Origin of the sequence: Maribacter algicola, from assembly GCF_003933245.1 — a bacterium.
GTDB lineage: Bacteria > Bacteroidota > Bacteroidia > Flavobacteriales > Flavobacteriaceae > Maribacter > Maribacter algicola.
This window is the reverse complement of the sequence record NZ_QUSX01000006.1, coordinates 1-51,857: the sequence shown is the minus strand read 5'-3', so window position 1 is coordinate 51,857 and position 51,857 is coordinate 1. Positions and strand designations below refer to the sequence as shown.

The following is a 51,857-nucleotide window of genomic DNA, read 5'->3' as shown; positions in this document are numbered from 1 at the left end:
TTCCGAACAGGGAAGTTAAGACCGTTTGCGCCGATGGTACTGCTATACCAAGTGGGAGAGTAGGTAGCCGCCTTCCTCGAAAGTCCCTTACAGAAATGTAAGGGACTTTTTTTTGTTAAATATTTTTCTACATTCGCGACGCCTATATTCCTGATTACTATTCGATAACACCAACTGAGAATTCATAAGGTTCATTCCAAAATTCAGGAATATTGTCTACGTTTAAATCAACTTTTGTTTTACCAGATATTTCCAATCTTATATAATAAATACCTATAGGCATGGGATTTGTGGTGTAATGGTATGTGCTACATGGTTGGTTTTGGAGTGGATTTCCTGAAATTGCAGTATAATTTCCTGTAAGTTTTGACCCCAAGTGATTGAAAACTTTGGTATTAATCCATAAATCAGATGGGCAACTCTCTAAGGTAAATTCAATTGACCCATTACTGTTATTGGTTATTTTATACCAATCATAAGAGTTTTCGTCTCCTGATGCAACACCATTTTTGTCTTTGTAGCAAGGAAGCCAAAAGCCTCATGTAAATCCTTTTCGAAAATGGGGTATAATAAATTAAACTTCAGCCAAAGGCTCTTTCTTTACATGAAATTCTAACTACATAAATTTTAAACGAATTCACTGTATTAGGAGTTAATTACATGGACGATCTCTTATTCTTCTCTTTGTATCCTCTAAAGTACTATTAATATCAGCTATAGTTTCTTCAAACTCTTCTTCACTTAGATTTTCATCATTGATTGCTCCTTGCCGAAAAAAATCAGCAGCATCTTCAGCAGCACTAATATCTTCAGCCTTTTGGCTCTGGCATTCTATATCCAGTAGATCCTCTGGTTCACATGATTCACAAGCATCCATTGCCAAAAAAACTAACGAAACTTTTAAAAATAGGTGTATTCTCATAACTCAAATATTTAGGTTTTTAATGATATTCAATATTCCATGAGCCAAGGTATTGTAAGTACTACCTGTTTTCTTTTTTAATTCATAATTCCAAGATTAATTATTCCTTGGCTCTCCAGTTAAAATCTGGCTTTAATCAACAAATGGTTTCGAAATTGGTTTTAGGACTTGTTATTACTCATCTTACTTCCCGAACCATGATTAAATTTAGTTTATAGTGAATTTTTGAATTAATTGTTTTTTGTCCGCCAATGGAACTTCTGATATCAACATATAATTGCCTTTTGTTAGGTTTACCTCAAAATACCCTTTGCCCAAAGTAGGTAAGTTGTTAATGCCTCCCAAGAAAGTAAAACCATTAGGTGAAGGCGTAATGAGCCCATCAGGGTTCATCCAATTCATCCAATGAACCAAGGAATCCAATGAAGCATCATCATTGTATTTGACCAAGTTTACATCGTGCCCCAAAAAATGTTCGTATACGGTTTGGTCTTTAAACAAAACCTCTAATGTTTGTTTGCCGCCCTCAATCGTGTCTTTAACAACAATGCCTTCAGTGCTTGAAATTTCAATTTTAATAGTTGGTTTTGGGGGTTCCATTTTGGTACTTTCCCGTGTAACGATAATTTCTTTGAACATGCCGTGTGAGGTATGCCAAGTGCCATCTGCCATTTTTACATAACATTCCATTATGTACAGACCAGGCTCGAGATAAATGGTACTTGTGGCTATGTGTTTTGGGGAAATTATTCCCGTACCGCCCATATATTTAACTTCTTGAAACCAAGGAGGCAATTTGCCAAAGGCGACTATGGCGTTGTCAATATCACCTTCCATTATAAGTTTCATGCCTTCTTCAAAAGGTGGTAATATGTCTGTTTTGGTATCTGCTGCAGTTTTTCCTTCAGGATATAGATCCATTAAAATAAAATGGACTTCAGACGACTCGTTTTCATAAACAAAGGTGTTCCAACCAGATTTGAGTGTATCTGGTGAGAAGAACTCCATACTCTGTGTTTTGACTTCTACAATACTGGGTTTCGGCGTTTCGGAAGCTTCAGTAACTGCTTCCTTTTTTTCATCGGTTTTACAGGCAGTCAGTAATAGAATTACTACAAAAGGATAAATGGAATTCATATAGGCTCTCAATGTTGGTTATAGGTAGTTTTCTATAAATATTAGTGCCTTTGGTTATTTTAGGTAAACATTGAAAACATATTTTTTTTGTTTATTTGTTTTAAGATGTTTCTTCAGCCAAGAAACGTTAACCTTTTTGCCAAAACCAAACTAATTGAACAAAGAGCAGATACATGCCCTCATTGAGCGTATAAAAAAAGGAGACAAAACGGAACTTGGCAATCTCTATGCCGAGTACAGAAAGCCTTTTTTAAAGTTTGCCTCACGGTTTAACCTTGAAAGAGAAGAACTGTTAGACCTGTATCAGGATAGTATCATTGCTTTGATGGATAACATACATAACGGTAACATCGACACCTTGGGAAGTTCTTTGAAGACCTATCTTTTTTCCATAGGAAAATTCATGGCCTTTAAAAAATTGAAACGCCTTGATAAGCTGAAGGAAACTCCTTTCGATGTTGACCGACTTGACCAATATATGTATGAGATAGAGACCAAAAATGAATTTGATAAAGAAGAAATAGCCCTTTTTAAACACTCGTATAGGAAAATGGGTAAAAAATGCCAAGAAGTTTTAAACCTTTACTACTACAGGGGGTTTTCCATTGAAGAAATACAAGAGACCCTGGGTTATGACAATTATAACGTGGTCAAAAGCCAGAAATCAAGGTGCCTGAAACAATTAAAATTACTGGTAGTCAACGCAAAAAATGAACAATAACGAACTAATTACAAATTATTTTCTAAATAGGCTTTCCCCCGAAGAACAAGATCGGTTTGATTACCTGCTGCAAAACGATGAAGAATTCAGGGAACAAGTGGCATTTGAAACTAAACTTAAGAAAAGCATTTATCAAAGCGAACATGAAAGCCTGAAAGAAGAACTGAAAAAAATTGAGCAAGGCGTTTCCAACAAAACAAACACTACTAAATGGTATTTGGCAGCAGCTTCAGTGGTAGTGTTGATTGCGGTCGGTTTTTTTTGGAACAAGAATGATAATTCTCCCGAAAAACTGTTTGCTGCGTATTACCAAACGGCAAGTAACACTTCTCACCCCATTGTGAGAGACAATGGCACGCAAAACGCAACCACCAAAGCCTTTGTTGCCTATGAAATGGGCCTATATCAAGAAGCGTTGGGTTTGTTGGAAAGCGCCTATGCGTCCTCAAACAATCCTGAATTGCTTTTTTACAAAGCTATTTGCTATTTACAGAACAATGAACCAGCCATGGCCGTTGAAACATTTCAAAAGCATTTGAAATTTGGTGATCGGTTAAAAGAAAAAAGTAAGTGGTATTTGGCACTTGCTTACTTAAAAGTTGGGGATAAGCGGCAGGCCAAAAATGTATTGGACCAAATTGTTATAGAACCCAACAGTTACAATAGCGCCAAGGCCAAGGAACTCTTAGCTAGGCTATGATCTTTTAAAAGACAGAAACGAAATAAGTGGTATTACCAATAATGCCAACCACCAATAATTAAATTCATTTTGAATCAAGGCATCGGTATTGCCCGAAAGTATGAAGCCTGACCAGTAGTACGGATGTTTTAACTCTTGGTCAATATCTGAATTCAAATATGCCTTTTTTGCCAATTTTAGCGCAAGGGATTTTGATTTTCCTTGGTTAAGAAATTTGTAGAAATATCCCATTAAGGTCGATGTGGCCTTGTCGTCTACCTTCCACAGGCTTACTAAGGTACTGGGTACGCCCGCATATGTAAAGGCGTTGGAAACACTTTGAACGCCCTCTCCATTCGTTACTTTTCCGTTCCCTGTATCACAGGCGCTAAGAATCGCTAGGTCTGATGCTATGCTTTCATTGTACAGTTCGCCAATCAACAAATCCTTTCCGTTGAACTGTAGGTTCGAAAATTCAGGATTTTCGTTGTCTATGTTTGAGTGCATAGCTAAATGAAGTACTTTATAGTCAGAGGCTTTTTGAATAAATGTTTCTTTGGTGGCTTGATAAAAAATGGAAGCCTCATTGATACTTGTAATAGTATTTATTTCTTTGTCCACAGAAGGCAGAAAATTAGGGTCAACCGATGTGTCTTTTCCTTGTCCTGTAAAAATGCCTACACTGAATTCTTGTTTCTTGCCAATTGTTTTTTTCTGTTCCTGGTATAGACTCAAAGAGGTACTGTAGTTAAGGTTAATATCGGTGTCAATATAGTTGGGGATTAGCGTTTCATAAGGTAAAAAACCAAGCGTTTCCGTAGGAATTATAGTTACATCCGTTTTGGAATGATGGGTAATCAACTCTGAAATAGAGATCAATTCCTGAGGGATTTTTGGGTTCGAATTGAAGGTGCGTAAATTACTTATGTACTCTAAAAGGGCATGTTTCAATCCTTTTTCATTCCCCAAATTTGTTAGTGAGGATTTTTCTTTGGTGAGCAAAAAAGCATATAAATAATTATTTATGAAGGAGTATTTAAGAATAGCTTGGTCTTCGTTCAAATCTTGTCTAAACTGTGTAGTGTTAAATTCCGCCACACTTCTATTATAGTAATTATTGTAGTTTTCTTCAATGAATTCTTGATTATCCCTTAGCTTTTTCTTTAAATCCAATATCCGTATGGTAAGGGTATCTGCGGTGATTTGATTTTCCCGTTTGTTTTGGTACAGTACGGATTGATAATAGTTTAAAAGTGTTTTGATTTTCAGTTCTTCCTTCAGAATGTTTTCGGGTATTTTCAATTGGTGTTTGTATTTACCGTACATGAATTTTGACCAAGTAAGCTTGGATGCGTTGTTTTCCAAAGCTTGCAGGCAAAGATCAATATTGTTACTTTTTGGTTCAATTTCCAAGCAGGAAACCAAGCCTGATTCCAACGTTTTATAATACTCGTATAGTTTATCATTGTATGTATCGCCAATATAGATGTTGTCAAAGATTTTAGAGGAAAGGAGAAAAATGTTCAAGGCTTCTTCCAATCCCTTTTGAGGCTTGTTTTTTCGAGTAGAAGCCAGGAGAAAATCTCCTAAAAGAAGCATTCCTTCTAAAGTATGGTAATTATAAAACTCCTTGATGTCATCAATATCAAGATTGGCAAAGTTAGCATCTGTACCTTCTTTAAGAATAAACTGAATGGCCCTTTGAAATGCTATTCCAGCCTCGGACATATCGCCATTCGCATGTAATAAGGTTCCTTTTTGACAGTTTAATTGAAAGTTAAGATTATCGTTGATTTCCGGCTCCTTCAAAATGTCATCCAATAAGGCTAGTGCTTGATCTGTGTTTCCTTCTGTCTTGAATAATTGAAACAATTCAGTTTGAAGTGGAACAGGGTTTGTGTAGTGTTGGCTTTTATATTTTTTTGCTAAATCAATTGCTTTGTTGAGCAGCTCCGAAGCGGTTTCATAAGTTTGTCCTGATAATTTGGATTCCAAAACATAAAGGTCTATTTCCCTTTTGACTTCCCAAGTATAAAATCGAGTAGCCCCCTTTACTTGCTGTTTGGCTTTGTCAAGAAACTCTTTTGCCTTTTCCTCATTGTGGGAATTAAGATATAGTTTGGCATAATTGAAATATAGCTGGGACAACTCGCGTTTGTCCAATCGTTGTTTTTCATTTTTTTTATGCGAATTACTAACAGTGTCAAACAATTGTTCTTCTTTTTTAAGGTAATTTTCAGCTAATTCAAAATTTCCATAAAAGTGGTACCACTCAGCTAGTTTTCTGTATGTTTTATACCTGTAAAAAAAGGCATCGGATTTATTATGATCGTCCATCCAATACGCTTCATTTTCAGATAATAGCCTAAATTCTTCATGCCGCAACCCTAGTTTTTTATAGTTCTCGGCCATTCGTTCGGCGTTTACATAGGTTTCGGCCATCTCTTCAGGATGGTATTTTTTATACAGTTTGTACGACCTTTCGTAATAGGTATTGGCCCTTTCCGGGTCATCAGTAACCGTGTGTAAAAAACCCAAATCATCTAAAAGGTAGAGTACTTTAATGTGGTGGTCCGGAAGCGTGTCAAGAAGAATATTAAGCCCTTTTTTCGCTTCACTAAGGGCGTTGTTCCATTGGTCTAACCATCCATTTTGATGGTAAATTCTATTGTTGACCAAATAGCGGAAATAGTAATTTTTGTCGGTGCCAATCCAATCGCAAATTTCTCGAGCTTTCAGAGAATGCTCTAATGCTTTTTTATGGTTTTCCTGACCACCTTCCGTTTCTAAAATACAAGAGGTGGTATAATGCCACCTTGCCAGTAAAAGTTTACTGAAGTCTTCACTATGGCCTTTTTCTTTTAGAGCTAGGTTTCTATATATTAAAGATTCTGAATGTTCCCCGTCCAAATCAAGTGAATCAGCGATTTGGGTATTAGAAAGCCTGGACTTGGTCTGGGAAAAAGCGAACCAAGTGAAGATCAAAAAATAAAATAAATACCTATTGTTCATTAAAAAAAACTCAGATTGCTTTAAATTTAAAAAAACTCAAAGCAATCTGAGTATTAAAAAGGTGCTGTTTCAATATAACCTTGACGAATCTATACCCTCGGTAAATCTCCATCACCTTTTAATGGCAATGCAGATTCCCCCATAAGGTATTTGTCTACATGGTAGGCTGCCTGCCTGCCTTCTGAAATGGCCCAAACAATCAAGGATTGTCCCCTTCGCTGGTCACCGGCAACAAAAACTCCCGGTACATTTGTTTTATAATCGATTTCTGAAGCCTTAATGTTGGTCCTATTGTCCATTTCCAAACCTAGTTGCTCCGCAACGGTATTCTCTGAACCAGTAAAACCAAGTGCCAATAGTGCCAAATCACATTTCCATTCCTTTTCAGTGCCCTCAACCTCCTTTAATTGCGGTCTTTGTCCGGGTACTTTGACCCATTCTACTTCCGAAGTTATCAACCCTTTAAGGTTGCCTTTTTCATCGCCTATAAACTTTTTGGTCGAGATACTAAAGAAACGCTCCGCCCCTTCCTTATGGGAGGAACTAGTCCTCAATCGCATTGGCCAAAACGGCCAAGGTTGGTCCTTAGGTCTTTCAGTGGTTGCCATTGGCATTATTTCAAAATTGGAAACCGATTTGGCACCATGTCTAAATGAAGTACCAATACAATCTGATCCGGTATCTCCCCCTCCAATGACGATAACATCTTTATCCGTTGCCAAAATTTCCTCTCCCAATTCTTTGAATCCATCGACACGCCTATTATTCTGGCCCAAGAAATCCATGGCCTGCACCACCCCTTTAAGCTCGGCACCTTCAATGGGTAGATTTCTTCTAACGGTGGCCCCACCAGTTAACACTAAAGCATCAAAATCATCTAGAAGGCTATCTGCTTTGATATCTTTTCCAATATGTACACCACAATGGAATTTAATTCCTTCTTCCTTAAGTACATCGAGCCTTCGGTCGATAATATGCTTTTCCATCTTAAAATCTGGAATTCCATAGCGTAGTAGGCCTCCGGGTTTTTCATCCCTTTCATATACGGTTACCTCGTGACCGGCCCTGTTCAATTGCTGTGCGGCAGCCAACCCTGCAGGTCCTGACCCTATTACGGCCACTTTTTTACCAGTTCTAACTGCTGGTGGTTTTGCCTTGATCCAACCTTTTTTGAATGCAGTCTCCACTATATTTTTTTCAATATTCTCAATGGATACCGGGTCTTCGTTTATTCCCAATACGCAGGCCTCCTCACAAGGGGCTGGGCACAATCTACCTGTAAATTCTGGAAAATTATTGGTGGAGTGCAATATTTCACTAGCTTTTTCCCATTTACCTCGATATACCGCATCGTTAAAATCTGGTATTAAATTGCCCAATGGGCAACCACTGTGACAAAATGGGATGCCGCAATCCATGCATCGGGCCCCTTGGTCTTTTAGATCCTTTTCTTCCATAGGTAGTGTAAACTCCCTATAGTTTTTTATTCGCTCCTCCACGGGAGCATAGGATTCTACCTTTCTATCGAATTCCAAAAATCCTGTTATCTTCCCCATTTCTCGATTTTATATTGTTTGTAAATTTTCTTTCTCTAATCGTATCAATGCCTGTCTATATTCTTCTGGGAACACTTTTATGAATTTTGGCAAATAGTCCTCCCATCGCTCCAATATACGTTGGGCCAGTGGACTCAAGGTAGCATTATAATGGCTCGTAATCAAATCCTTCAATTGTTTGATGTCTTGATCTTCCTCCACTTTCAAAAGATTCAATCCCTCAACACTGCATCTGTTCCTAAAAGTTTTCTTTTCATCCAACACGTAAGCTATTCCACCGCTCATACCGGCGCCAAAGTTTCTTCCAACTTCACCTAATATGACGGCAACTCCCCCGGTCATGTATTCGCACCCATGGTCTCCTATTCCTTCAACGACTGCCTTTGCTCCAGAGTTTCTCACACAGAAACGTTCCCCGGCCTTACCGTTGATATAAGCCCTACCCGCTGTGGCACCATACAAGGTTACATTGCCAGTGATGACGTTTTCCTCAGGTATAATGGTCGAGCCTTCCGGGACCCTTACCACCAATTTGGCTCCTGAAAGTCCTTTACCTAAGTAATCGTTGGTGTTTCCATTGACTATCATAGTCAATCCCCTTGTAGCAAATGCACCAAAACTTTGTCCTGCAGACCCAGTAAAGTTAAGTTTTAGGGTATTTATTGGCAGTCCCTCTGCACCATAGGTCTTGGAAATTTCATTGCTGATAATGGCTCCTACGGCTCTGTCCGTATTACTAATAGGGTAATCCAAGGTCAATTTTTCCTTTCGGAACAAAGACGGATTTGCTTTTTCTATGATGTCGAACTCGATGGAATCGAATACATCGTGCTTTTGTTTTTCCGTATTGTAGAATTTGGTTCCTTTTGGTACATCGACCTGATGCAATATAGGTGTCAGATCGATGCCATTGGCCTTGTAATGATCTATGGCTTTTTTCCGGTCTAGCTTATGCACCTGACCTACCATTTCGTTAATGGTCCTAAAGCCAAGCTGCGCCATAATTTCCCTTAGTTCTTGGGCTATGAAATACATGTAGTTGACCACGTGTTCCGGTTTTCCTTCGAACTTTTTACGCAGTTCCGGATTTTGTGTTGCGATACCAACCGGGCAGGTATTCAAGTGGCACACACGCATCATGATACAGCCCGATGCTACCAAAGGCGCCGTAGCAAATCCAAATTCCTCGGCACCCAGCAAGCAGGCTATGGCTACGTCCCGTCCTGTTTTGAGCTGTCCATCGCATTCCAATACGATTCTGTTTCTTAAATCATTTAGCACTAAGGTCTGTTGAGCTTCGGCAATGCCCAACTCCCATGGTAAACCGGCATGTTTTAAGGAGGTTAGGGGAGAAGCCCCAGTACCACCATCAAATCCAGAAACCAAAATTACATCGGCTTTTGCTTTGGCTACACCAGCTGCCACCGTACCCACACCCACTTCGGATACCAATTTTACATTGATCCTAGCCTTCCTATTGGCCGATTTTAAATCATAGATTAACTGAGATAAATCCTCAATGGAATAAATATCGTGGTGCGGCGGTGGCGAAATCAAACCTACATAGGGAGTGGAATTCCGTGTTTTGGCAATGGCCGGATTGACCTTTGGACCAGGTAATTGTCCACCTTCGCCCGGTTTGGCTCCTTGGGCCATTTTTATTTGGATTTCCTTGGCATTGGTAAGATAATTCGACGTTACTCCAAATCGGCCCGAAGCTACCTGCTTTATAGCACTGTTTCGCCAATCCCCGGTCGCATTTCGGTAAAATCGCTCCTCATCTTCGCCACCTTCCCCAGAATTGCTTTTACCCCCAATCCTGTTCATGGCAATGGCCAAATTCTCATGGGCTTCCTTGCTTATGGAACCGTAGGACATGGCCCCCGTCTTGAACCTTTTTACAATTTCCGTCCATGGTTCAACCTCGTCCAATGGAATAGGGTCAAAGTTGGAAAACTCGAAAAGCCCTCTAATCGTCATGAGATTTTTGGCCTGTTCATTGACCATTTTGGAAAACTCCTTGTAGGTCTCAGGTTCGTTGTTTCTTACGGATTTTTGAAGCTTTGCTATGCTCACCGGATTGAACATATGTTTTTCCCCATTTCTCCTCCATCTGTATTCCCCGCCGATCTCAAGGTCTAAATTGGCGTCAACTTCCTTGGTGGAAAATGCCCTATGATGACGCTTCGCCACTTCTTTCTCTATCTGGTAAAGTCCAATTCCCTGAATTCTTGTAGGCGTGTTGGGAAAGTATTTTTCAACAACTTTTGTATTGATACCGATACATTCGAACAATTGGGAACCGCGATAGGAGTTCAAGGTAGAGATTCCTATTTTGTTCATGACCTTTAGAATCCCTTTACCAATGGCCTTATTATAGTTTTTAATGGCCTCATCAAAGGTAAAGTCCTGAATATCCTGATCCTCGATTTGTTCCCCAATGATTTCGTTCACCAAGTACGGGTTGATGGCACTGGCTCCAAATCCAAACAAAAGGGCAAAATGGTGTACTTCCCTTGGTTCGGCAGATTCTATAATAATACTGAGTTTTGAACGCTTGCCCAATTTTTGAAGTCCACTGTTTACAAAGGAACAGGCTAACAATGCGGGTATGGGGGCATTATCCTTGTTGACGTTTCTATCGGACAATATTATAATGTTCGCTCCTTCATCAGCCGATTTTGATGCTTGTACCAAAATGGACTGTAGGGCATCTTCCAGGCCATTATGTCCCTTTTCCACGGGGTATAAAATAGGGATGGAAACAACCTTATAGTCCGGACTAGCATCATAATTCTTGATCTTGTCCAAATCCTCCTTGGAAATTACCGGATTTTGAATTTTCAGTTTTCTACAATGTAGTTCTGAAAACTCGAAAATATTGTGGTCACTACCCAGTGTTAGGCTTATATCGGTAATCAACTCCTCCCGGATGCCGTCCAATGGCGGGTTAGTTACCTGGGCGAATAGCTGCTGGAAATAATTATATATGAGCTGTGGCCGTTCAGACAAAACGGCAATGGGCGTATCTGACCCCATAGATCCAATGGGCTCCTTACCGGTTTTGCCCATAGGAAGAATGATAGTATTGATATCTTCCAATGTATATCCAAAAACCGATTTTCTTTTTTCCAAAGAGGCTTCCCCCAAGAAAAGCGGACAGTCATTATAAGGTATATCCTTTAAGTGGACCAGATTTTTATCCAACCATTTTTTATAAGGATGTTTTTTGGCTATTTCTTCCTTGATTTCCTCATCATTGATAATACGCCCTTCCTCCATGTTCACCAAAAACATTTTTCCAGGTTCCAAACGTCCATGGAATTCAACATTTTCAGGGGCAATTTCAACAACGCCCGTTTCGGATGACATTACCACATAATCATCCTTGGTGACGGAATACCTGGAAGGTCTAAGTCCGTTCCTGTCCAATAATGCCCCAATATAGTTTCCATCTGTAAAAGGAATGGATGCAGGACCATCCCATGGTTCCATCATACAGGAGTGAAATTCGTAGAAGGCCTTTTTTGCTTCGGACATTTCTGTGTTCTTTTCCCATGCTTCGGGAACGAGGATCATCATTACCTCGGGTAAGGAACGCCCGGTCATCAGTAATAATTCCACGACCATATCCATGGTGGCCGAGTCCGATTTACCGGGAAGCACTATGGGAAGAATGTTTTTGATTTCGTCCCCGAACATGTCGCTCTTTAAAAGTTCCTGTCTTGAGTACATCCTTGAGACGTTTCCTCTAAGTGTGTTAATTTCACCATTATGGCACATGTATCTAAAGGGTTGTGCCAGGTCCCAAGTTGGGAAGGTATTGGTGGAGAAACGCTGGTGAACCAAAGCCAATCGCGTAACGACCCTTGGGTCCATCAGATCAGAATAATAAAGACTGATGTCCATGGGCATCAATAACCCCTTGAAAATGATAATCTTAGTGGATAGGCTTGGGACGTAGAAAAATTTACTTTCAGAAAGTTTAGACTTAATGATAGCGTGTTCGGTAATTTTTCTGGCGATGAATAATTTTAGATTGAATTCAAAATACGATTGTTCCTTCGTTTCCTTTGCTATAAAAACCTGCTTTACAAAAGGCTCCGTTTCTGCCGCAATTCGTCCTGGAACGGAACGGTTAACGGGAACGTTTCTCCAGCCCAATAATTTAAGCCCCTGTTTTTTTACGTTCTCCTCGAATACTTGAATGCAATATTCCCGTTGATTCTGTTTTTGAGGGAAAAACACATTTCCAACGGCATATTCACCTTGCTCGGGAAGTTCAAAAGAGCATACTTCCTTGAAGAAGACGTGTGGAATATCTATCAGAATACCGGCACCATCACCGGTTTTGCCATCTGCACTTACGGCACCTCTGTGTTCAAGTCGCTCGAGTATTTCCAGTGCCTTATGGATAATGTCATTGGATTTCTTTCCTTTAAGGCTACAAATAAAACCGGCTCCACAATTGTCATGCTCAAATTCTGGCAGATAAAGTCCTTGCTTCTTCAATCTCATAATTTATCGTATTTCTTCAAAAATATCATTTTATTTAAATTATAATCAACGATTACGGGCCAATCAAATAAAATATTTAACGTTTTTAAATAAAGGTTAAAATATCTTTAAATTATAATTTTTGAATGGTTGAAATTGTCATATTGATAAATGTAGGGTAATATTGAGTAAACCCAATGACTATTTAGGGGGTAGTCCTGTATAAAAGGTGGTATATAACAATTTAACCCCAGCGTATGTTATGGGTAACAACTGAAAGCTATCGTTTTTCAAATTTAGACCCTAAATAATCTAGGGTTAATTTGCCCTTGAAAAGGATTAGTTTAAAATCGATCGTGAAATAACGATTTTTTGTATCTCGGAGGTACCTTCGTAAATCTGGGTAATTTTAGCATCACGCATCAGTCGCTCCACATGATAATCTTTTACAAATCCATTGCCGCCATGTATCTGGACCGCTTCAATCGTAGTTTCCATGGCTACCTGTGAGGCATACAATTTGGCCATGGCTCCGGAGAGATCATAATTTTCACCGTTATCTTTATCCTTCGCGGCCTGATATACGAGAAGTCTGGCCGCTTGTATCTGGGTGTGCATATCTGCCAGCTTGAAGGCAATGGCCTGGTGATTGCTGATTTCAGTTCCAAAGGCCTTTCTTTCCTTCGAGTATTTGAGCGCAAGCTCGTAAGCTCCAGCTGCAATTCCCAAAGCTTGTGCGGCAATTCCTATTCTTCCTCCAGCCAAGGTTTTCATGGCAAACTTGAAACCAAATCCGTCTACGCCAATCCTATTTTCCTTAGGTACTTTTACATCGTTGAAGATTAATGAATGTGTATCACTGCCCCTAATACCCAGTTTATTTTCCTTTGGACCGATTACAAATCCTTCCATGTCCTTCTCAACAATCAGTGCATTGATTCCCCTATGTTTTTTTTCCTTGTCTGTTTGGGCGATTACCAAATATACGTTGGCCGTCCCGCCGTTGGTTATCCAGTTTTTTGTACCGTTCAAAAGATAATGGTCGCCATGATCTATCGCTGTTGTTTTTTGTGAAGTCGCATCGCTGCCCGCCTCTGGTTCCGAGAGGCAAAACGCACCGATTATTTCACCTGCAGCCAACCTTGGCAAATATTTTTCCTTTTGTGCTTCTGTTCCATAGGTTTCAAGGCCCCAACAGACCAATGAATTATTTACGGAAACGATTACCGAGGATGACGCATCAATTTTTGATAATTCCTCCATTACCAATACGTACGAAAGTGTATCCAAACCACTTCCTCCATATTTTGGATCTACCATCATGCCCAAAAAGCCTAATTCTCCCATCTTTTTAACTTCCTCCTTTGGGAATTTCTGTAACTCATCTCTTTCAATTACTCCGGGAAGCAATTCATTTTGTGCGAAATCGCGCGCGGCCTGTTTAATCAGTTCCTGTTCTTCGGTAAGTTTAAAATCCATCGTTAATCTTTAAATAGGGTATATCAACAAATATAAGTCTATACCAATTAATTTCTTAGTAATAAAGAGAATCTGTGTTGTTCAATTTTATGATGTGGACCAACATGTTTCAGCTTAGTAAAACAATTTTGTTAAAAATAATTCTGTAAGAGTTTGACTTTCAATCTCCTTTATGATATTCTATTTGAAAATATGGTAGGATTGACAATTTTGGATATCTTTAGGGAATTTCAAAAGTTATAATTCAGTCTTATATTTGACACCTTTCATAAGAGGAAACTAAAAACCAACAGCGCATGGAAACCATTATTATTATTGTTTTTTTAGCGGGATATCTCGCGATTACCCTTGAGCATAATTTAAAAATCGATAAGCTGATTCCCGCATTGGCCATGATGGCAATATTGTGGGCTCTCATTGCCTTGAACCACATGCCCGTTTTTGAGGTAAATGCTGAATTAAGAGAATTGGAACCAACTCATTTGGATGAAATATTGCTCCATCACTTGGGCAAGACCGCTGAGATCTTGGTCTTTCTGTTAGGGGCTATGACCATCGTGGAGATAATAGATTATTTTGATGGTTTTGCTACCATTAAAGGATACATAAGGACGAGGAGCAAAAGAAAGTTGTTATGGTTGTTTTCCATTCTTGCCTTTATTCTATCCGCAATAATCGACAACCTAACGGCCACCATTGTGTTGATTACCATATTACAAAAGGTAGTAAACGATCGTAATACCAGGCTCTGGTTTGCAGGTATGATAATTATTGCCGCAAATGCAGGCGGTGCTTGGTCTCCCATAGGGGATGTAACCACGACCATGTTGTGGATTGCCAACAAGGTTTCCGCTGCGCAGCTTATAGAACATGTTTTGGTGCCTTCTATTGTGTGTATGGTAGTGCCAGTTCTTATTGCGGGAACTTACAAGGCCTTCAAGGGTAAAATTGATGGGGATTTTGAAACGGAGGTTCCCAAATCAAAATATGGATCCACCATGTTATATCTAGGTCTAGGTGCCATTATTTTTGTTCCTTTCTTTAAGACAGTAACGCACTTACCACCCTATGTAGGTATGATGTTATCACTTGCTCTTGTAGCTACGTTTGCGGAAATTTATAGTAATAAAAAATTCAGTATTTCATCCGTTGACGGAGAGGGACATGATAGTGAAGGCCACCATAGCCCTGTGCATCATTCTTTGTCCAAAATAGAATTGCCAAGTATTCTATTCTTCTTGGGAATTCTATTGGCCGTGGCGGCACTGGAGTCCTTAGGACTTTTGTTCCATTATGCAGAAAGCTTAAACGCGGCAATTCCCAATACGGATATTGTTGTCATGTTATTTGGTGTAGGGTCGGCCGTGATTGATAACGTTCCCTTGGTGGCGGCCAGTATGGGTATGTTTGGTGAGACTATGGACAACCCGCTATGGCATTTTATTGCCTACTCTGCAGGAACTGGTGGTAGTATGCTGATTATTGGTTCCGCAGCTGGTGTTGTGGCCATGGGAATGGAAAAAATAGATTTCTTCTGGTATCTCAAGAAAATTACATGGTTGGCTTTCTTGGGATTTGTAGCGGGCGCCGGCGCTTTTATTTTAATCAGGGATTTTATCCTCAACGCATAATTTAATCTGGAAATTACCGTTATAATGGCAAATTATGAATTATAAGAATACTATGTTATTATCACAAGATTTGCCTCAAGATCCAACCACTGGTGAAATACTATCTGAAGAAAAAACACTTTCTGTCATGGATCTTGTTTTTAATGGAGGTACGGGCAGTGTTATTATTATTACCGTTCTCTTTTTGATGTTGGGAGTTGCCCTTTACATTTATTTTGAGCGGCTTTTAGCAGTAAATGCGGCTTCTAAGATTGACAAGAATTTCATGAACCAAATTAGGGATCATGTAACTTCCGGAAAATTGGAAGCGGCCAAAATTCTATGTGCCCAGACGGATTCCCCAGTGGCCAGATTGACTGAAAAAGGAATTTCCCGCATTGGGAAACCCTTGGATGATATCAATACCGCCATTGAGAATGCTGGTACACTGGAAGTGTATAAACTGGAAAAAAATGTAAGTGTTTTGGCCACAGTTGCCGGGGCCGCACCAATGATTGGTTTCTTGGGAACCGTGATCGGTATGATTTTGGCATTCCATGAAATGGCAAGTAGCGGAGGCCAGGCAGAAATGGGCTCTTTGGCCTCTGGAATATATACTGCCATGACGACTACCGTTGCAGGTTTGATCGTGGGTATTATCGCCTATATGGGTTACAACCATTTGGTGAACAGAACGGATAAGGTGGTCCATAAAATGGAAGCAAATGCCGTAGAGTTTCTGGATTTATTGAACGAACCACTTTAATATTTCAATATGAAATTAAAAGGAAGGAATAAAGTTAGTCCAGACTTTAGCATGTCGTCAATGACAGATATCGTATTTCTGTTGTTGATATTTTTCATGCTAACGGCCAATTCTCCTAATGCCCTGGATTTATTATTACCAAAGGCAAAGGGAAAATCCACAAATACACAAAATGTATCCGTAAGTATTGATAAGAACTTACAGTATTTTGTGAACAATCAGAGAATAAACGGAGAGTACATTGAAATTGAATTAAAAAAGGCACTGGAAGGCCAAGAAAAACCTACGATTATTCTGAGGGCGGAAGAGAGCGTTGCCATAAAGGAGGCGGTAAACGTAATGGATATCGCCAATAGGAATAACTACAAGGTCATCTTGGCGGTGCGGCCCAACTAATGGCATTTTTAGACACGAGACACAAGAAAAAATCCTTAACACTAACAACATTGCTTTTGAGTATATTGTTGTTGGTGCTTTTCTACATTGGGCTAACGTATATGGACCCTCCAATAGAAAATGGAATTTCAGTTAATTTTGGTACTACGGATTTTGGCAGTGGACAGGTTCAACCCAAGGAACGTATAAGATCAGAGCAATTGGATACGCCTCCGGTGGAGCCTACCAAGCAAGAAGTTTCCGAAACTGTAGAAGAAGTCCCTGAAAAGGTTCAGCAAGAGGTAAAGGAAGCCCCTTCTGAAAAGGTTCTCACTCAAGAGGATGAAGAATCCATCAGGATTAAGCAAGCCCAAGAAACAAAGAGAAAGGCGGATGCCGCGGGAGCAGAGCAAAAAAGAAAAGCACAGGAAGCAGAGCAAAAAGCAAAAGCCGAAGCTGAACGGATAGCCCAACAGAAGAGGGAAGCTGAGGAACAAGCCAGACAGGAGCAAGAAGCCAAAAAGAAAAAATTGGATGAGCTTATGGGTGGACTTAATAAATCTGATGGAACGGCTTCTGGAAGTGAGGGCGATGACAACAGGGCAGGGGATAAAGGCAGTCCAGACGGTGATCCTTATGCTACTAGTTACTATGGTAGCCCAGGTTCGGGTAGCGGAACAGGAGGGTACGGCTTAAACGGTAGGTCTTTGGTAAGTAAGGGAAAAGTACCTCAAGAATGCAATGAGTCAGGTCGAGTGGTAGTGCAAATTTGGGTTGATAAGAATGGAAATGTAATTAGGGCAGAACCAGGTGTGAAGGGTACAACGAATACAGCAAAGTGTCTTTTGGAACCTGCCAGAAAAACGGCCTTTATGCACAAATGGAACCTTGATTCCAATGCCCCAAGTCAACAAGTCGGATTTGTAGTAGTGAACTTTAAATTAGGGGAGTGACCTATCAGGAAACCTTGGATTGGATGTTCGATCAACTTCCAATGTATCAGCAAAAAGGTAAGATTGCATTTAACAATAAATTGGATGGTATTCTCGAATTTTCAGAATTTCTGGGAAATCCACACAGGAATTTTAAGAGTATCCATGTAGCTGGAACTAATGGCAAAGGGTCCAGTAGCCATATGCTGGCATCCATACTTCAGGAAGCAGGTTATAAGGTAGGTCTTTATACTTCGCCCCATCTTAAGGACTTCAGGGAACGTATTAGGATCAATGGAAAACCGGTGACCAAAGCCTTCGTAAAAAAATTTATTTCCGACAACAGGGACTTTTTTGATAACCGTCATTTATCTTTCTTTGAGATGACCGTAGGGATGGCCTTTAGGTATTTTTCCCAGCAACATGTGGATATTGCCGTGGTTGAAGTAGGACTGGGAGGAAGATTGGACTCTACGAATATCATCACACCGGAAATTTCCTTGATAACGAATATCGGCTTTGACCATATGGATATGCTGGGGGATACCCTTCCTAAAATCGCTTTTGAGAAAGCAGGAATCATCAAGGCAAATGTTCCTGTGGTCGTTAGTGAGTATCAAGATGAGACCGCTCCGGTATTTGTAGGCGTAGCCAAAGAAAAAAATGCCAAATTGATATTTGCGGACCAAGAAATTTCCGAAACGTACAAGACATCTTTAAAAGGAAAATATCAAACTAAGAACATCAAAGGTGTTTTGGCGGTCATTGCGGCGTTGCCAAATTTTAACGTTCATAAGGAACATATTGCGAAAGGATTACACAAGGTTATCGAAAATACGGGCCTGATGGGTCGCTGGCAACAATTGGGACAAGCGCCAAATATCATATGCGATACGGCACATAACAAAGAGGGCTTGAAATTGGTAATGGAGCAGTTAGGGGATGAAGCCTATGATACTTTGCATATAGTTCTTGGTTTTGTAAAGGAAAAAGATTTAAAATCGATTCTTGCCATGTTTCCCACCCATGCGATTTATTACTTTTGCAAACCAAATATTTCACGAGGTTTGCCTGCTGATATCTTAATGGAAATGGCCAAGGAACATAATTTAAAAGGTGAAGTTTTTAAGGATGTCCCAAAGGCTTATAACGCTGCAAAACAAGCAGCTAATACATCAGATTTTATTTTTGTAGGGGGCAGTACTTTTGTGGTTGCCGAAGTTCTTTAAATTTTTTATTTTTTTCTTTTGGAGTAAACAAAACTATTCTATATTTGCACTCCTTTTGGGGCTCTTAGCTCAGTTGGTTCAGAGCACCTGCCTTACAAGCAGGGGGTCACTGGTTCGAATCCAGTAGGGCCCACAGATTAATAAAACCCGTACTTTTTAGTGCGGGTTTTTTATTTTTGAATGAATCATTTTATAATAGTTTCTACTTACTGATTTTTTAGAAAATTATTTCCATTTGGGGGTTGCTCGAAATAAATTCCTTTGCTATGTTCTTATCTACGGATGTATGCCACAGATATACTCGTTTTAGGCTTGGAATTTTGGACAGGTCTTGCAGACAGTTTTCTGAAACATTAGATCCATATAGATTAATACTTTCTAAATGCCGGAGGGTTGAAAGTTGTTTTATTCCCGCATCGGTAAGTTGCGTTCTTTCCAATTCCAGCCTTGTGAGATTCGGGAATTGGGAAATATAGTTGAGTAGGTCATCGGTAATATTACTTTTTGCCAATGAGAGCCAAGTAATATGATCGGCCACATCAATTAGAGACTTGATTTTTTCTTCGGTCAGACTTTGGTCGTTGTATTTTATATCCAACAGGTTATTATCTTCCCCAAGCTTTTTTACAGAAAATCCCTTATCAATGAGCTTGGTTATCAGTACCGAATCCGCCCGATTGATCTTTACCGATTCGTACCATGGTTTTGGGGTCGTATTGATTCCATATGTTTTTGCCAATACTGATTTTATAGGAGTCAAGGCTTCTCCTTCTTCAATTTTCATTTTAAAATCAGCACCATTGGCAATCCACCAATCAATTAATCGAATTTCCGAATAGGTGAGAGGTGCCCCCACGGGAGGCATGTATTTTTTACTTTTTTGGGATAGCGTTACCCTGTTGAAAACTTCACTTTCAGAAGCATTTCCAGCAATCAGAACCGGCCCGTTTTCCCCACCCAAAATCAGTGAATCTGGGTGTTCCATATTCAAGAATCCCCTTTTTTCGACGGAATTGTGGCATGCCCAACACTTTTCCATAAATATTGGCTCAATTAAATCCTTATAAACGAATATCGAATCCTGGTTGGTGAAATCGGTTTTACTAATTTCTTCCTTTGTCTCTAGCTTGTTTTTAATGAAGGATGGAGCATATTCCAAAAGATAATCCGGACCGTGGGTCAGGGTGCCCCCCAAGTGTCCTTCAATGAAAATCAACAAAAGGACAAGTGTGTTTATAGTGGTTTGAATACCAACCGAATAACGTTCCCAGTTTTTTTTAAGCCACCATCCTATAAATGCGAGTACAACCAGGGAAACTCCCAACCATCGATGGAAAAACAAATCGCTTTCCAGATATAAACCGCTATCGCTCAACCACCATCCAGAGATGATGGACACCAAACCTCCAAAGCTTCCCAATAACCAAGCATATCCAATTAAATGACCAAGATTCCTTCCTTTGAGTCGTTGATACCATTCCATTAAAATGGCCAGCAAAAGAAATCCAATGGGCAAGTGCACCAGTACAGGATGAAACCGACCCAAAAAATAGGTAAAGTCCGAAGTAAGGAAAAGCATCATTTTGTAATTGGGGTTTAAACCCTGTGAAGTTTAATTGGATACGTTTTTCCCGAAGCCCATTGCGGAACATAGAGATTACCGTCATCATCGATTAGAACGTCGTGCGGATTTCTAAAGGTAGTGCCGTCATATTCGGGTTCTACCAGCACATTGTTCATGTATTGTGGAGCACTACCGCCAGGTAAGGAGACTACCTTGTTTTCAGCGTCCAAAACGGCTAGCATACCGTCCCAAGAATCCCAGGTCTTGGTCACTATGACTGCAAAATAGATATTATTGCCATGAATAACCGGCCTACAAATAGAGCATCCAGGTAATTTGATTGTCTCAAGATGTTTTCCATCCAAAGAGAACCTTTTGAATTCCTGACTCGCCCTTGAAGTGATTAATAGTGTTGGGTTGGAGCCGTCCCTTGTATCAAGGGTAATTCCGTGGCAACAATTAAATTCGCCCGGCCCGTTACCGCTTCCCCCAAAATGGTTTAAGTACTCGCCATTCTCGTTGTAATGGATGATGTAGTTTTCCCCATATCCATCGGCCACGTAAAATTCTCCATTGGGTAAAATGGTCGTTTCGGTGGGTTTAAATTGCTCATCACTTTGGTAACCCGATACTTCCTTGGGCCGCTCAAGTGTCATTATAATATTACCATCCAAAGTTGTTTTATGTACTTTATGGGTTTCAGGATCGGTTATAAAAAGAAATTGGTCACTACCCTCTCCCGCTATTGAAAGTCCATGGGCTCCTGGAAATTCCCTTCCCCATGATTTCAATACCTTACCAGATCTGTCATAAACAATAATATTATCATTATTGGAGCCGGTAGTTGTCATCAAAATGCTGCCCTGGCTGTCCATCACCATTTCATGGCAGTCATTTACGGGTACTTTGGATGGGTCTTGTACTCCCCATTCCCTATCCACCTGATAGGTGAAATCACCATGTCCAACAATACCGTCCATATATTTTCTGGATTTTAGAATACCGAAAGTTTCCTTAGGTACGATTATGCCTGCAGTAGTAGCGGCAAGCGTTTTTTTTATAAATATTCGTCTCTTATTTTTCATATACCGATATATTTTAGGCCAAAATTTCCTTTACAACCTCTCCATGTACGTCCGTAAGGCGATATCTTCTTCCTTGGAATTTAAACGTTAAGCGTTCATGATCTATTCCCAATAAATGCATTACGGTAGCCTGAAAGTCATGAATGTGAACGGGCCGTTGTGTAATGTTGAACCCAAAATCGTCCGTGGCACCTAGGGTCATTCCTCTCTTTATTCCAGCTCCTGCCATAAAAATCGTAAAGCATTTACCATGGTGGTCCCTGCCAAAATTCGTTGCCGTTAATTGGCCTTGGGAGTAATTGGTCCGTCCAAATTCTCCTCCCCATATAACCAAGGTGTCTTCAAGCATCCCCCTTTGTTTAAGGTCGTTTATCAGGGCTGCCGTTGCTTGGTCGGTATCCTTGCACTGTCTTTTTAGGGCGCTGGGCAAATTTCCGTGTTGGTCCCATCCTTGGTGGTATAATTGTATAAACTTGACATCCCTTTCTGCTAACCTTCTTGCCAATAAGGCGTTAGCTGCAAAAGTTCCTGGAATTTTACTGTCCTCGCCGTACATATCATAAATATATTCAGGCTCGTCTGAAGTATCCATAATTTCGGGAACGGAGGTTTGCATTCTAAAGGCCATTTCATATTGAGCCATACGTGCCATTATTTCCGGGTCCCCGATATCCTTTTGGTTCAATTGTTCTAACTTTTGTAGGTAATCCAATTGCTCCCTTCTTCCTTGGGAATCCACACCTGGCGGATTTGTTAAGTAAAGCACGGGATCTTTTCCTGCCCTAAATTGTACACCCTGGTGCTGTGAAGGCAGGAATCCATTGCCCCATAATCTGGAATATAACGGTTGTCCCCCCGTTTTTCCTTTGGTCACGAGTACTACAAATTCTGGAAGGTTTTTGTTGTCCGTACCAAGACCATAACTAAGCCATGAGCCCATGGAGGGCCTCCCCGGTAATTGGGAACCTGTTTGCATAAACGTAATGGCCGGATCGTGATTGATGGCCTCCGTATACATGGATTTGATAAAGCATAAATCATCCACTATCTTGGAAGTATGCGGCATTAAATCAGTCATCCAAGCCCCACTGTCCCCAAATTGATTGAAAGTAGATAAGGTACCCGCCAAAGGCAGGGAGGCCTGGCCAGACGTCATCCCGGTCAAACGTTGGCCCCCGTGTACACTATCAGGTAAATCCTGACCTTGCATCTTGTTCAACAGGGGTTTGTAATCAAACAGGTCCAATTGGGACGGGGCCCCACTCTGAAAAAGGTAAATGATTCGTTTGGCCTTGGGCGCAAAATGTGGTTGACCCAAAATCCCTCCGCCATTTGCGAAATCTTTTTGGACTGTTTTTGGGGTATTTCCAAAAAGCAATGAGGAGTCCATCAGCGAACCAAGGCTAAGTGCTCCCATGCCCAAAGATGTCTTGGTCAAAAAATCCCTTCGTGTATAATTTTTATTATGGTTGTTGCACATAACTATTTGGATTATCTTTTGGTATATGCCTCATCATGGTTCAATAAAGTATTGGTCACCATGGTGAGGGCGGCGGTTTTTGTAATGTCCAGAGAATTATCGACAATTTTTTCCCCAACGGACAATAGTTTTGTTGCTTCAGTCGGATTTTTCTGAAACCTCTTTTTTTGCTGTTCGTAAAACTCCTTTAACAATTGTAATTCTTCTTTTTTGGGCCTTCGGCTCGTCGCAAGTCGAAATGCATGGGTTATTTGTTTATCCAAAGTATCCCCGGCTTCCTTTTGAATCCTTTCTGCCAAGACCCTGGATGCTTCAACAAACTGTTTGTCATTTAATAGGACTAAGGCCTGTAACGGGGTGTTGGTATTTTCCCTGGATATGGTGCATACCTCTCTGGATGGGGCATCAAAAGCTATCATGGCCGGATGGGGCTGTGTGCGTCGAACAAACGTATAAAGGCTCCTACGGTACAGGCTATCGCCTTTGGTCTCTTTGTACCGCATCAGTTCATGCGAAAAGCTTGTTTTTTCAATCCATAGATCGACGGGTTGGTACGGTTTTACACTTTTCCCGCCAACCGTTGGTACCAATAGGCCACTGGCTGCCAATGCATTGTCCCGTATTAGCTCCGCAGGTAACCTGTAGGTATTGCTTCTTGCCAGATATATGTTTTCAGGATCATTTTGCCACAGTTCCTCAGATACCTTGGAAGTTTGCCTATAGGTATGTGACATCACCATTTTTTTTAATAATGCCCTTACATCCCAATCACTGTCCATAAAGGAAATGGCCAACCAATCCAATAGTTCCGGATGACTGGGTAGCGACCCTTGTACACCAAAATCCGTAGGAGTGTCCACCAATCCTTTCCCAAAAAGTAGTTGCCAGTATCTATTGACCGTTACCCTGGCGGTCAAAGGGTGTTCTTTTGAAAATAGCCATTTTGAGAGGCCCAATCTATTTTTTGGCAAATCATCCGAAAATTCTGGTAAAATGGATAAGGTATTCGCCTCGACCTCTTGGGTGGGTTGGTCATAATTTCCACGGTCATACAAAAAGGCTTTCCTTTTTGTGGGTATTTCTTCCATAACCATTACCTCCATGACAGGTTCCATGGCTGTTAACCAATCTGCTCGTAACGTTCTTAATTCCTTTTCCAGGTTTTGAACTGCATCGGATTGCTGTATCCAATATGTCTTGTCTATTGGAGGTGTGTCGGTTTCGTTTTGTAACGAGGCCAATCTTTTTATTTCAATAGGGGATAGGCCTCTATTAAATAATCGGATTTCATCAATTTTCCCTAGAAAAATCCCATTCTCTCCTGTAAAACTCCTGTAGCTTTTAGCCACCCTTACTGGAGCATGGTAAGCGGAATGATCTCCGCTTCGTATTGTCCGGATGCTTTTATACAAATTATCGAAAACTATTTCTGAATCTGTTTCTTCACCATTTATAAACAGGTTGAGGTCTTTTGCTTTTGATGATCCTGTATAGGTGAAGGCCACATGATTCCATTCGTTAGTTTTGATGGAATCCTTGGACCTAACATGAATATAATTATGGGGCTGGGAGTGTATGAGTCTGGCGTTAAGCCGATTGGACCCATCCAGGTAAAAATCCCAACCGCGCCAAAAGTTGTTTTTGTCCCCGGATGTACCCATGATGGTCTGGGTTTTGGCCGAATCCCTTTTTGTGGTTTGGATCCATAGACTTCCCGAAAAGGAATCCATCCATTCAAAATTTGGAATATTGTGAAGATATAATTCGTCATATTCCCCATTGAAAAGAAAGGCATTGCCTTTTATGCCATCTACTACTTTTGGGGCCTCCCTTGTGGTAGCATTCTTATTTTGGTCGGCAATATGACCTTTATTGGAGTTAGCAAGCTTGTCCAAAGGATAGTAATCCAATTTTCCATTTTCAATGAATGAATCAGGTAAGGTTTTAATATATTCCTCAAGTTGGGCGAGTTCATCTTTTGTTAGTCCGAGCTCCTTTTCCTTTTTGGCAATTTCATTTTGGAGGTCGTTCAACTTGGCCTCCGTATTTTTATTGGGGAGAGCAAGCATAGGCCCATAATTACCATCGTCGCCGGTCATTCCCAATTCCTTTACATTATTAAAGAAAGCCGACATTTCAAAGTAGTCCTTCTGGCTTATGGGGTCGAACTTATGATCATGGCATCTTGCACAGGCTACGGTAAGTCCCATAAAAGCGGTGGAAACGGTTTCCGTGCGGTCAAAGACATAGTTCAGCCTAAATTCTTCCTCGATAGCACCACCCTCAGCGGTCATTGGATGATTTCTATTGAACGCGGTGGCCAATTTTTGCTCTCTTGAAGGATTGGTGAAAAGGTCACCCGCCAATTGCCAAGTAACAAATTGGTCGTAAGGCATGTTTTCCTTAAAAGCGTTTATGACCCAATCCCGCCAAGGCCACATCAAACGTGCACCATCGGCGTGTAGTCCATGAGAGTCGGCATATCTAGCAAGGTCCAACCAGTCCAAGGTCAACCGTTCTGCATGTGCATCGGTTTGAAGCAACCTATCCACTACTTTTTCATAGGCATCATCACTTGGGTCCTTCAAAAAAGCATCGATTTCCTCAATAGTGGGAGGAAGGCCCGTTAAATCCATGGTTACCCTTCGGATCAATTTTTCCTTTTCGGTCTCTGGTAAGGGAAAAAATTTTTTAGTTATAAGTTTTGCCTGCACAAAACCGTCTATTTCATTTTGGTACGGCCAATCCTCGTTTATCCGTGAAGGAACGGCTTGTTTCATTGGTTTGAGAAACGCCCAGTGTTTTTTCCACTTGGCTCCTTGTTCTACCCATTTGATCAATAGGGCCTTCTCTCTTTTTGTAAGTGATAGGTTTGACTCCGGAGGAGGCATTTGAAGTTCTGGGTCGTCACTTAGGATTCGTTGAATACATTCGCTATCATCCGGATTTCCTCTCACGAATGCGGTATTTCCCGATTGAAGTATCTGAAATGCGAATTCCTCAATATCCAATCGCAATCCTGCTTTTCGGGTATTTTCATCCGGACCGTGGCAAGCATAGCACCGATCTGACAAAATTGGTTTTACATGGTAATTGAAGTCTATATTTTCAGGTAGGTCCGTATATGCAACCTCTAGTTCTTCCGGAAGATTGTACTTGCAGCCACTAAGCAACAAGGCAAGAACGAAGTATCCGAAATACTTGAAATTCATCTAAATAGGAATCGAGGTTACTCCTTTAAATGTACACTTTTTTTTGAAAAAACATTGAACGAAGTTTGGTTTGGATTCCAAAGTTTGGACTAAATGGATTTTTTAATTTTATACAAATTGGATTTTATTCCTTTATCTAACTAAAATTTAGTAGTATTTTAGCCCTCCAAAATGGGATATTAGCTCAGTTGGTTTAGAGCGCTGCCTTGACAGGGCAGAGGTCACTGGTTCGAATCCAGTATATCCCACTTACTTTTTTAGTGTAAAGGGCAAAAGTCTTTTAGATGAGTTCCAGAATTCTTTCCAAGGCCATGCCTCTGGAACCTTTAATAAGGAAGGTGGAATTTGGGAGACTATATTTCGTAAGGTGGTTTTTCAAATCATCGAACGATTTCATTTTTTTGAATCCACTTTTCACTTCATAGAAATTTTGGCCAATCAGAAATACATTATCAAAATCAAGTTCTTTGGCCAAATCCGCTATTTTTTGATGCTCTTCATGTGCGCTTTCACCAAGCTCGAACATATCGCCCAAAAACAATACTTTGGTACCACCTTCAATTTTTGTAAAATTTTGAATTGCGGCGTACATGCTTGTCGGGTTAGCGTTATAAGCGTCTAGAACTATTTTTAGTCCGTTTTTTTCAATAATTTGAGACCTGTTGTTTGAAGGTACGTACTCTTCCAGCCCTGCTTTAATTTTATCCAAGTGCACATTGAAATATTTGCCCATGATGACTGCTGCGCAGCAGTTGGTGAAATTATATTCGCCTATGAGCTGGCTACCCATGATGGTATCTTCAACCGATATAACGACAAAGGGATTCGCTTCCACCAACCTAATTTGATAATATTTAGTGTCAGAGGTGCTAAATCCATATTTGTTAATATAATCCTTGAGCTTTTCTTTTTGGATGGGGTCATCGGCATTCATAAACACTCCTTTTTCATTTGCAATCAGGAAGTCATATAATTCGCTTTTTCCCTTAATAACGCCTTCTACACCACCAAAGCCCTCCAGGTGCGCCTTGCCAAAGTTGGTTATATATCCAAAGTCAGGTTCCGCTATGGAACAAAGAAATTCAATTTCCTTTTGATGATTGGCTCCCATTTCCACTATGGCAATTTCCGTATCCTCTTTTATGGAAAGTAATGTTAGTGGCACCCCTATATGGTTGTTGAGGTTGCCGGAAGTGGCTATCGTCCTATATTTTTTTGAAAGCACGGAATTAATTAGCTCTTTGGTGGTAGTCTTGCCATTACTGCCAGTAAGACCTATTACCTTTGCCTTGGAAGACCTTCTATGGAAAGTCCCTAAGTTTTGAAGTGTTTTTAATACATTTTCCACTAGAATTTTTTGCTTCCCTGTATGCTTCTCCTCATCAATAATGGCATAGGCAGCTCCTTTTTCCAAAGCTTGGTCCGCATATTCGTTTCCATTGAAATTATCGCCCTTCAGGGCAAAGAAGAGGTCTCCTGGTTTTATTTTTCTGGTATCGGTGCAGACCCTGGGATAGTTCAAAAAGACTTGGTGCAGTTCATCTATTTTCATGAAACCGAAGATAAAAAAAAAGCCCTTTTTATAAAGGGCTTTTGTCTTATTTGGAAAGTAAAAAATACTATTTAGCTTTTTTTCCTCTTACCGTTTTGTTTTTTGTTTTGGATTTGGAACCTACTCTTGACATGGCACATCTAAAGCCGATATAATCCGTTGCCATATATTGGGGCAAGTACCTTCTTTGTGCTGGATCTAACCAGTACGCCCTATCTCTCCATGAGCCTCCTTTATAAACCCTTACTTCGTCATTGATCAAGGAAGTTCTATTGTTTGATTGGTCGTACTGTCTAACAAGGTTGCCAGAAGAATCTCTTTCCACTTTGTGTTTTGGTGAATTGTACATGGCCTGTTTATCAGTCTCTTCCTCATCACTAAATCTGTCAAAGAATCTGGAAGATCCCGGATCGCCGTCCCTGTAGCCTCTGTTGTCACTTGAGGAGAAGTTGGTCCTCAAATAAGTTTCCTCTTCGTCAACAGGTACCATCTTGATTTCACCAGGTAGGTTAACTGCAACAACTTTTCCATTGGGCAACGTATCGAAAACGATGGAATCTTGCAAGATATTTACCTTTCCGTCCTCACCTATGGCAGTTTTCATATAAATATTTCCTCTATAGTAGTTGAAATCGCTTATTTCGTCGTCCACTATGGGTCTGTATACATCGGCTACCCACTCCGCAACGTTCCCGGCCATATCATATAGCCCTAAATCGTTTGGCTTGTAGGACATAACCTCGGCAGTGATATCGGCGCCGTCATCGGACCATCCCGCAATTCCACCGTAATCACCTTTTCCTTGCTTGAAGTTCGCCAACTGGTCACCGCGACCTACTCTTTGTCCGTTTCTGGTATAATCACCTTCCCAAGGATACTTTTTTCTACCTCGGTAGTTGTTGTATTCCCTTTGTCCAACTTGCGCCTGCGCCGCATATTCCCACTCTGTTTCCGTAGGAAGTCTATATTCCGGCATGATGATACCGCTGCTTCTTTTGGCAAAAGTAGATACACTATCTTTTTTCATTTTCCCCTGTAGGGAATCAATTTGACCATTGTAAACAGATTCTGGTCTGTTCAAGTAAGCTTCCGTGCTAAAAGTGCCGGCAACTTCACCGTTAAGTGCTTGGTATTTGGCATCTTTGGCCAGATAGCCTTCCCTTTCCAGCATAGCTTCGTTTACACGGTCCGTTCTCCATTCCGCAAATTGGGTAGCTTGAATCCAATTTACACCAACAACGGGATACTCTGCATAGGCAGGGTGTCTTAAGTAGTTATTGGTCATTGTTTCGTTGAATCCCAGTCTGTTTCTCCAAACCAAGGTATCCGGTAGGGCACCTTTATAAATGTTTGCATACTTGGGATTTTCTGGTGGATAAACACTTTTAAGATAATCCAAATACTCCAGATACATGACATTGGTTACTTCGGTCTCATCCATGTAAAAGGATTGAACATGCTGCGAAGTCGGGGTGTTGTTCCAATCATGCATCACATCATCCTGTACCTTTCCTTTGGTAAATGTTCCACCTTCAACAAATACGAGGCCAGGAGCCGTTTCTTGCTCTTTGAAGTCAGTATTGTATTGAAAACCACCTTCCTTTTCATTTATCTTCCAACCTGTAGCTCTAGACACATTTTTGGAGGATGTAGATTTGGAACAGCTGGTAACTGTAAAACCTCCCGCAATTACGGTGCATGAGAGTACAACTTTAATAAACTGTTTTTTCATAATTAGGACTTGAGTTCAATCTGTTTAAACTAATAGTTCGATAGTCTAATTTGATTTGGATTTTAATTAAATTTTATCGCTTTTGCTGGTTAAAACGATGTTTTGATTATTATATTTTATCGATTAAAATATTTTTGGCGATTCCGGCATGAAAATATTTTTGATAAGAATTTTGTTCTATAGATGGATAACGCAGCAAATAAGGATATAGTATATTCGTAGGCCAACTTAAAAGGCAAAACCTCTTTGCTTGACTTCAAGTACTCAATAAAATATTAAAAATATATACTTTATGGTGCAAGATAACGTTGAAAACAGCGTTTACATATAAAATTGTGTGGATTAAAGATACCGAAACACTAAATTGGTCCACTTTATATCAACTATTGAATTAATGAAAAAAGTTACATTTATTTTAATGTTCATGTTATTGGCGAAAGCCAATGCACAGGAAGACCAAAGAGTTATTACTACTGCGGTTCCATTTTTAACCATTGCTGCCGATGCACGTTCCGCTGGTATGGGAGATATGGGGGTGGCAACTTCTACCGATGCTTTTTCCCAACAATGGAACCCTGCAAAGTTTGCTTTTGCGGAGCGAAAAATGGGAATAGGTTTAAGTTATACTCCATATCTAGAAAGTATCATTACTGATATTTCCCTGCTAAATGGAAGCTATTATAACAAAATCAATGAGCAGAGTGCTTTTGCGGTCAGTCTACGATATTTCACTTTGGGTGAGATCGAGTTGCGACAATTTGCCAATGATCCTGGTACTTTGGCAAAACCCAACGAACTTGCATTGGATGGATCTTATTCACTGAAATTGAGTCCTACCTTTTCTATGGCTGTTGCCGGTAGGTATATTCGTTCCAACTTGCGATTGCCCCAACAGAGTGGTTCTGTAGATTCTCAGGCGGCCAGCTCTTTTGCAGTTGACGTTGCCGGTTTTTACCGTTCCAGGGAAATTGCTTACAATAGCTTCGATGGTCGCTGGAGGGCAGGTTTCAATATTTCCAATATTGGTGGAAAAATGCAATATGATGAAGGTGGTCAGGAAAACTTTTTACCTAGCAACTTAAAATTTGGAGTCGGTTTTGATTTTATTTTGGACCAAGACAATGTAATTGGAATTACCTCTGAATTCAATAAACTATTAGTACCTACCCCAAAAGACCAAAATGGTGATGGTGTAATTGATTCTGCAGATAACGATATTTATCAGAACGAGAGTGGCTTTAGCGGAATTTTTGGTTCCTTCGGTGATGCTCCTGATGGTTTCAGTGAGGAACTGCAAGAAATGACATGGGCCCTGGGAGCCGAATATGTATATCAGGACTCTTTCATGGTAAGAACCGGTTATTTCAATGAAAGTGAAGTTAAGGGCTCCAGAAAGTTTTTTACCCTTGGTGCTGGATTCAAGTTTAAATCGGCACAAATCGATTTGTCCTATTTGTTCTCCACCTCTCAAGTAAGGAATCCATTGGAAAACACATTGCGTTTTGGGTTAACCTTTAGCCTTGGCGAAGAGTTTTATAACGATTAATTTCAGAATTAAATAAATATAAACCCGCAAGATTGCGGGTTTTTTTGTTTTGTATCTTCACGCAGGAAATTTACACAATGGCAATTAAGAAGAAAATCGGTTTTGACATTATAATATATGATTCCTTTGAAGAATTGGAAGAAAGTGATAGGAGATTATTGGAAAGGTCTGTAGCGGCCAGGAATAATGCATATGCTCCGTATTCCAATTTTCAGGTAGGCGCCGCTTTGGAATTGGAAAATGGTGAAATCGTTACTGGAAATAACCAGGAAAACGCCTCTTACCCATCCGGACTCTGTGCGGAGCGTGTGGCCGTTTTTTATGCCGGGGCGAAATTTCCAAATATGGCGATCAAATCATTGGCCATATCCGTAATTTCAAAAAACAATGAAGTATTGGAACCAGCAGCACCCTGTGGTAATTGCAGGCAGTCCCTTTTCGAATATGAATACAGACAAAAATCGCCAATACGGATTTTAATGATGGGTGCCAAGGGCAAAGTTGTTGAATGCAGTTCCGTAGCTGATATTTTGCCTTTGGGCTTCGATAATACCTATCTATAAACCAAAGCATTAATAGAATTTCCTTTTAAACACGGAAATCCTAATTTTTGTTAAGGCTGTAATTTCTTCTCGCTTTTATTTCTATTATTTTTATCCATTCATTTATATGTGTATTTTTGTTCTCTTGTGATGTAGTAGAAGAACATTGCTTTTGAGTCCGATTAATTTGTTTTAAATTTTAAAAATCGATGAAAAAAATCACCAAGGAAACTTATTTGAAATGGTATGAGGACATGCTGTTTTGGCGCAAGTTCGAGGACAAGCTTGCAGCAGTGTACATTCAACAAAAGGTTAGAGGTTTTCTTCATTTGTACAATGGTCAGGAGGCAGTGTTAGCTGGGGCATTGCATGCTATGGATTTGACCAAGGACAGAATGATCACGGCTTACAGAAATCATGTTCAGCCCATTGGCATGGGGGTTGACCCAAGAAAAGTAATGGCTGAATTATATGGTAAGGTTACCGGAACTTCCAAAGGTATGGGAGGTTCGATGCACATATTTTCCAAGGAGCATCGTTTTCATGGAGGACATGGCATTGTTGGTGGCCAGATTCCTCTAGGGGCAGGAATGGCATTTGGGGATAAATATCACGGTAGTGATGCCGTAACCCTCTGCTATATGGGGGACGGGGCCGTTAGACAGGGATCTTTACATGAAACCTTCAACTTGGCCATGCTTTGGCAATTGCCCGTGGTTTTCGTTTGTGAGAATAATGGGTATGCTATGGGAACTTCCGTGGCAAGAACTTCGTTTTCTACGGATATCTGGAAATTGGGATTGGGATATGAAATGCCCTGTGGTCCCGTGGATGGAATGAATCCCGTTACCGTTGCACAGGAAATGAGCAAGGCCATAGAGCGGGCTCGTTCCGGTGGCGGTCCTACCTTCCTTGAGATGAAAACATACCGATACAGAGGCCACTCTATGTCAGACGCACAGCATTACAGAACCAAGGAAGAGGTGGAAGAATACAAAAAAATTGATCCTATTACCCAGGTTCTGGATGTAATTAAAGAAAATAAATACGCAACCGACGAGGAAATCAAGAAGATAGACAAGCGGGTCAAAGATTTGGTTAAGGAGTGCGAAGAGTTCGCGGAAAAATCAGATTATCCGCCAGTACAGCAATTGTACGATATGGTATACGAGCAAGAAGATTTTCCATTCGTTCAACATAAATTGTAATTAAATGGCAGAAGTAATCAATATGCCGCGATTAAGCGATACCATGGAAGAGGGTACCGTTGCAAAGTGGTTGAAAAACGTAGGGGATAAAGTAGAGGAAGGAGACATTTTGGCTGAAATCGAAACGGATAAGGCCACTATGGAATTTGAATCATTTTATAAGGGAACATTACTTCATATTGGTATTGAGGAAGGTGATGGGGCCCCTGTGGATACGCTCTTGGCCATAATCGGGGAAGAGGGAGAGGACATTTCTGACCTATTGAAGGGCGGTGGAAGCCCAAAGAAAGAAGGAAATACTTCAGAAGGTAAAGCCGAAGAAACAAGCGCTGAAGCTTCAGGTGATGCGGAGGATGAAGAAGGCGATACATCGGCCAGTGAAATTCCGGCAGGAGTTGAAATCGTGAAGATGCCCCGTTTGAGTGATACCATGGAAGAAGGTACCGTTGCCAGTTGGTTGAAACAAGTAGGCGACGAGGTTGAGGAAGGAGATATTCTCGCCGAAATTGAGACCGACAAGGCTACCATGGAATTTGAATCTTTCTATTCCGGGAAACTGCTCTATATTGGAATCCAAGAGGGGGAATCTGCACCCGTGGATGCGGTTCTTGCTGTAATAGGACCCGAAGGAACGGATGTGGATGCCGTTTTAAACGCAAAACCTGGTTCAAAGAAAGGCGCGAAGACCGAAACCAAAAACGAGGATACTTCAAAGACTACCGATACGGAGGAAGCATCCAGTACTGAAACTACAACGGTTACTTCAGATGGAAATAGAATCTTTGCATCGCCCTTGGCAAAGAAAATTGCGGAGGATAAGGGAATCGACCTTTCCAAGGTTTCGGGAAGTGGCGATAATGGAAGAATCATCAAGAAGGATATCGAAAACTACAAGCCTTCCGAAGCTCCAAAAGCGGCAACAGAAGTTGCAAAATCGGAAAAGGCGGCGAGTGCACCAGCAGTCTCTATGGCAATTCCTGCCGGAGAGGAAGGTGTGGAGGAAACCAAGAATTCAAATATGCGCAAGGCTATTGCCAAGGCGTTAGGGAATTCGAAGTTTACCGCCCCCCATTTTTACTTGACCATTGAGGTGGATATGGATAACGCTATTGCCTCTAGGGCCCAGATAAATAGCTTGCCAGATACCAAGGTTTCTTTTAACGATATGGTTTTAAAGGCCTGTGCCATGGCCTTGCGTAAGCATCCTCAGGTAAATACTACTTGGAACGGAGATACTACCAAGCAATATAAACATATTCATATGGGCGTTGCCGTAGCCGTGGACGAAGGTTTGGTCGTGCCGGTAATCAAGCATGCAGATATGCTCGGTCTCACCCAAATCGGGGCGGCCGTCAAGGAATTGGCGGGTAAGGCTAGAAGTAAAAAGATTGCACCTTCTGAAATGGAAGGAAGCACTTTTACAGTGTCCAATTTGGGCATGTTTGGTATTCAGGAATTTACATCGATTATAAACCAACCCAATTCTGCAATTCTTTCCGTTGGGGCCATTGTGGAAAAGCCAGTGGTAAAAAACGGTGAAATAGTAATTGGGAATACCATGAAATTGACGTTGGCCTGCGATCATAGGACCGTTGATGGTGCCGTGGGAGCCCAATTTTTACAGACACTCAGGTATTTTGTAGAGAATCCTGTGACGATGTTGGCATAATCCTGTCAATACAATAAAACATAAAAGCATCTCTCATGGGAGATGCTTTTTTTATCTTTATCGTTCAAAGTGTACAATATGAAACGAACGCTTACAAGTTTTCTTTTAGTGCTGCTTTTGGTTTCCTGTGGTTCCAAAAAGATAAATAATGAAACGGTTTTGAATCCTGATGGTCCCGATGGATTAAAAGGGAGAGTAATTTCAGATGAAATCAAATCTTCCATAGATGACTCAGGGAAAGAAGTTGGAAATGATATCGTTTTTTCAACATCGGAAGATATTGCCGTACTTATGGATTATTTAGCTTCCGATGAATTACAGGGTAGGGGCTCCGGGACCAAGGGTATCGAGATGGCGGCCGGCTTCATTGAGGAACGACTTGTGTCCATTGGGGTTGAACCCTATTTTATTGTATTTAAGGACACCTTGGAAAATTTTGAGGGAATCGCATACAATGTAGTAGGGGTTTTACCCGGAACCGACCCGAATTTAAAGAATGAATATGTGGTGCTAGGAGCGCATTACGATCACTTGGGCGTTGTGAGCCCTGAGAATGGGGACGATATTGCCAATGGTGCCAATGATAATGCCTCGGGTACTGCTACCGTCATGGAACTGGCCCGATACTTTGGTCGAGAAAAATCGAATAAAAGGAGCCTCATCTTTGCCTTCTTCAGTGCAGAGGAAAAGGGACTTTTAGGTTCAAGGCATTTGGCCAAAAAATTAAAGGAGGGAGGATTGGATTTGTATACCATGTTGAATTACGAAATGGTGGGCGTGCCCATGGTGGAAAAGGACCATTTGGTATATCTTACGGGTTACGAATTGTCAAATATGGCGCAGGTAAGCAATTCCTACGTAGGGGAAAAAGTGGTTGGGTTTTTACCCCAAGCCAAGGAGTTCAATTTGTTCAAAAGATCGGATAATTATGCATTCCATCAAGAATTCAACGTTCCTTCACAAACGTACAGCACTTTTGACTTTACCAACTTTCCCTATTATCATAAAGTGGATGATGAACCTTCAGAAATGGATTATGGACATATGGCCCATGTAGTGAATAAAATGATACCCATTGTGGAGGGAATTGCAAATTCTCCAGTGAAAGAAATAAAATACAAGTAATGGCCAACGTAATCATTACAGGTTCCAGCCGCGGTATTGGCTTTGAATTGACCAAGTTGTTCGCCAGTGAGGGGCACTCCGTTTTGGCGCTTTCAAGAAATGAAGCACCCGTACAAAATCTTAACAATGATTTTATAACGGCCTTTTCGTTCGATTTGTCACGTGCTCCGGACTTTGAAAAGGTAGAAGATTTTGTGAAAAGGGAGTGGGAAGAAGTAGATATCCTGATCAATAATGCGGGAGCTCTTTTGAACAAACCTTTCGCGGATACCTCCTTGGATGAATTTAAGAAAGTATACGAGGTAAATGTCTTTGGGGTGGCTGCCATGACCAGATTGATCGCTCCTTACATGTCAAAGACAGGACACGTAGTCACGATCAGTTCCATGGGAGGTGTTCAGGGGAGTATGAAATTTCCGGGACTATCGGCCTATAGCTCCAGCAAGGGCGCTGTTATTACCCTTATGGAATTATTGGCGGAAGAATACAAGGAAACCGGACCCACTTTTAATGTATTGGCCTTAGGTGCAGTTCAAACCGAAATGCTGGAAGAAGCTTTTCCGGGCTATGAGGCTCCAGTGACCGCTTTGGAAATGGCCACTTACATTAAAGATTTTGCACTTACGGGAAATAAACTTTTCAATGGAAAATTGATTCAGGTTTCAAATTCCACCCCTTAGTTCAATGCCTTTTTTAACCCTATTTTCCTAGCTGTTTTGTTAATTAAAATCAATACCCTAGAATTCTTATTTTTTCGGGTATTTTTGTTTTAATGGAAGAGATATTAGGTAAATATTTACCCGAAAGGTCGGTGAATCCCTGCCTAGAACTCATTAAGGACCACAGGGTACATCTTAAAATTGTAAACGAAAGGGTTACCAGACATGGGGATTATAGAAGGCTCCCTGATGGAAAACATCTGATAACCGTAAACGCCACCCTTAATAAATATCGGTTTTTAATTACCTTGGTTCATGAAATTGCGCATTTGGTCGCTTTTGAAAAATATGGCCGCAGGATTAAACCGCACGGGTTGGAGTGGAAAAGAACGTTTCAATATTTAATGTTACCTTTTTTACGACCGGAAATTTTTCCGTCCAAATTATTGCCCTTGTTGGCCATTCATTTTAAAAACCCCAAGGCAAGCAGTAGTACGGATGCAAGATTATCCATTGCATTACAGCATTTTGATACGCAAGAAAAGGACAAAACATACGTTTTTCAATTACCTTTTGGTAGTGTTTTCAGAATCTATAATGGCAAGCTTTTCAAAAAAGGAAACAAAAGGGTAAAAAGATTTGAATGCGTTGAGGTCAAAACGGGAAGGGTATATCTTTTTCAGCCCAATGCGGAAGTGGAACTTATAAGGAGTTAAAATGAACAAAAATTATTATGCCGTGTTAATGGCAGGAGGTGTGGGCTCAAGATTTTGGCCAATAAGTACAACAGATTACCCCAAGCAGTTCCATGATATGTTGGGTACGGGGGATACGCTGATTCAAAAGACTTTTCAAAGACTGAACAGGTTCGTTCCAACGGAGAATATTCTTATTCTCACAAATGAACGATACAACAATTTGGTCTTGGAACAACTGCCCATGGTGTCCCAAGAGCAGGTGGTACTGGAACCCGCCATGCGAAATACTGGGCCTTGTATTCTTTATGCCGCTTTAAAAATTCAAAAAATGAACCCGAATGGGGTGATGATCGTGGCACCAAGCGATCATTGGATTGAGGACGAGGAAGCTTTTGCCGCCGATGTTACGGCCTGCTTCGAGAAATGTGAAAAGGAACCCGTGCTTTGCACTTTAGGTGTTAAACCTACTTTTCCCAATACCGGGTTTGGTTATATCGAATTCGATAAATTCGATGAAAGGGACATTAAGAAAGTAAACCAATTTAGGGAGAAACCTGATTATGAAACGGCGAAAGAGTTTTTGTCCCAAGGTAATTTTTTATGGAACGCCGGTATTTTTATGTGGAGTGTAAGAACGATCGTAGACGCCTTTAAGGAGTATCAGTCAACACAGTTCAGTTTGTTTCATGGAGGTCTGGCTTGTTTGAATACATCCAAAGAAAAAAGTTTTATTGCGGAAAACTACCCAAAATCGGAAAATATATCCATCGATTACGCTATTTTAGAAAAGTCAGATGCCATTTATGTTCGGGAAGCCACATTTGATTGGAACGACCTAGGTACTTGGGGTTCCCTGTTCGATAAATTGGACAAGGACGGTATGGGGAATGCCGTGGTCAACGCCAAACTTTTGGCAGAGGATGCCAACGGGAATATGATTCGCACGCCCAAGGACAAAATAGTGGTTATTGATGGTTTAAAGGATTATATTGTCGTAGATAAGGAAGAAGTACTCTTGATATATCCTAAAACCAAGGAGCAGGATATTAAAAAGGTATTAAATTCGGTCAAGAATAATTTTGGCGATAAGTATGCGTAACTATGCAAGATAAATTCGGTCAGGACAACGTAACTCCAACGGATAATACCCCGGATAGCGGGGACGATGTAAAAAGGGATTTTCAAGGGCTATTGGGCAGTGTTAAGAGGTTCCTGTTGGAATTGTTGGATATAAGGACCAACACGGACCAAGATGCAACAAAGGAAGCCATCATTGCAGATATTCCTTTCAAGGGACACACCTCCTGGATTCTTGTTTGCTCCATTTTTATTGCTTCCATTGGCTTGAACGCCAACTCCACTGCCGTGGTTATCGGAGCCATGTTAATTTCGCCTCTTATGGGTCCAATCTTGGGTATAGGACTCTCCGTAGGTATCAATGATATCGATACGTTAAAGCGGTCGTTGAAGAACTTTGGGGTAATGGTGGTTTTGAGTGTACTTACGGCTTTCCTCTTTTTTAAGTTCTTTCCGTTGCGGGACGAGTCATCCGAGCTTTTGGCAAGAACTGCCCCTGATATACGGGATGTTTTGATCGCTTTTTTTGGTGGACTGGCATTGGTAATAGCAAGGGCTAAAAAAGGTACCATAGCTAGTGTCATATTCGGGGTGGCCATCGCGACCGCTTTGATGCCTCCTTTATGTACGGTGGGTTTTGGATTGGCAATTGGTAATTGGGACTATGCCAGTGGGGCCATGTACCTTTTCACCATTAATACCATTTTCATTGCCTTGGCTACCTTTTTGGTGATTAAGTTGTTGCGTTTCCCAATGGTACGTTACGTAAATTCACAAAAAAGAAGGTTAATTGCCAGATTGGCTTCCGTAGTAGCCATTGCAGTCATGATTCCCGCCAGTATCACCTTTTGGAACGCGCTGCAGGAGTCGCTGTTCAGGAAACAAGCCAATATTTTTATCGAAGAAAACGTAGTCCCTTACCAATTTTCAGGTCAAGGCCGATTTTTGGAGGATTTTACGGATTTGGAATATAATAGCGGTGAAAATTCTACAATCGAATTGGTGTTCATGGGAAATGAAGCCATTCCCGATAATATTATAGCAACTTGGAGGACACAATTGGAAGATAATCCAAGGCTAAAGGATACGGATTTACAAATCATTCAAGGAGGCCAGAGTGAGGAAATAAATCAGCTCAAGTATATCAATGAACTATATGAGACCCAAAAAAACCAATTGAATAGCAAGGACGAGAAAATTGCTTTTTTGGAAAGTGAATTGTCAAGATTGAGCAAAGGGGCAGTAGGTCAGATTCCGTTTAGGGAAATAAGTATGGAGGCCAAAACAAATTATGAGAATCTGGAACGCTTGGGTTATTCCTATTTAATAGCAACGGATTTCCAAAAGACGGATACCATACCGGTTTTCGAAATTACTTGGAAAAAGGAAGCAAGGAGAAATGAAACGGTCAAGGATGCCCAAAAATTATTGAATTGGCTAAAGCTTCGTTTGAATAATGATAAAATACAAGTTAAGGAAGTGGTAGCGGATTAGTTGCGCTCTTCAATATACATTTGCCTTACTTTTTTAAAGAGATCGGAAGAATAAACGAAATTGGTGACAGCCTCGTTTTCAGTCTTGAATATTTCTTTTTTGGTACCTTCCCATTCCTTAAGCCCGTCTTTTAAGAACAGGATTTTTTCCCCAATTTGCATTACGGAATTCATATCGTGTGTATTGATAATCGTTGTAATGTTGTACTCCTCCGTAATTTCCTTGATGAGGTCATCGATAAGGATGGCCGTTTTGGGATCTAGACCTGAATTGGGTTCGTCGCAAAATAGGTATTTTGGGTTCATAACGATAGCCCTGGCAATAGCGACACGTTTTTGCATTCCGCCAGAAATTTCCGCCGGGAATTTATTATGGGCGTCTACCAAGTTTACCCGATTTAGAACGGTATTTACCCGTTCTTCCATTTCCGATTCAGATTGTTTTGTAAACATATCCAAAGGAAACTTTACATTTCCCGCCACGGTCATGCTATCAAATAAGGCACTGCCTTGAAAAACCATGCCCATTTCCTGTCTTAGGTTCCTTTTTTCATCTTCCCTTAAATCGGAATACACCTTTCCATCATAGACGATACTCCCTTCCTCAGGAGCGAAAAGCCCTAAAAGACATTTTAGGAAAACGGTTTTTCCAGATCCACTTTGACCAATGATCAAATTGGTTTTACCCTTTTCAAATGTGGTGGTTATTCCTTTTAAAATATGGGCGTCACCAAAAGATTTATGGATGTTGTTTACCTCGATCATTAGCCAAGAAGGAGTTGGGTTAGTATATAATTGAGAATGATGATTACAACGCTTGTCCAAACGAACGAGGTTGTACTTGCCTTCCCTACTTCAAGGGCGCCCCCTTTCATATAAAAACCATGAAATGATGGAATGGTCGCAATAATAAAGGCAAAAATCAAGGTCTTTATAAATGCATAGGCTATGTGAAAAGGAACAAAATCGGTTTGTAGTCCGGATACAAAATCGGCACTGGTTAAAAAGCCTCCGAAAACTCCGGCCAACCATCCCCCAAAAATGCCAACATACATGGAGATGGCGATGGCAAAAGGATAGAATAGCATGGCGATAATTTTTGGGAAGACCAGATAGTTTAGGGAATTGACTCCCATTACTTCCAATGCGTCAATTTGTTCCGTGACCCTCATGGTTCCAATGCTTGAGGTTATGTAAGACCCCACTTTTCCGGCCATGATAATGGATACGAAGGTGGGTGCAAATTCAAGTATTACGGACTGTCTGGTAGCGAAGCCAATGAGGCTTCTTGGGATTATGGGGTTGGTAAGATTAAGAGCCGTTTGTATGGCAACTACCGCTCCTATAAAAAAGGAAATGAATATGATAATGCCAAGTGATCCGTAAACCAGCTCATCTACTTCCTTTAAAATCAAGGACTTCATTATACGCCATTTGGTAGGTTTCTTAAAAACCTCTACGACCATCATAGAATAGCTGCCAATCGACGCCAAATAGTTCATTCCTTAAAAATAGATATGTTATCGTAAAAATAACAATAAAGGATTTGATTTAACTTCCATTTAATTTTTTCAGGGCTATTTTCTTTATTTTTACGTCTTAATATTTTCAACATGACTATTCGTTTCAGAACTGTATTCCCCAGTATTTTTATCGGGCTATTGATTTTTTTCCAAGGCTATTCCCAACGTAAGAACAAGGTTGAGGAGGAAGTTCAACTACGATCAATGCCAAAGTTGGTCGTGGGTATTGTGGTGGACCAAATGCGATATGATTATTTGACACGCTTTTACGATCAGTATGAGGAAGGCGGGTTTAAAAGAATGGTGGCAGAGGGTTATAACTGTAAGAACAATCATTTCAATTACGCCCCTACCAGTACCGGACCGGGCCACACATCCGTTTATACGGGAACTACCCCGGCCACGCACGGGGTAATAGGGAACAACTGGTATGATAAGGAAAATGATGAGGACGTCTATTGTGCATCGGATGAGCGCTATGCTTCTGTAGGAACCACATCGGATGCCGGCCAAATGTCACCGCACAGAATGACCGTTACCACCGTCACGGATGAACTTCGATTGCATACCCAAATGAGGGGTAAAACCATAGCCATTGCTCTCAAGGATAGAGGGGCCGTACTTCCAGGTGGGCATACGGCGAATGCAGCTTATTGGTTTCATGGCGATAATGAGGGTAAATGGATTACGAGCAGTTATTATATGGACGCACTGCCAAAATGGGTGGACGATTTCAATAGCTCCGGGGTTGCACAATCCTATAAGCGCGGTTGGAATACCTTGAAGGACATAAATACATACGTGGAAAGCGGTGTGGACGACAATACTTTTGAAGGACTATTTGAGGGAGAAACATCCTCTACATTTCCCCATAATCCACAAAACTTATTGGATAAAGACAAGGATTTTGAAATTATAAAGAATACGCCGTATGGAAATAGCCTTACGGCCGATTTTGCCATTGAAGCTCTAAAACAGGAGCAATTGGGACAGGATGAAATCACGGATTTTTTGGCGATCAGCTTCTCCAGCACCGATTATGTTGGGCATATGTTCGGGGTGAACTCTAAAGAGGTAGAGGATACCTATATTCGTTTGGATTTGGATTTGGCCCGACTCTTTAAGGCACTGGACAAAAATGTGGGCGAAGGGGAGTACACCGTTTTTTTGACGGCGGACCATGCCGCCATCGATGTACCTTCCTATTTGATGTCTGCAAGGATTCCTGCAAGCTATGTGGATAACAGTACTACCAAAACCAAGTTTGCGGAGTTTTTGAGGTATACCTATGGAACAGAGGATATAGTCAAGAATTATTCAAATTATCAAATTTTTCTAGATCATAAGATTATAAAAAATCTAGATTTAGAAATTAAGGAAGTGCAGGAAGCTATAGCGAAGGAATTTTTAAGCTATGATTATGTAGACCGGGTGTACACCGCATATCAAATGTGGGAAAACAGTTATACATCAGGTATTCCCTATATTTTACAAAATGGTTATAACCAAAAGAGATCGGGAGATGTGCTACTTGTTTTGAAACCTGGAACCATTACCTATGCCAAAACCGGTTCCACCCATGGATCACCACAGATATATGATACGCATGTGCCTTTGCTATTCTTTGGGAAAGGAATAAAACAGGGAAGCACCGTGGATCGAACGGAAATTCCGGATATCGCCCCAACAATTTCAGCTTTATTGGGTATCGCCTTTCCTAGTGGAGCAACAGGGAAACCCCTTTCAGAAGTATTGGAGTAACCAGGATTATGAACGGCAATCCCATAGGTATTTTTGATTCTGGCATTGGAGGCACCTCCATTTGGAAGGAAATCCAAGTCTTAATGCCCAATGAAGATTGTATCTACTTGGCGGACAGTAAAAACGCTCCCTATGGGGAAAAGCCTCACGAGGAAATAGTAAAGCTCAGTATTAAGAATACCGAGTATTTAATTGAAAAAGGGTGTAAGTTAATCGTGGTGGCCTGCAATACAGCTACCACAAATGCCATAGATAACTTAAGGAACCAGTACGATATTCCATTTATTGGCATTGAGCCGGCCATCAAGCCTGCCGCCCTTAATTCCGAATCCAAGAAAGTAGGAATTTTGGCCACAAAGGGAACCCTGTCAAGTGCCTTGTTCCATAGTACGAGCCAAAACCACGCGGCAGGGATCGAAATAATCGAGAGACAAGGAAAGGGACTGGTGGAATTGATCGAAAAGGGCGATTTGAAAAGTGATTCCCTAAAATTGCTTCTGAATCAATTTGTACAACCTATGGTAGAAAAAGGTATTGACTATCTGGTGCTGGGTTGTACACATTATCCTTATTTGATTCCCATTATAAGGGAGATATTACCCTCCAATGTGAGAATCATTGATTCTGGCCAGGCAGTGGCCAGACAGACCAAAGCCATCCTTGGCAAGCAAAATCTCAATAATACTTTGGATGCTAAAGGGACCCATCATTTTTACACGAATGGAAGTTTGGAAGTGCTTGAGAGATTTGTCCTAAATGCCGCTCCTAAGGTAACCGCCCAATATCTCGATTTTTAAAAGCTAGGTCGAGCGAACTTATTTGATTCCTTAAGTTTTCTTTTATAGGTAAGATAGGTGAAATCGTATGAGTGCTTCTCGTCTGTTGGATGGTATTCCTCAGCGACCAACTCCCAATTTTCTTGATCTATGGAAGGAAAAAAGGTATCGGCATTAAATCTACCATGTACCCTTGTAAGCTCGATACTATCCGCATATTTTTTACCCTGTTTATAAATTTCCCCGCCTCCTATAATGTAGGCTTCTTCGTCCACTATCAGGTCGATTGCTTCTTCCAAAGAATGGACAACAAGGCAATCATCGCAATTTACTTGGTAGTTTCGATCTCTAGTGATAATAATATGTACCCGATTGGGTAGTGGCTTTGGAAAACTTTCAAATGTTTTTCTGCCCATAATGATTTTGTGTCCGGAAGTTAAACGCTTGAACCTTTTAAAATCGTCTGGAAGATGCCATAGGAGGTCATTATCCTTTCCAAGCGAATCATCTTCACCCGCTGCGGCAATCATGATTATTTTTTTTTCTGCCTTCATATCATCTATTATGGAACAAAAAACGGGCCATATAAAATGCTATGGCTATCTTTAAAAATCAAAGTTAAGAATTTGTAATTAGTGATATTTTCTGTTTTTGAAGGTTAGGCCTCACATTTCTGAAAATAAACGATAGATGGATAAAATAAAAAGGGAGTTTCCCATACTTAGAAAGTGTACGTATCTGAATACGGCGGTCTTTGGGCCGCTATACGATGCCTTGATCGATTGGAGACAGGAACATGATTTGGACGCCTTATTGCATGGAAGTGATATGTGGGACCAGACTTTAAAAACCTTATCGGATACACGGGAGAAAATCGGTCATTTTTTTAATTGCAATGCAGAGAATGTCTCTTTGGTGTACAATTTCTCCTTGGGGATGAACCTTTTATTGGAGGGTTTGCAGTCCAAAAAAAATGTGCTGCTTTTGGAGAACGATTATCCATCCGTAAATTGGCCCTTTGAAAGTCGGAAATTCAAGTGCACAACTTTGGGACTCACTACAGACCTTGAAGAACGTGTTGAGGAGGCGGTAAAAAAAAATAATATTGATGTTTTTGCTTTTAGCATTGTACAGTGGTTGGACGGATTTTTGATCGACCTGGAATTTATCAAAAGACTTAAAAGGGCCAATCCGGATCTCTTGATCATTGCCGATGGAACACAATTTTGTGGAGCCATGTCATTCGATTTTAAAACTTCGGGAATCGATGTTTTGGGAGTTAGTGGTTATAAATGGCTGCTGTCCGGTTATGGAAACGGTTTTATGCTCTTCGCCGATAACCTGGAGAACGAGCTTAAGGTACCTGCCACAGGTTTTAATGCGGCAAATGGAAATTTCGGCAATAAGGAAACCATGGCCCTTGCAAAAAAAATGGAGCCGGGCCACTTGTCCAGTCTCAACTTTGGGAGTTTAAAGTTTTCGTTGGATTTTCTAGATTCCATTGGTTTGGACCGTATAAATCAGCAAAACCTAAATCTGTCTAAAAAGGTCAAGGAATCATTGGGTAGCATGGGGTTGTTACAGGAACATGTAGTTGCGCGCGATTTTCATAGTACCATTTTTAATATTAAAGGAGATGAAAAATTGTTCAATACCTTGTTGAACAACGACATAATGTGCTCCATGAGAGGAGAAGGAATAAGGATAAGTTTTCATTTTTATAATGGAATCGATGATTTGGAGCACCTTATGAAAGTCTTAAAAACAAAGTCTTGAAAATTACTTACTTGCAATAATTGAAAGACAATATTTTTGGACAGGTATTAATTTCAGCTAAAATTTTGTCAATTTCACAAAAATGATATTAAGCATTGACAATGAGGAGTTTAATGCATTAGCTTTGTCCTGAATTTTAAAACTAAAATCATGGCAATTGCGAAACAATATCTAAAGACAAAACCCGTATGTAAGGTAACTTTTACAGTTCCTGCAGAGGACGCTAAAAAAGTGGCCGTAGTAGGTGACTTTAACGATTGGAGTCCTAAGGGCAGTACATTGAAAAAATTAAAAAATGGCACTTTCAAGGGTACCTTTGACCTTCCTAAGGAAAGTACCTATGAATTTAAATATTTGGTAGACGGTACTTACGTTAATGAAACGGAAGCGGACCGTTACCAATGGAACGATTACGCCGGTTCTGAAAATGCAGTATTGGAATTATAATTATTTTAAACCAGATATTAAAGGGAACCTTTTTAGGTTCCCTTTTTTTATGAAGAAAGTGAAATATTTTGGTGAATGCCGTGAATAGGAAGGGTAAAAGTAAACTTGGCACCATCATTGGGAACACTGTCCACCTTTATTGTTGAATTATGGAGTTCCACTATTTTTCTCACGATGGCAAGACCTAATCCTGCCCCTTCGTTTTTCTTACCTGATTTAGTTTGCCGGTAACGCTCAAAAATAAGTGCTTGGTTCTCAGTCTGTATCCCGGGACCACTATCCTTAATATTGATTTCCACATGTTCATTTTTCTTTAAAATCCCAATGGTAATCGTTCCATCGTTCGGAGTAAATTTTAGTGCATTGTCCATAAGGTTTTGAATGGCCCGTTCCACGAGTGAAATATCTGCAAAGACCAAGGGAAGGTCATCGTCCATGTTCAAATCCAACTGGATATTCTTTTTTTGTGCCAAAATTGCATAGTTACTGTATATGTCATTGGCAAGCTCGCTGATAAGGAAAGGTTCTTTCTTTGGTTCGATTTGATTGGCTTCCAACTTTGAATATTCAAAAAGCTGCGTTATCAATTTACCCAGTCTTTTACTTCCGTTTTCTATGGTGTTGAGGTAATGGTCCTTTTGTTCCTGTGTAAGTTCATTACCTTTTATCTGTAAGGTTTCTATATAGCCTTGAATGATGGCAAGGGGAGTACGCAGGTCATGGGATATATTGGCAATGAGTTCCCTACGTAAACTTTCAACGGACTGTAGCTTGTTCATATCGGCTAGGATGGTATCTGCCATTTCATTGAAGGTAGTGGTCACTGTAGCCAAATCAGATTTTTCGGCATCCTTTATTCTATACTCAAGGTCGCCTTGTTGGAACCGCCTTGTGGCATGGACCAGCTCACGTAAGTTTTTGGTAAGGTACCATACGGAAAGAATGGCCATTAACGAAGTAAACAAAAGCGTAAGGATCAAGTTGCCCAACCCCATTTTCATCATATAACTCCCCAAAAGTAATTCCCTAGTATTCAAAAAATCCTTGCCTGCCAACAAAATATAAATGTAGCCTTCCATATTTTCTTTTTGGAACCTAGCGGCAGAAAAAACCTGTTTTTTGGTAGGGTCTTTTGGGTCCTGTCCTAAAAAATATCCCTGACCTTTATTTTCGATAAATGTATTGACAGGTTCAAGATTGACCCTTCGGTTTTTGGTCTCAGGGGCTTCATGGTCCAGAACTACGGAATATTGAACAACTNTCCTTCCGTGTTCAATAAATACACTTCAATGGCCCTATTTACAGCCATCATGTCATGCATAATATCACCGAACAAAGCTTTGTTTATTTCACCATCTCCTTGGAACGGACTTTCATCGCTAAATTTTTCGTCTATCAAGTCTTGGGCCAAGTTGGCATGCAAGCGTTGTGTGGTTTCCGCATAGTATTTTTCAGATAGATAAACGGAAGAAATGGTATACGCGATTCCGGCGACTACCAAAATGGCCAAAAAGGAAAGGATAAGTTTCCTAATCAAGGCTATGGAAAGTAGTGAGTTTTTCATCTATCTGTTTTTATAACCAAACTTTTGTTCAACTGTGTAATTTTTTCGATAGGGTATCTAGCATTGATTAACATATACAGGTTATGGGCTTTTATAAGTCTTCATTGAATTTGTAGCCAATACCCCAGGTAGTCAAGATGTAGGTAGGATTGCCCATATCCGGTTCTATTTTAGAACGTAACCTATTGATGTGGGAGTTCACTGTATGTTCATAACCCTCAAAATCATAACCCCACACCAAGTTTAGGAGTTTTTTACGGTCGTAGCTCTTACCTGGATTGGAGGATAATAGTACCAAAAGTTCAAATTCCTTGGGGGAAAGGTCAACTCTTTGACCGTCCAGGGTGATTTTTCGTGTTTCTATATTTATGGATAACTGGCCAAAGTGGTTTATTTTATCCATCCCTTCCTCTGCATTATGGGAGGCCATTTTTTGTCTTCTAAAAATTGCCTTGACACGGGCAATGAACTCCCTTACACTAAAAGGTTTAGTCAGATAATCGTCCGCACCTATTTCCAGCCCAAGTACCTTGTCTATTTCTTCGGATTTTGAGGTAAGCATTATGATAGGGGTCTTGATGTTTTTTGCCCTCAACTTTTGGCATATTTCAATGCCATCCATTCCAGGTAACATAATGTCAAGGATGATTAGGCTAAAATCGTTATGCAATGCATTTGTAAAACCTTCATCGCCCCTTTGGGAGGTTACCACCTCACACTGTAAGTCTTTCAAATGTATTTCGAGAAGATGTACGATTTCAATATCATCCTCAATAATCAAAACTCTTTTCATTTGTTAATATTTATTTTTTCAAGAGGCTAAGCATCGATTTCGCTCAGCATAGGAATGCAATTTACCCGTAACATCTTTAGGGATATCGGCATCTTTTCATTTCATTAATGCGAAATAAAAAAATAGTTATCACGAAACCTTCACAACCCATGGGAATACCCAATTATAATGGTAGATGGGTCGCTTTGGGCCTTCATTACTTTCATTTTTTTAAATAATATTTCACGTTAGAGGGATAATAGGTTTTCAAAAATTGATTTTTCCGTGATTTTTCTGTTATAGCTAACGGGTTCCTTTGCCAAGAATCTAAAAAACAATTGATTATGAAAACACTAAAAAAACTAAAAACACTTTTATTTCTATCCCTTGCTATTGCCATGGTTGGCTGCAGTAATGATGAAGATGGACCCATTGCAGCAACAGAGGTCACGGCCGGTACCTTGACCGGAGGACCCTTTTCCTTTACCGTAGATGGAGTCCCGGATATGGTAACCAATATTACCCTGGACGTTTCCGGTCTTTCAGGTAGTTTGCAAACTTTTGTGATTACGGATGAAAGTAAGAACATCTTGGGCCTTCCTCCAAATATGGCAGCTTTAGAGGGAGTAGATTTTGATGGTGCCGGGGTAGGATCTTGCTACATATATCATTTAGCCTATGAAGAGGGACTTTCTGGATTGGAACCCGGTATGAATCTGGACAATTTAAACGGTGATTTTGCACTGTCAAACTTTTTAATGGTAATTAGGAGTGGACTGGACGCCGGAACCCTCGTTGGAGGGCCCTTTCAATTTTTGGTCGATGGCATCGCCGATATGGTCACGGGCATATCCTTGGATGATTCCCAATTAAACGGTGATAACCAAACGTATGTAATTACTGATGATATGGGTGGGATTTTAGGATTGCCCCCAACGTTGGAGGCCGTATTGGGCGTTGATTTTGATGGGGCAGGTGAAGGCACTTGCTTTATTTATCACTTGACCTATAGTGGTACTTTAATGGGCTTGGAAGCGGGTATGAATATCACCGATTTTCAAGGTGAGTATGATTTATCCAACTCCATTGAGGTAAATAGGGTTGGTCTGGATGCCGGAGTACTTTCTGGCGGACCCTATGAATTTGTAGTCGATGGAAAAGTGGATAATGTTACTTCCCTGTCTTTTGACGGGTCGAATGTAAACGGTGAACTTTCCACCTTTGTAATAACGGATGCCGATTTAAATATCCTAGGATTGCCTCCTACTTTAGATGCGGTAAAAGGGGTCGATTTTGATGGCGCTGGGGTAGGAGTGTGCCTTATCTGGCACCTTACCTATCAAGAAGGGCTTATGGGGCTTGAAGCGGGTAGCAATGCTGCTGCCTTGAACGGTGTTTTCGCACTTTCAAATTCGATTGAAGTAAACCGACTGGCTTTGAATGCAGGGAAATTGGAAGGTGGCCCATATGAGTTTACGGTAGATGGCTCACCAGATATGGCAACCGGACTTTCCTTGGATGCTTCAGGTCTTAATGGAAGCAATCAGAGGTTTATTATCACCGATGCCGATTTGAACATTCTTGGTTTGCCCCCAACGTTGGAGGCCGCTAAAGGGGTCGACTTTGACGCCGCTGGGGAAGGAATTTGCCTCATTTGGCATATCACTTACGAAGACGATATCATGGGATTGGAAGCAGGGGCCAATGCCGGAAACCTACAAGGAAACTTTGCCCTTTCAAATTCCATCATGGTCACCAGAAATGCCTTGAACGCCGGTGCGTTGGAAGGAGGTCCCTTTATGTTCACCGTAGACGGAACACCGGATATGGTCTCCGGGATTACCTTGGATGAAACCGAATTAAACGGTGCCAATCAAACATATGTTATTACCGATGATATGGGTAATATCCTTGGATTACCCCCAACCTTGGAAGCCGTTGAAGGAGTCGATTTTGATGGTGCTGGCGTAGGGGTTTGTTTTATATGGCATTTAACGTACAGTGAAGGATTGATGGGCTTGGAACCTGGCATGAATACTGCCGATTTACAAGGGTTCTATGACTTCTCAAATTCCATCCAAGTGACAAGAATGGCAATGGCCGATTGAAAAAGAAAATTTAAAAAAAATGATGGTTCCTTACCATCAAACGGCCAAAAAGCCCGAACCTTGAAAAAGGTTCGGGCTTTGTTTTGATTCCAATGGTTAAAAAACCAATCGATTCTTTTTTTTCGAGTTGGATGTTGTTATCTAAACAGCCACAACGCCTTTGATATGTGGATGCGGGTTATAATCCAACAAGGTAAAATCCTCGAACGTAAAATCGAAGATATCTTTTACATTGGGGTTTAAGACCATTTTTGGCAAAGGGCGTGGTTCCCTACTCAATTGTAATTCCACCTGTTCCATATGATTATTGTAAATGTGGGCATCCCCAAAAGTGTGAATAAAATCCCCAGGCTCGTACCCACAAACTTGGGCCATCATCATGGTAAAAAGGGCATAGGAAGCAATGTTAAAGGGAACGCCCAAGAAAATATCGGCGCTTCGTTGATAGAGCTGGCAGGATAATTTGCCATCGGCCACATAGAATTGAAAAAATGCATGGCAGGGGGGTAATGCCGCTTTTCCGTTAGCAACGTTTTCTGAAAAGGTTTTGGAGGTATCTGGCAAGACACTTGGATTCCAGGCAGACACCAACATACGTCGGCTATTTGGGTTGTTTTTTAAGGTTTCAACAACCTCTTTTATCTGGTCGATTTCATCACTGTTCCAGTTACGCCATTGATGTCCGTACACTGGACCCAAATTCCCGTTTTCATCGGCCCATTCGTTCCAGATGCGTACGCCGTTTTCCTGTAAATATTGAATATTGGTATCACCTTTTAAAAACCAGAGCAGTTCATAAATGATGGATTTAAGATGTAATTTTTTGGTTGTGACCATTGGAAACCCCTCAGACAGGTCAAACCGCATCTGATATCCAAAAACACTTAATGTTCCCGTACCGGTGCGATCGCCCTTTTGGTTTCCTTCTTTTAAAACATGTTTCAGTAAGTCGTGGTATTGCTTCATTTTCCTAAACGGTATGGATGGTAATGGAACTCCATGCAAAAATAGGATAAAGACTGTTTTCCATAAGCCGAGTAAAAACTAGGTTATGAAAATTTATTAACTACTCCAGGAAAAGAAATTCTAAAGTTTAATGAATTTTTTGGAAGTGAGATACCCGTTTTCATTACTTAAATAAATGAAATAAAAACCTGTAGAATAATGAGAAAACTCTATTTCAATAACTTTTCGGTTTTCGAATTGTTCCTTGTATACCAATTGCTTACTTGAATTTATGATGGTAATTGCCACTCTCTTGTGAAGTTTGCCCAAATCTATTTGTATGGTTTCCAATGTAGGATTTGGATATAGAATAATATCCGAGTTATTGGTAAAGGGAATGGGTTGCACATAGGTAAATCCTATTCCAGGGCTTTCGCAGCCAACTTCGGAAAGTTCGGAATCTGCAATACCGTCATTATTTTCGTCTTCATACCAAATCGTTTCTGGGTTGATCAATTCATTCGAATCGTCGCAATCCGATACCAGCAGAACATCTTGGGTATACCCCGTCCCGGGGGAATTACAGCTTGCCATGGTGGAAACGGCATAGCCGTCCCCATCGGCATCG

Annotated in this window: 40 protein-coding genes, 2 tRNA genes and 1 rRNA gene; 24 read left to right on the top strand and 19 right to left on the bottom strand. The window is 40.7% G+C overall.

The window, feature by feature from the left end; genetic code table 11:
* Nucleotides 1-76 (top strand): 5S ribosomal RNA (rrf, locus tag DZC72_RS18130); the annotation flags it as partial.
* 576 nt (nucleotides 77-652) lie between these two features.
* Here the strand turns inward: rrf and DZC72_RS17635 are convergent.
* Both DZC72_RS17635 and DZC72_RS17630 read right to left on the bottom strand, forming a co-directional pair.
* Nucleotides 653-922, bottom strand: coding sequence for a hypothetical protein (locus tag DZC72_RS17635; RefSeq protein ID WP_125224238.1), 270 nt, complete (start codon nucleotides 920-922; stop codon nucleotides 653-655).
* 207 nt (nucleotides 923-1,129) lie between these two features.
* Entirely contained in the window at nucleotides 1,130-2,059 is a 930-nt protein-coding gene (locus DZC72_RS17630) for a hypothetical protein (protein ID WP_125224237.1), read from the bottom strand.
* 154 nt (nucleotides 2,060-2,213) lie between these two features.
* Between DZC72_RS17630 and DZC72_RS17625 the strand changes: the two genes are divergently transcribed.
* A complete protein-coding gene (locus DZC72_RS17625; RefSeq protein WP_125224236.1) occupies nucleotides 2,214-2,780 on the top strand; it encodes an RNA polymerase sigma factor in 567 nt (188 codons plus the stop codon).
* The gene (locus tag DZC72_RS17620; protein ID WP_125224235.1) at nucleotides 2,770-3,480 is read left to right on the top strand and encodes a tetratricopeptide repeat protein; all 711 of its coding nucleotides are present in this window, start codon (nucleotides 2,770-2,772) and stop codon (nucleotides 3,478-3,480) included. The genes DZC72_RS17625 and DZC72_RS17620 overlap by 11 nt, the downstream gene beginning before the upstream one ends.
* Here DZC72_RS17620 and DZC72_RS17615 read toward each other — a convergent pair.
* From DZC72_RS17615 to DZC72_RS17600, 4 genes are all read right to left on the bottom strand, one after another.
* Entirely contained in the window at nucleotides 3,475-6,471 is a 2,997-nt protein-coding gene (locus DZC72_RS17615; protein ID WP_125224234.1) for a CHAT domain-containing protein, read from the bottom strand. The genes DZC72_RS17620 and DZC72_RS17615 overlap by 6 nt on opposite strands.
* Before the next feature lie 89 nt (nucleotides 6,472-6,560).
* Nucleotides 6,561-8,027 carry a glutamate synthase subunit beta gene (locus DZC72_RS17610; protein ID WP_125224233.1) on the bottom strand — a complete coding sequence of 489 codons (1,467 nt, stop codon included), beginning with the start codon at nucleotides 8,025-8,027 and terminating at the stop codon, nucleotides 6,561-6,563.
* A gap of 9 nt (nucleotides 8,028-8,036) precedes the next feature.
* Nucleotides 8,037-12,545, bottom strand: a complete 4,509-nt coding sequence (gene gltB, locus DZC72_RS17605) for a glutamate synthase large subunit (protein WP_125224232.1) — start codon at nucleotides 12,543-12,545, stop codon at nucleotides 8,037-8,039.
* A 318-nt stretch (nucleotides 12,546-12,863) separates the two neighbouring features.
* Complete coding sequence (locus tag DZC72_RS17600; RefSeq protein WP_125224231.1) at nucleotides 12,864-14,003, bottom strand: acyl-CoA dehydrogenase; 1,140 nt, start codon at nucleotides 14,001-14,003, stop codon at nucleotides 12,864-12,866.
* Between the two features lie 296 nt (nucleotides 14,004-14,299).
* On the opposite strand from DZC72_RS17600, the gene nhaD reads away from it, so the two are divergent.
* From nhaD to DZC72_RS17570, 6 genes are all read left to right on the top strand, one after another.
* Nucleotides 14,300-15,634, top strand: a complete 1,335-nt coding sequence (gene nhaD, locus DZC72_RS17595) for a sodium:proton antiporter NhaD (protein WP_125224230.1) — start codon at nucleotides 14,300-14,302, stop codon at nucleotides 15,632-15,634.
* A gap of 52 nt (nucleotides 15,635-15,686) precedes the next feature.
* Nucleotides 15,687-16,379, top strand: a complete 693-nt coding sequence (locus DZC72_RS17590) for a MotA/TolQ/ExbB proton channel family protein (RefSeq protein ID WP_099545635.1) — start codon at nucleotides 15,687-15,689, stop codon at nucleotides 16,377-16,379.
* A gap of 9 nt (nucleotides 16,380-16,388) precedes the next feature.
* Nucleotides 16,389-16,775: an ExbD/TolR family protein gene (locus DZC72_RS17585; protein ID WP_094997637.1), complete on the top strand. Its 387-nt coding sequence runs from the start codon at nucleotides 16,389-16,391 to the stop codon at nucleotides 16,773-16,775.
* Nucleotides 16,775-17,707: a cell envelope integrity protein TolA gene (locus tag DZC72_RS17580; RefSeq protein ID WP_125224229.1), complete on the top strand. Its 933-nt coding sequence runs from the start codon at nucleotides 16,775-16,777 to the stop codon at nucleotides 17,705-17,707. The genes DZC72_RS17585 and DZC72_RS17580 overlap by 1 nt, the downstream gene beginning before the upstream one ends.
* The gene (locus DZC72_RS17575; protein WP_125224228.1) at nucleotides 17,704-18,915 is read left to right on the top strand and encodes a bifunctional folylpolyglutamate synthase/dihydrofolate synthase; all 1,212 of its coding nucleotides are present in this window, start codon (nucleotides 17,704-17,706) and stop codon (nucleotides 18,913-18,915) included. The genes DZC72_RS17580 and DZC72_RS17575 overlap by 4 nt, the downstream gene beginning before the upstream one ends.
* Nucleotides 18,916-18,973: 58 nt before the next feature.
* Nucleotides 18,974-19,048 (top strand) — tRNA-Val (locus tag DZC72_RS17570).
* An 84-nt stretch (nucleotides 19,049-19,132) separates the two neighbouring features.
* Here the strand turns inward: DZC72_RS17570 and DZC72_RS17565 are convergent.
* Genes DZC72_RS17565 through DZC72_RS17550 form a run of 4 tightly spaced genes read right to left on the bottom strand, consistent with a single transcriptional unit; the run spans nucleotide 19,133 to nucleotide 26,256 of the window.
* The gene (locus DZC72_RS17565) at nucleotides 19,133-20,497 is read right to left on the bottom strand and encodes a c-type cytochrome domain-containing protein (RefSeq protein WP_125224227.1); all 1,365 of its coding nucleotides are present in this window, start codon (nucleotides 20,495-20,497) and stop codon (nucleotides 19,133-19,135) included.
* 14 nt (nucleotides 20,498-20,511) lie between these two features.
* Nucleotides 20,512-21,564 (bottom strand): 6-bladed beta-propeller, encoded by a 1,053-nt coding sequence (locus DZC72_RS17560; RefSeq protein ID WP_125224226.1) that lies wholly within the window; start codon nucleotides 21,562-21,564, stop codon nucleotides 20,512-20,514.
* 13 nt (nucleotides 21,565-21,577) lie between these two features.
* Nucleotides 21,578-23,044, bottom strand: a complete 1,467-nt coding sequence (locus tag DZC72_RS17555; RefSeq protein ID WP_165869346.1) for a DUF1501 domain-containing protein — start codon at nucleotides 23,042-23,044, stop codon at nucleotides 21,578-21,580.
* Nucleotides 23,045-23,055: 11 nt separating this feature from the next.
* The gene (locus tag DZC72_RS17550) at nucleotides 23,056-26,256 is read right to left on the bottom strand and encodes a DUF1553 domain-containing protein (RefSeq protein ID WP_125224225.1); all 3,201 of its coding nucleotides are present in this window, start codon (nucleotides 26,254-26,256) and stop codon (nucleotides 23,056-23,058) included.
* 173 nt (nucleotides 26,257-26,429) lie between these two features.
* On the opposite strand from DZC72_RS17550, the gene DZC72_RS17545 reads away from it, so the two are divergent.
* A tRNA-Val gene (locus DZC72_RS17545) sits at nucleotides 26,430-26,504 on the top strand.
* A gap of 32 nt (nucleotides 26,505-26,536) precedes the next feature.
* Here DZC72_RS17545 and DZC72_RS17540 read toward each other — a convergent pair.
* Nucleotides 26,537-27,808: a UDP-N-acetylmuramoyl-tripeptide--D-alanyl-D-alanine ligase gene (locus DZC72_RS17540; protein WP_125224224.1), complete on the bottom strand. Its 1,272-nt coding sequence runs from the start codon at nucleotides 27,806-27,808 to the stop codon at nucleotides 26,537-26,539.
* Nucleotides 27,809-27,875: 67 nt separating this feature from the next.
* Entirely contained in the window at nucleotides 27,876-29,540 is a 1,665-nt protein-coding gene (gene gldJ, locus DZC72_RS17535; protein ID WP_125224223.1) for a gliding motility lipoprotein GldJ, read from the bottom strand.
* 394 nt (nucleotides 29,541-29,934) lie between these two features.
* Between gldJ and porV the strand changes: the two genes are divergently transcribed.
* The 9 genes from porV to DZC72_RS17490 all read left to right on the top strand — a co-directional run bounded on the left by porV (nucleotide 29,935) and on the right by DZC72_RS17490 (nucleotide 39,558).
* On the top strand, nucleotides 29,935-31,086 hold the full coding sequence (porV, locus tag DZC72_RS17530) for a type IX secretion system outer membrane channel protein PorV (protein ID WP_125224222.1): 1,152 nt from the start codon (nucleotides 29,935-29,937) through the stop codon (nucleotides 31,084-31,086).
* A gap of 77 nt (nucleotides 31,087-31,163) precedes the next feature.
* On the top strand, nucleotides 31,164-31,649 hold the full coding sequence (gene cdd / locus DZC72_RS17525; RefSeq protein WP_125224221.1) for a cytidine deaminase: 486 nt from the start codon (nucleotides 31,164-31,166) through the stop codon (nucleotides 31,647-31,649).
* Between the two features lie 188 nt (nucleotides 31,650-31,837).
* On the top strand, nucleotides 31,838-32,836 hold the full coding sequence (pdhA, locus tag DZC72_RS17520) for a pyruvate dehydrogenase (acetyl-transferring) E1 component subunit alpha (RefSeq protein ID WP_125224220.1): 999 nt from the start codon (nucleotides 31,838-31,840) through the stop codon (nucleotides 32,834-32,836).
* A 4-nt stretch (nucleotides 32,837-32,840) separates the two neighbouring features.
* The gene (locus DZC72_RS17515; protein ID WP_125224219.1) at nucleotides 32,841-34,505 is read left to right on the top strand and encodes a pyruvate dehydrogenase complex dihydrolipoamide acetyltransferase; all 1,665 of its coding nucleotides are present in this window, start codon (nucleotides 32,841-32,843) and stop codon (nucleotides 34,503-34,505) included.
* Between the two features lie 78 nt (nucleotides 34,506-34,583).
* Nucleotides 34,584-35,630 (top strand): M28 family metallopeptidase, encoded by a 1,047-nt coding sequence (locus DZC72_RS17510; RefSeq protein WP_125224218.1) that lies wholly within the window; start codon nucleotides 34,584-34,586, stop codon nucleotides 35,628-35,630.
* Nucleotides 35,630-36,310 (top strand): SDR family NAD(P)-dependent oxidoreductase, encoded by a 681-nt coding sequence (locus DZC72_RS17505; RefSeq protein WP_125224217.1) that lies wholly within the window; start codon nucleotides 35,630-35,632, stop codon nucleotides 36,308-36,310. Before DZC72_RS17510 ends, DZC72_RS17505 begins: the two co-directional genes overlap by 1 nt.
* A gap of 92 nt (nucleotides 36,311-36,402) precedes the next feature.
* On the top strand, nucleotides 36,403-37,005 hold the full coding sequence (locus tag DZC72_RS17500; RefSeq protein ID WP_125224216.1) for a SprT-like domain-containing protein: 603 nt from the start codon (nucleotides 36,403-36,405) through the stop codon (nucleotides 37,003-37,005).
* A gap of 1 nt (nucleotide 37,006) precedes the next feature.
* Complete coding sequence (locus tag DZC72_RS17495) at nucleotides 37,007-38,086, top strand: mannose-1-phosphate guanylyltransferase (protein WP_125224215.1); 1,080 nt, start codon at nucleotides 37,007-37,009, stop codon at nucleotides 38,084-38,086.
* Between the two features lie 2 nt (nucleotides 38,087-38,088).
* Complete coding sequence (locus tag DZC72_RS17490; RefSeq protein ID WP_125224214.1) at nucleotides 38,089-39,558, top strand: DUF389 domain-containing protein; 1,470 nt, start codon at nucleotides 38,089-38,091, stop codon at nucleotides 39,556-39,558.
* On the opposite strand, the gene DZC72_RS17485 is transcribed toward DZC72_RS17490, so the two are convergent.
* Both DZC72_RS17485 and DZC72_RS17480 read right to left on the bottom strand, forming a co-directional pair.
* Complete coding sequence (locus DZC72_RS17485) at nucleotides 39,555-40,322, bottom strand: ABC transporter ATP-binding protein (RefSeq protein ID WP_125224213.1); 768 nt, start codon at nucleotides 40,320-40,322, stop codon at nucleotides 39,555-39,557. The two genes, DZC72_RS17490 and DZC72_RS17485, sit on opposite strands and share 4 nt — an antisense overlap.
* Nucleotides 40,322-41,059 (bottom strand): MlaE family ABC transporter permease, encoded by a 738-nt coding sequence (locus tag DZC72_RS17480; RefSeq protein ID WP_099545656.1) that lies wholly within the window; start codon nucleotides 41,057-41,059, stop codon nucleotides 40,322-40,324. Before DZC72_RS17480 ends, DZC72_RS17485 begins: the two co-directional genes overlap by 1 nt.
* Nucleotides 41,060-41,170: 111 nt before the next feature.
* Between DZC72_RS17480 and pafA the strand changes: the two genes are divergently transcribed.
* Nucleotides 41,171-42,841, top strand: a complete 1,671-nt coding sequence (gene pafA / locus DZC72_RS17475; RefSeq protein ID WP_125224212.1) for an alkaline phosphatase PafA — start codon at nucleotides 41,171-41,173, stop codon at nucleotides 42,839-42,841.
* Nucleotides 42,842-42,849: 8 nt separating this feature from the next.
* Nucleotides 42,850-43,638, top strand: coding sequence for a glutamate racemase (gene murI, locus DZC72_RS17470; protein WP_125224211.1), 789 nt, complete (start codon nucleotides 42,850-42,852; stop codon nucleotides 43,636-43,638).
* Here murI and DZC72_RS17465 read toward each other — a convergent pair.
* A complete protein-coding gene (locus DZC72_RS17465; RefSeq protein ID WP_243641778.1) occupies nucleotides 43,635-44,171 on the bottom strand; it encodes a dihydrofolate reductase in 537 nt (178 codons plus the stop codon). The two genes, murI and DZC72_RS17465, sit on opposite strands and share 4 nt — an antisense overlap.
* Before the next feature lie 136 nt (nucleotides 44,172-44,307).
* Between DZC72_RS17465 and DZC72_RS17460 the strand changes: the two genes are divergently transcribed.
* Both DZC72_RS17460 and DZC72_RS17455 read left to right on the top strand, forming a co-directional pair.
* Complete coding sequence (locus tag DZC72_RS17460) at nucleotides 44,308-45,393, top strand: aminotransferase class V-fold PLP-dependent enzyme (RefSeq protein WP_125224210.1); 1,086 nt, start codon at nucleotides 44,308-44,310, stop codon at nucleotides 45,391-45,393.
* 150 nt (nucleotides 45,394-45,543) lie between these two features.
* On the top strand, nucleotides 45,544-45,840 hold the full coding sequence (locus DZC72_RS17455; protein WP_099545660.1) for an isoamylase early set domain-containing protein: 297 nt from the start codon (nucleotides 45,544-45,546) through the stop codon (nucleotides 45,838-45,840).
* 47 nt (nucleotides 45,841-45,887) lie between these two features.
* On the opposite strand, the gene DZC72_RS17450 is transcribed toward DZC72_RS17455, so the two are convergent.
* Both DZC72_RS17450 and DZC72_RS17445 read right to left on the bottom strand, forming a co-directional pair.
* Nucleotides 45,888-46,919 (bottom strand): sensor histidine kinase, encoded by a 1,032-nt coding sequence (locus DZC72_RS17450; protein WP_243641777.1) that lies wholly within the window; start codon nucleotides 46,917-46,919, stop codon nucleotides 45,888-45,890.
* 576 nt (nucleotides 46,920-47,495) lie between these two features.
* Nucleotides 47,496-48,197 (bottom strand): response regulator transcription factor, encoded by a 702-nt coding sequence (locus DZC72_RS17445; protein ID WP_125224209.1) that lies wholly within the window; start codon nucleotides 48,195-48,197, stop codon nucleotides 47,496-47,498.
* Between the two features lie 323 nt (nucleotides 48,198-48,520).
* Here DZC72_RS17445 and DZC72_RS17440 point away from each other — a divergent pair, with 323 nt between their 5' ends.
* Entirely contained in the window at nucleotides 48,521-50,284 is a 1,764-nt protein-coding gene (locus DZC72_RS17440) for a hypothetical protein (protein ID WP_243641776.1), read from the top strand.
* Between the two features lie 141 nt (nucleotides 50,285-50,425).
* On the opposite strand, the gene DZC72_RS17435 is transcribed toward DZC72_RS17440, so the two are convergent.
* Both DZC72_RS17435 and DZC72_RS17430 read right to left on the bottom strand, forming a co-directional pair.
* Entirely contained in the window at nucleotides 50,426-51,250 is an 825-nt protein-coding gene (locus tag DZC72_RS17435; RefSeq protein ID WP_125224208.1) for a thymidylate synthase, read from the bottom strand.
* Nucleotides 51,251-51,370: 120 nt separating this feature from the next.
* Nucleotides 51,371-51,857: T9SS type A sorting domain-containing protein (locus DZC72_RS17430; RefSeq protein WP_133306769.1), on the bottom strand; the 487-nt coding region annotated here is incomplete at its 5' end.

What these genes read in the sequence shown, in the direction of transcription:
- DZC72_RS17635 (WP_125224238.1), bottom strand. Translation starts at nt 922, where the DNA reads ATGAGAATACACCTATTTTTAAAAGTTTCGTTAGTTTTTTTGGCAATG.
- DZC72_RS17630 (WP_125224237.1), bottom strand. Translation starts at nt 2,059, where the DNA reads ATGAATTCCATTTATCCTTTTGTAGTAATTCTATTACTGACTGCCTGT.
- DZC72_RS17620 (WP_125224235.1), top strand. Translation starts at nt 2,770, where the DNA reads ATGAACAATAACGAACTAATTACAAATTATTTTCTAAATAGGCTTTCC.
- DZC72_RS17615 (WP_125224234.1), bottom strand. Translation starts at nt 6,471, where the DNA reads ATGAACAATAGGTATTTATTTTATTTTTTGATCTTCACTTGGTTCGCT.
- DZC72_RS17610 (WP_125224233.1), bottom strand. Translation starts at nt 8,027, where the DNA reads ATGGGGAAGATAACAGGATTTTTGGAATTCGATAGAAAGGTAGAATCC.
- gltB (WP_125224232.1), bottom strand. Translation starts at nt 12,545, where the DNA reads ATGAGATTGAAGAAGCAAGGACTTTATCTGCCAGAATTTGAGCATGAC.
- DZC72_RS17600 (WP_125224231.1), bottom strand. Translation starts at nt 14,003, where the DNA reads ATGGATTTTAAACTTACCGAAGAACAGGAACTGATTAAACAGGCCGCG.
- nhaD (WP_125224230.1), top strand. Translation starts at nt 14,300, where the DNA reads ATGGAAACCATTATTATTATTGTTTTTTTAGCGGGATATCTCGCGATT.
- DZC72_RS17590 (WP_099545635.1), top strand. Translation starts at nt 15,687, where the DNA reads ATGTTATTATCACAAGATTTGCCTCAAGATCCAACCACTGGTGAAATA.
- DZC72_RS17585 (WP_094997637.1), top strand. Translation starts at nt 16,389, where the DNA reads ATGAAATTAAAAGGAAGGAATAAAGTTAGTCCAGACTTTAGCATGTCG.
- DZC72_RS17580 (WP_125224229.1), top strand. Translation starts at nt 16,775, where the DNA reads ATGGCATTTTTAGACACGAGACACAAGAAAAAATCCTTAACACTAACA.
- DZC72_RS17565 (WP_125224227.1), bottom strand. Translation starts at nt 20,497, where the DNA reads ATGATGCTTTTCCTTACTTCGGACTTTACCTATTTTTTGGGTCGGTTT.
- DZC72_RS17560 (WP_125224226.1), bottom strand. Translation starts at nt 21,564, where the DNA reads ATGAAAAATAAGAGACGAATATTTATAAAAAAAACGCTTGCCGCTACT.
- DZC72_RS17555 (WP_165869346.1), bottom strand. Translation starts at nt 23,044, where the DNA reads ATGTGCAACAACCATAATAAAAATTATACACGAAGGGATTTTTTGACC.
- DZC72_RS17550 (WP_125224225.1), bottom strand. Translation starts at nt 26,256, where the DNA reads ATGAATTTCAAGTATTTCGGATACTTCGTTCTTGCCTTGTTGCTTAGT.
- DZC72_RS17540 (WP_125224224.1), bottom strand. Translation starts at nt 27,808, where the DNA reads ATGAAAATAGATGAACTGCACCAAGTCTTTTTGAACTATCCCAGGGTC.
- gldJ (WP_125224223.1), bottom strand. Translation starts at nt 29,540, where the DNA reads ATGAAAAAACAGTTTATTAAAGTTGTACTCTCATGCACCGTAATTGCG.
- porV (WP_125224222.1), top strand. Translation starts at nt 29,935, where the DNA reads ATGAAAAAAGTTACATTTATTTTAATGTTCATGTTATTGGCGAAAGCC.
- cdd (WP_125224221.1), top strand. Translation starts at nt 31,164, where the DNA reads ATGGCAATTAAGAAGAAAATCGGTTTTGACATTATAATATATGATTCC.
- pdhA (WP_125224220.1), top strand. Translation starts at nt 31,838, where the DNA reads ATGAAAAAAATCACCAAGGAAACTTATTTGAAATGGTATGAGGACATG.
- DZC72_RS17515 (WP_125224219.1), top strand. Translation starts at nt 32,841, where the DNA reads ATGGCAGAAGTAATCAATATGCCGCGATTAAGCGATACCATGGAAGAG.
- DZC72_RS17510 (WP_125224218.1), top strand. Translation starts at nt 34,584, where the DNA reads ATGAAACGAACGCTTACAAGTTTTCTTTTAGTGCTGCTTTTGGTTTCC.
- DZC72_RS17505 (WP_125224217.1), top strand. Translation starts at nt 35,630, where the DNA reads ATGGCCAACGTAATCATTACAGGTTCCAGCCGCGGTATTGGCTTTGAA.
- DZC72_RS17500 (WP_125224216.1), top strand. Translation starts at nt 36,403, where the DNA reads ATGGAAGAGATATTAGGTAAATATTTACCCGAAAGGTCGGTGAATCCC.
- DZC72_RS17495 (WP_125224215.1), top strand. Translation starts at nt 37,007, where the DNA reads ATGAACAAAAATTATTATGCCGTGTTAATGGCAGGAGGTGTGGGCTCA.
- DZC72_RS17490 (WP_125224214.1), top strand. Translation starts at nt 38,089, where the DNA reads ATGCAAGATAAATTCGGTCAGGACAACGTAACTCCAACGGATAATACC.
- DZC72_RS17485 (WP_125224213.1), bottom strand. Translation starts at nt 40,322, where the DNA reads ATGATCGAGGTAAACAACATCCATAAATCTTTTGGTGACGCCCATATT.
- DZC72_RS17480 (WP_099545656.1), bottom strand. Translation starts at nt 41,059, where the DNA reads ATGAACTATTTGGCGTCGATTGGCAGCTATTCTATGATGGTCGTAGAG.
- pafA (WP_125224212.1), top strand. Translation starts at nt 41,171, where the DNA reads ATGACTATTCGTTTCAGAACTGTATTCCCCAGTATTTTTATCGGGCTA.
- murI (WP_125224211.1), top strand. Translation starts at nt 42,850, where the DNA reads ATGAACGGCAATCCCATAGGTATTTTTGATTCTGGCATTGGAGGCACC.
- DZC72_RS17465 (WP_243641778.1), bottom strand. Translation starts at nt 44,171, where the DNA reads ATGAAGGCAGAAAAAAAAATAATCATGATTGCCGCAGCGGGTGAAGAT.
- DZC72_RS17460 (WP_125224210.1), top strand. Translation starts at nt 44,308, where the DNA reads ATGGATAAAATAAAAAGGGAGTTTCCCATACTTAGAAAGTGTACGTAT.
- DZC72_RS17455 (WP_099545660.1), top strand. Translation starts at nt 45,544, where the DNA reads ATGGCAATTGCGAAACAATATCTAAAGACAAAACCCGTATGTAAGGTA.
- DZC72_RS17450 (WP_243641777.1), bottom strand. Translation starts at nt 46,919, where the DNA reads ATGGAAGGCTACATTTATATTTTGTTGGCAGGCAAGGATTTTTTGAAT.
- DZC72_RS17445 (WP_125224209.1), bottom strand. Translation starts at nt 48,197, where the DNA reads ATGAAAAGAGTTTTGATTATTGAGGATGATATTGAAATCGTACATCTT.
- DZC72_RS17440 (WP_243641776.1), top strand. Translation starts at nt 48,521, where the DNA reads ATGAAAACACTAAAAAAACTAAAAACACTTTTATTTCTATCCCTTGCT.
- DZC72_RS17435 (WP_125224208.1), bottom strand. Translation starts at nt 51,250, where the DNA reads ATGAAGCAATACCACGACTTACTGAAACATGTTTTAAAAGAAGGAAAC.